The sequence below is a fragment of the Bacillus sp. DNRA2 genome (assembly GCF_012843265.1).
Taxonomy (GTDB): Bacteria; Bacillota; Bacilli; order Bacillales; family Cytobacillaceae; genus Bacillus_BU.
Genome location: NZ_JABAIT010000012.1, coordinates 1 through 57,671, shown reverse-complemented (window position 1 = coordinate 57,671; position 57,671 = coordinate 1). Strand labels below are relative to the sequence as shown.

The following is a 57,671-nucleotide window of genomic DNA, read 5'->3' as shown; positions in this document are numbered from 1 at the left end:
GAAGAAACAAAGCCTATATCAGAAGAGTTACAACATGCAATAAACGAAACAGAATGTTTGACGAAGCTTAGTCCATCGGAACTCCTCAAACTTGATGTTGTCAGCTACAGAGTAAATATTAATGAATTATTACTGCAATCAAGTACGTTAGTAAGAGGAAACCTAAAACCAGCGACTGTAAAGGGTAAGTGGAAAATTGATCGGGGTAGTGATCTGATTGGTGCTAAACTGAAAGGTGCAAATTTACGTGGTGCAAATTTGAGAGGGGCATTGTTGATTGCCGCCGATCTACGTAATGCCGATCTGAGGACGACTGATTTGATCGGGGCAGACCTTAGAGATGCAGATTTAAGCGGAGCGAATCTCACTGGATGTATTTTTCTAACACAGTCACAAGTTAACTCAGCACGGGGAAGTTTAAGTACTAAATTACCCGAAAGTATAACTATCCCAGATCATTGGAGGTAGTCTGAAGGGAACCTCACGACACATGACCATACAAAAACTAAGCAAGTTTTAGTTTTTGTATGGTTTTTTTGATGATAATTAATCGAAAAAACTTAAGAAAATATCGACTATTTGAGGATCAAATTGTGTTCCTTTATTTTCCCATATTTCACTTAAAATATAGTTCAAATCAAATTCCCCGCGATACACTCTTTTTGAAGACATGGCATCATAAGCATCAGCAACAGCAGTGATTCGTGCCAATAAGGGAATCTCTTCTCCCTTTAAACCATAAGGATAACCTTTGCCATCATAGCGCTCATGATGATAGAGGATGATATCTAAAACCCCGCTAGTTCTGAAATTTGAAACATGCTTTAACATGTCATAGCCTATTATTGGGTGATTTTTGATAATTGAGTATTCCTCGGCTGTTAATTTTTCTGGCTTATTTAAAATTTCTTCTGCTATCCCAATTTTTCCAATATCGTGTAATAAGCAACCTATCGCAATCGCATCCATCTTTTCCTTTGAAAGCTTCATTTCTGTTGCAATTTGCTGGGCAACCTTCGCAACGTTTTCTGAGTGATGTGAAGTATATGAATCCCGAGAATCAAGAATGTTGGATAGTGCGGTTGTCAGTTCAATTCGGTCATTCTTCACCTTTTGTACACCTTTCATCAAACCGACGGTTATAAATGTGATTAAAAGGTAGGTAACCATGTAGGTTAGGAAGGTAGCAAATGAATGATGCCATTCGGGAATAAGAAAATATCGCAGATAAACAATGAGAACGTCTAATAATATGATTAGCCATATGGGCCTTTGATAAAAACCGATCCCTAAAAATATCCCAGCAAAAATATATAATATATATAAGTTATTTGCTTGCTCAAAAACAAATTCGCTTAAAGTAAAAGCTGCTATTAATAGAAAAAAAAATCCAAACCGAAAATACTCAGGATAATCTAGCAGGCGATAATATTTCTTTACCATATGTCCTCCATTTAACACTGACCAAATTCATACTACTTCTAGCATTGGTTTTGAACATATAGACTATTTATAAAAAAGTAACTTTTTTACATTTTAATATTTAGAAATAATGAATAATATTACAGAATCATGTAAGGTATATGATAGACTACGTAATATGTAGTGGACATATTTTGACGGGGGTTAACGGAATGTATAGCTTTAAAAATGATTATAGTGAAGGAGCCCATCCAAGAATTTTAGAGGCATTATTACAGACAAATTTTGTCCAGGAAGAGGGCTATGGTGAAGATCGTTATTCTAAAGAAGCGATCTTGTTAATGAAACAAAAAATGAATCGAGAAGATGTTGATATTCATTTCTTAGCAGGTGGTACGCAAACAAATTTAACGGCTATTTCAGCCTTTTTAAGGCCGCATGAAGCTGCAATTGCTGCGAGTACAGGTCATATTCAGACCCATGAAACAGGTGCAATTGAAGCTACTGGTCATAAGGTTATCGCGGTAAAAACTGAGGATGGGAAGCTTAAACCGGTACATTTGAAGGAAGTCCTTAAGTCTCATACAGACGAACATATGGTTAAACCAAAATTAGTATACATATCCAACTCAACTGAAATTGGCACCATTTATAGTAAAAAGGAGCTTGTACAGCTCAATGCATTTTGCCATAAGCATAAATTAATTTTATTTATGGATGGAGCACGTCTTGGCTCTGCGCTTTGTTCTGACGAGAATAATTTGAGTTTAAGTGATCTTCCAGAGCTAGTTGATGCGTTCTATATTGGAGGAACGAAAAATGGTGCTTTATTAGGAGAAGCATTGGTGATTTGTCGAGATCCACTAAAAGAGGATTTTAGGTTTCATATGAAACAAAAGGGTGCGCTCTTGGCTAAGGGGAGATTATTAGGGATACAGTTTCTCGAACTGTTTCGCGATGATTTGTTCTTTGAGCTGGCCCAGCACGCAAACCGACTAGCTCAAAAGCTGCTGGTTGAGTTAGACAATGCCGATGTGAAATTTTTGACTCATTCACCGTCCAATCAAATTTTCCCAATATTATCGAATGACGTAATTGGAAAGCTTCAGGCAAAATATGCATTTCACACATGGGAAACTGTAAGTGCAGAGCATACGGCAATCAGACTTGTAACATCATGGGCAACAACTGAGGAAGCTGTTGATGAATTAATTGAAGATATTAAGCAATTTATCCAAAAATAAAAAATTTGAAGTAGAATGTTTACAGCAATACGAACTAGAATTATGACAGGAACCCTATATGACGGGTTCCTGTTTTAGTGAACTGAACTTTATGCTAAATTATATCCAATTGCCTTCCGACTATTTCTTATTAATTTGCCGACCACTTTTCTTTTGGCTTTGGGATTTTGAATTTCCGACTTGAAAATCTGAACCTAATTCAATATCATTTCGATTATCCTGTCTTTCCAATTGCTTTCTAATTTGGTCTTTATTCTTCATTCCTTGCTTTGACATCCTGAACCCAACTTCCTTTCATTTTTAGAATCGAACTTATTATGCTCAACCTTGCCAGAAAAATGAATGAGGACGAAAGGTAACTGTGAAACAAACCTGTGAAACAAGAAAATTCGGGCGGTGCCTGGCACCGACAAAAATAAAAACGACAAAAAAAGCAACTTTTCTCACATTTTTTACTTGAAGATTAGTGAATTATCAGATAAAATAAAGGAAATGAAAAGACTATGTGTGACTGGCGAAACACGGATAACCGTGAGGGAGCACATAGTTGCGTAGCCGTTCGCCTGGGCAGAGGTAAGGGATTTGCGAATCCCTTACCTCTTTCTGCTTACTAGGAGGAGATAAGGGTAGCGATACTACTATACTCGTTTGAATTATTGGATTATTGCTAATAATTTGGGGATTGGAAAAACGATAATAATACAAAGGGGTAATTATATTAATGAGCACAACAACTGTAACTGACGTAAAAACAATTAAAACATTAAATGCTATTGCTGAAAATGGCTTAAAAGTATTAAATCAAGATCAATATAAAATCGATAACGATAGCCAAAGTCCAGATGCGATTCTTGTTCGTAGCTTTAACATGCATGAAATGGAATTTGATCAAAATTTAAAAGCAATTGCACGTGCTGGTGCGGGTGTAAACAACATTCCTGTTGAAAAATGCACAGAGCAGGGAATTGTCGTATTCAATACTCCAGGTGCTAATGCAAACGCAGTAAAAGAGCTTGTGCTTACTTGCTTAATGGCATCATCTCGTAATCTATTTGCCGGTGTAGCTTGGACAAAAACGTTAGAAGGTCAAGGAGACCAAGTTCCAAAGCTTGTTGAAGCTGGTAAAAAGGCTTTCGTTGGTAAAGAGATTAAAGGTAAAACACTTGGAATTATCGGTTTAGGTGCAATTGGTGCACTTGTTGCGAACGATGCACTGGACCTTGATATGGATGTAATCGGTTATGACCCATTCATCTCTGTTGATACAGCTTGGAATTTATCTCGCAACGTACAACGTGCGATGACACTTGAGCAATTATTCGCAAACTCTGATTATATTACTGTTCACGTTCCACTTACAAATGATACTAAAGGTATGTTCAATAAAGATACTTTCGCAATCATGAAAGATGGCGTAACGATTTTAAACTTCTCACGCGGTGAGCTTGCAAATGAAATCGACATGGCTGTGGCTTTAGAAGATGGAAAAGTTAGCAAATATGTGACTGACTTCCCGAACGAAAACGTCTTGAAAATGGAAAATTGCATTGCAATTCCACACCTTGGTGCGTCTACTGGTGAATCAGAAGAAAACTGTGCCATCATGGCTTCAAAACAAGTAAAAGAATTCTTAGAAACTGGTAATATCAAAAACTCTGTGAACTTCCCTAATGCAGCACTTGAATACACTGGCAAACGTCGTGTAGCAGCATTCCACAAGAATGTTCCAAACATGGTTGGTCAGCTAACTTCTGCTATTTCTAGTTATAACTTAAACATTGCTGACATGGTAAACAGAAGCCGTGGTAATTACGCTTACACAATGATTGACATCGATGAAAAAGTAAACGGTGAAGTTATTCCAGGCTTAACTCAAAAAATTAGCGAAATCGATGGTGTAGTAACGGTTCGCGTAATCTAATTAACATATTAATCATTGCCATTTACTTGATTTTTCAAGTAAGTGGCTTTTTTAGTCTTTTATGAAAAAATTATTACTGATCTCAGAATTCTACTCCATTCTGAACTTGTTTTCTATTGCATATAATGTGCTGAAAGGTTGCAATTCAAGCTCTTTTATATGTCCTGTCCTTCATTCGCTTTGTTATTTTCAACAAATTAAGGAGGAGTAAAGATGGATATTTTAGCTTATGTATTGCAAGGTGTTTTGGCACTCATGTTTGTGTTCGCCGGTTTCGGGAAAGTGGTTGGGATGCAAATGCATGTGGACAATTTTAATCATTGGAAGTTGCCACAATGGTTTCGAGTGGTCACTGGATTAATTGAAGTGATTGGTGCAGCTGCGTTAGTAGTTGGTTATTGGGAAGTCAGCTGGTCTGCAGCAGGATCATTGTTACTGGGAATCGTCGCGATCGGTGGAATTCTCACACACATTCGTGTGAAAGATACTTTCAAGCAAGCTTCGGCTATTTTATTGCTTGGTATTTTGGCATTTATATTATTTTATCTACAATATTCTGAGCTAACTAATTTTCCAGGATTTTAATAAAACGAAAAAGGGAAGTGAGCGGTTTCGCTCTTACTTCCTTTTTTTGATGGAAAGGTGGTTGAGGTTAAGTTTATTGAAGCTATATTTTACAAGATAATCTGAAAAAAGTAGCGCCAATTGGGGTCATTGGAGCTATATTTTACATTATGGCCTCAAAAAAGTAGCTCCAAGCTAAGTATTAAAGCAACAAGAATTATCCTCGTGCCCGCAGTTTGTTTTGCAACGAGGTAAGGTGTGCTAATAGCGTTTCATATTCTTCCATATCAATTTTACAAGCTAGAATTTCTTCCCCTACTTTACTGAGAATGGCTGCTTTCTCCTGGTTTGCTTTATTTTCTAAGAAAATAAAAACTTTGCGTTCATCCTCTTTAGAGCGTTCTTTGCGGAGCCAGCCACTAGCTTCCATTCGATTGATCATCGGTGTCAATGTTCCTGTTCCTAGGTTTAAGGACTTCCCAAGCTCATTAACCGGAACTCCATCTTTCTCCCACAAAGCGAGTAAGACTAAATATTGGGGATAAGTTAGTCCAAACGGTTTAAGTACATTTGTATACAGCTTCGTAAATTCACTAGAGGTTTCGTAGATGGCGAAGCAAAGCTGTTTATTTAACGGTAAAAAACCCTGCACTCTATCACCTCCGTGAAAATAATTATAACAACATCAATAACGTTAATAAGGAATGACTATAGTACTTTCTCAATATCAGACTCGATCCGACTCGGTGTGGTCGTAGGCGCATACCGTTCGATCACCTTTCCATGACGATCGACTAAGAATTTTGTGAAATTCCACTTAATATTTTTTGAAAAAACACCACTTTTTTGCTCCTTTAAAAAAGCAAATAAAGGATCTGCATCATCTCCATTTACATGCACTTTGGCGAACATTGGGAAGGTGATGCCGTAATTCAATTGACAAAATTGAAGGGTTTCTTTGATATCAGCAAATTCTTGATTGTTAAATTGATCGCATGGAAATCCTAAAATTTCTAGTCCATCCTTTTGATATTTATTATACAGCTCTTGCAACTCTTTAAATTGAGGGGTTAATCCACATTTGCTCGCCGTGTTCACGATAAGCAGGGGCTTACCTTCAAAATCTTTCAGGGATTTAAGCTCACCATTCGTCTTTTTTACAGAAAAATCATACACAGTAGTCATCTTGTATTCCTCCAAATTGTGAGTTGTCGTTTATTGTAAAATAAAATCGTGTACGATTAAATCTTATGCGATTTAAAATAAAAACACAATTAAATATTCATTAAAAACCCTTAACAAAATATTAAAACTTAAACTTGTAAACAAATTCTTTAAGGGGAAATTATGTTAACTAATCAGAAAGGCTGTCAAAATTTACAGATTTTGATGGTTTTTTTAGTTGTTCATGATCCATTGTGCTTTAATAAAGATGAAGGGGATTACAAAAGTAAGGGGTGCGTTAAGGTGAAAATGATTAAAGATTCTCTCTTGTTTGCACTTCTCATGATTGTTGCAATGTTTGTCGCGGTGTTATTTTCAGGGGGATATTATCATATGTATGGAGAAAACTTCCTTTTGCAGCTAATTGAATATCCTCTCATTATTGCAGTTGTTTCAATTCTTGGAACTATAAGGTTGAAGAAATGGTTCCTCATGCCGTTGCTCACTTTTGTTGTTGTGAATCTCTTTTTTCTCATTCTGTTTAGTACAACCTATTTCGAATTTGCATTTGCCTATAGTGGGTTTTCGCTTATCATAAGTGTTATCACTTACTTTATAAAGAGAGTAGGCACTGATTAAAGATTATCTAAATGTTAAGGCATTTAATTTGTTAACATATATAAATCGACTGTCATTAATTAATGAATAATAACAAAATAATCCTAAATACTATTCGAATAGGATAATGGACAAGATTCTAGTTAATGATTGGGAGGATGTATATGCCAAGAAAGTCTGCAGCAAATGATGAGTCAGCTAAACCAGAAATGGAAGAGTTGTTGCCTGAAAATAAAGAATTAGGCAGTAATGACGATGAAGTCGCCAATTTGTCTCGGATGCTAAGCTCGGTGCTAAAGTATTTGTCTGATGATGATATTGAAGAAATCGATATTCAATCTTTATTGGAAAATACGGAAGGGCTTCAAGCGTGGTGGGATCAATATCGAGAAAGCAATCGGATACATATTGAAGAGGAAATTAAGAAATCGCTCGGTGACTTATCATTAGAGGATTTGGAAAGTATTCGTGAAAAAATAATGGAGAAACAATGATCGAGTAAAAAAAGCAAAACACACTTGACACATAGGATTTATATGCTTTATGATAAACACAAGAAAGGTTTCGTTATTTTCTGAATATTGCCAACTGGTTAACCAGAGGCTCATGTTAGTCCAACCTCATAAGGACTAATATGGGCCTTTTTATTTTTATAAAAGAAGGAGTGTGATTAAATAAATGTTTTTTGTAATAGAAGTAATCACTTTTTCAGAGTTATTACAAGCGAATGATAAGAAAAAGCATATGAATGTCGACCGGTCAACCGATGACTCTTTATCTCCTGCATGATTCGTGTATGGAGAAAAAGGGTTTTTTCAATTTTAATAAAAGGAGAAACAGAATGAATGGAAATATCGAAATTCAGCTTAACCCGAAAAAAAAGCTAACGCTCATTGATGCCATCAGCTCATCGTTAGCACAAATGGCACCCGCAGCAGGTATTTATTATGGATTTCCGGTAATTTTTGCAGCCTCTGGCGTTGGGTCACCGCTCACACTGTTGGTCGCGACATTTGCGATTATTTTGGTGGGCTTAAGCATAACTAATTTTTCAAAAACACATCCGAGCAGTGGTTCCCTAATCAAATATATTAGTATGACATTTGGGAATGTGGTTGGTATGGCAGCATCGCTAATCTTTTTAGTTGGAACCATTTTTCTTGCGGGTTCGGCCTTTATCGAGCTTGGCGGCTGGACGGCAGATTCATTGGCATTGTATGGAGTGGAAGTCCATTGGATATTTCCAACCATTATTTTGGGAGTCTTCATTTGGGGTTTGACTGTTCTGGGGATTCATAGTTCAACAAAAATAGCCGCCTTGGCCTTGGTCGTTGAGGTAGGGGTTCTGATTGTCGTTTCAATTTTGGTTTTAATGTATCCACCAGCACCGTTATCCTTAAAGCCTTTTGCCACATCCTCGATTGAAGGCGGAATTTCTGGATTAAGTCTAGCTTTCCCGTTAGCTGTGTATTTGTTCATAGGTTTTGAAAATTCAGTAGCGTTGGCAGAAGAGACGAAGAATCCTAAAAAGAATACTGCACGGGCCGTACTTGTGAGTATCGCTATCATGTCAATCTTTTATATTTTTATCAATTACAGCATTATTCAAGGGTTTTCTAATCAAGCAGGAGACTTGCTTAAAAGTGCAAACCCGTTTATGGACCTAGCAAATACATATTTAGGTAGTTTCTCAGTTCTCGCTACGATTGCTGGTTTTACAAGTATTTTCGGGATGACGATTGCTTGCTTAAACGGTTTTTCGAGGATTCCATTTCACTCTGCTCGGGAGGGCGTGTTCCATCGCAAACTAGCCAAGGTATCGAAATGGGGAACACCAATTGGTTCTATTACCTTTTTAAGTGGAGCAGGACTTCTTGTTGCAATCCTCTTTGGTTATCTAGGCAAGGGATGGGTGGTCGGTTTTGGATATTTAGGGACTATTGGCACGATTCCATTGTTGATCATTTACAGTTTATTAAATCTAGCTGTTATCTTTTATAAACAAGAAAAATGGCCGTTTTATAAAAAATATCTATTTCCTATCTTGGGCTTAGTCAGTATCCTTGTGCCACTATGGGCTATGGTTCAACCGGGCCAACCTGCACCAGTGAGCTATTTCCCGTGGTTGATTCTACTGTTGTGCATCGCAAGTTTCGCTTTTTCATGGTTTAAATTGAAAAAAAATTCAGTTACAGCTACTAATATCGGAGTCTTTGATGTCTCTGTAAATAAAGATTAATAGGGAGAAAAAACATGGTTCAGACAAAAACAAAAACGATTAGAGAAGAAATTCAAACACTCGTTAATAAGGTCATCCGCCCAAATGCTGAAATAATTGATCGGGAGGGAACCTTTCCTCGAGAGAACTTGAATCATCTAGCAGCTTCTGGCTGGAACAGTATCCTGATTCCAGAAAAGTATCAAGGACTCGGTCTCGATTATGAAGCGTTTGCCATCGCAACGGAAGAAATTGCGAAAGGATGCCCGTCTACTGCGTTAATCTATGTCATGCATGTCGGTGCTGCCCAAACAATTGTGTATTACGGTAACGAAGACCAAAAACAACGCTGGTTACCACCTGTCCGAAAAGGGGCTATTGGCACGCATTCAATGAGTGAAAAGGCCACAGGAGGGCATACGTGGTTTAGTTTAAGTGAAGCTAAACGGGATGGGGAAAATTACATTTTGGATTTAGAAAAATCCTTTACTACAAGTGGTGGCCAGTCTGCGTTTTATATTTTACAAACGAGAACACCAGGTGCAGTCAAACCAACTGATTTAAGTTATTTTATCGTTGATGGAAATCAACCCGGAATTACGGCTGGCACATGGGATGCTTTGGGTGTTCATGGAAATCATAGTGGTCCATTAAAGTTGGAAGGTGTAAAAGTAAAAAGGCAGGATTTATTGTGGGAAGAAAATAAAGCAGTTGATATTGCTTTAAATGGCGTCGATCCGCTCTATTTGCTAGGCATGGGTTCAGCATTTTTAGGTGTTGCTGAAGAAACACTGTCTAAAGCAATCGGTCATGTAAAGAAAACAATTCATCGTGATTTTAATAAAAGCTTAGCTGATTATCAAATCATTAGACAGCAATTGACAGATGCCAAAATATTAATTAGCAGTTTAAAACCTTGGCAAACAGCTCTTGCAAAGAAGTTTAATGAGTTTGAAGCTGAAGGAAAAGCGTTCGGTGAACTTTGGTATGAGGCGACGGAATTCAAAATTTTTGCCACAGAAGCTGCCAACAAAGTCGCAAATATAGCGATGGATGTTACAGGCGGATATGGTTATAAAAAGGGACCAATTGAGCGACTTTATCGTGACGCTAGAGCAGGCATTGTTTTGTCACCTTCTAATAATTTAGCGAAGGATATCATAGGGAAAAATCTTGTAGGGTTACCTTCGGAGTTTTACGAAGAGGGTGGAGAATAATATCAAATTGAGGAAAATTGCATAAAATCACACTTGACACATAGGAATAATTAGAATTATGATAAGTTCATGGAATATTTGCCATTTATTTAAAATATCGCCAACTGGTTAACCAGAGGCTCATGTTAGTCCGACGATAGGACTAGTATGAGCCTCTTTTTTATTAATTTTTTTAGGAGGAATTAACATGGGATTAGAATTTGCTTATTGGGCACCAAATGTTAGTGGGGGACTGGTGATTTCAAATCTTCCCCAAAAAACAGGTTGGACTTTTGAGGACAACAAGCGCTATGCACAAATCGCTGAGGAAGTAGGATTTAATTATGTTCTGCTTCAAACAAGATTCTTAGCAAGCTATGGTGCTGAAAATCAATTAGAGGCATCAGCGCTAGCATCTGCGTTAGCATCACACACTAAAAAATTAAACATCATTACTGCGGTCCTTCCAGGGCTTTGGCATCCAGCGGTTATGGCAAAAATCATTTCAACCATTGATCAAATTAGTAATGGTCGCGCTGCTATTAATATTGTAAGTGGTTGGTTCAAAGGTGAGTTTAATAGTTATGGAGAACCATGGTTAGATCATGATGAGCGCTACCGTCGTTCCGAAGAATTTATTGAAGTCCTTAGAGAATTGTGGACAAAGGAATCAGCAAATTATCGGGGGGATTTTTATCGATTAAATGACACGCCATTAAAACCAAAACCCATCAAACAACCACTCATATTCCAAGGGGGAAACTCGAAAGCAGCGAAGGAAATGGCTGGTCGGGCATCAGATGTTTATTTTGCCAACGGAGGTACACTGGAACAGCTCAAAGCCCAAATTGACGAAGTCAGCGCACTGAGAAAGGCGAATGGGAAAGGTCCAATCAAATTTGGTGTAAATGGATTTGTAATTGTTCGTGATACTGAGGAAGAGGCAAAACAGGTGCTTCGAGATATAGTCGAAAATGCAAATGCTGAAGCGGTTGAAGGATTTCGTGATTCCGTTAAAGCTGCGGGTGCATCTTCTCCAGAAGGAAAAGGGATGTGGTCAGAATCAACATTCGAAGACCTTGTCCAATATAACGACGGTTTCAAAACAGGTTTAATTGGAACAGCTGAACAGGTTGCGGACCGAATTATTGAATTGAAAAAAATTGGAATTGATATCGTTTTAACAGGGTTCCTTCACTATGAAGAAGATTTACGGGCATTTGGTGAGAAAGTATTGCCACTTGTTCGCAAAAAAGAAGAGCAATTACAAGCTTCCGTGCAAGCGTAAGCTCGGATTAGGAGGAATAGGTTTTGAGAAAAGACCGAATATATTTAAACGCATTTGATATGAATTGTGTGGCTCATCAATCACCAGGATTATGGACGCATCCAAAGGATCAATCACATCGTTATAACACAATCGATTATTGGGTTGAACTTGCCAAGTTACTTGAAAAAGGGCGTTTTGACGGATTATTTATTGCCGACGTCATTGGGATTTACGACGTTTATGGCGGTGATAAAACCGTAACGGTTCGCGAGGCGACGCAAGTACCGGTCAACGATCCGATTTTACTTGTTTCAGCAATGGCAAATGCCACCAAACATTTAGGATTTGGTATCACAGCATCGACTACATTTGAACATCCCTACACCTTTGCAAGGAGGATGTCGACGCTAGACCATCTAACCAATGGCCGCGTTGGTTGGAATATTGTTACTTCTTATCTGGAAAGTGGAACGAAAAACATTGAGATTGGTGATCGCTTCCTACATTCTGAACGCTATAATATCGCTGCTGAATATTTAGAAGTTTGCTATAAACTGTGGGAAGGAAGCTGGGAGGATGAGGCAGTCGTTAAAGACCGTGATAAAAAAGTATTTACCGATCCTACAAAAGTTCATGAAATAAATCATCGTGGTAAATATTTTGACGTACCTGGAATTCATCTTTGTGAGCCGTCGCCACAACGTACACCAGTATTGTATCAAGCTGGAGCGTCTGCAACAGGAAGAAGCTTCGCTGCAAAACACGCCGAATGCACGTTTGTTTCTGCTCCGACAAAAGAGGCAGTCGCCAATTATGTTGTAGATCTAAGAAAGCAAACGGCTGAGAACGGAAGAAATCCACAAAGCATCAAAGTATTTACGCTTGTAACACCGATTGTTGGCCAAACTGAAGCAGAAGCTTGGGAAAAATATGACGAGCTTGCTAGTTACATAAGCTATGAAGGTGCATTGTCGTTAGTGAGCGGTTGGTCGGGGGTTGATTTTTCACAATACGAACCAGATCAGGAAATCGAATACATTGAGACCAATGCGATTAAATCATTGTTAGAGTCGCTAACTACCTTAAGCACTGAGAAAAAGTGGACTGTAAAGGAATTGGCGAACTTTGCAGGTATCGGCGGGATGGGCCCGGTCCTTGTAGGAACCCCTAAACAAATCGCAGACTCATTTGAAGAATGGATTGCTGATACGGATATCGACGGGTTTAACCTCGCCTATGCCATCACACCTGGAACCTTTGAGGACTTTATAGAACTTGTAGTACCTGAACTGCAACAAAGAGGATTATTAAAAACTGAATATGAGGATGGGACACTCCGTGAAAAGCTTAATGGAAAAGGGCAAGCTCGCCTACCGGAATCCCACACCGCTCATCAATATCGAAAAATTAAAACAACTACCGCAAATGATCAATAAGAAACGAATAATTATTAAACATAAATACTACTTATCAAATTCGAATAGTTGGGAAGAGGTGTAACATGTCAAAAAAAATCCAAATAAATTTAGAAAAGTTACAAAAAGACCAAAAGCTTAACTTTAATGGCCCTGTTCAGATTGATTCACCGGAATTCGAAGCCCTATTAAGTGAAATTGGCAGAGATGCCGAAAAACGCCGCAAAGCAGGAAATAACGAACGTCCGTTTTATGCCATTGATTTAATCCGGCAATCACGGCTTGGTGCGATACGCTTACCATTTGAAAAGGGTGGTGTCGGTGCTAGCATTCGTGACTTATTATATGTAGTGATCCGCTTGGCTGAAGTAGATCCTGACGTGGCTCATATTCTTCGCGCTCATTATAATTATGTGAATGATTTTCTAATTAATCCAAATGATGAAGTTCGTAACTTATGGCTTCAAAGAATAGCAGATGGGGCGATAATCGGGCTTGGTTTCACCGAAATCTCGAACCAAAACGTCGGAAAACTAGTATTTGAAACGAAGTTAACTCCTGATGGGGATAATTATCGATTAAATGGAACGAAGTATTTCAGCACGGGTACACTCTATTCCGACTGGGTGGTCGTTTTGGCAACGACTCCGGAGGGTGAATTGGCCACAGTCATCATTCCAACCCTCCGTGATGGTGTTGTACTTGAGGATGATTGGGATGGAATTGGACAAAAATTAACTGGAAGCGGTACGACGAAATTTAATCATGTATTAGTTAACAAGAATGAGGTTCTTTCCTTTGGAGAAGGTCCGACCCCGTTTAATTCGTTCTTCCAATTGATTCTGCAGGCAGTTATTGCTGGAATCGTTCGTAATGTTGAGAAAGATGCAGCCGCTCTTGTTAAAAGCCGGAAACGCTCGTTTACCTTTGCAGCAGGACCAACACCCGCAGAGGACCCGCAGCTACAGCAAATAATCGGAGAAATTTCAAGTATCGCGTATGCAGCTGAATCGATTGTATTAACTGCTGCTGAAAGCTTAGACCGTGCCGTAAATTCAGCTGTTGATGGAGTGATTGATTACGAACTAAGTCATGAAGCCTCATTACAAGCTGCAAAAGCAAAGGTAGTCATCGATGGGCTTGCATTAAGAGCAGCATCACTACTGTTTGAAGTGGGTGGTGCATCTGCAACAAAAGCTTCCGCAAATCTTGACCGTCACTGGCGCAATGTTCGTACCATCGCCTCACACAATCCAACCGTCTATAAGGCTCGGACGATTGGTAACTTAGTCGTGAATGGAACAGGTTTACCACTTGAGGAAGTATATTTCTAGAAAACTAGAAAGCAGAAAGAGGATAGTTCTCCTACGGAATCGAGGGGAACTGTCCTCAAAAATGGAGGAGGAACTTACATTGAGTCAATCAGTAACTGAGAAAAATATCTATTCAAGAGCGTACATTGAAGAAATTCGAGAACGAATTCGTCCGATTGTTGAAACCGTAGTAAAGCCTAATGCGGAGATTAACGATAAGGAGGGGAGATTTCCCCGTGAAAATTTGCTTGCTCTTGCAAAAGAAGGCTGGAATTCGGTCGTTCTTGGTAAGGAGTACGGCGGACTGGATCTTGGCTATGTAGGGCTGTCGATTGCAGCAGAAGAATTGGGCCGAGTGGATGCCTCAACAGGTCTTGTTTACGCGATGCATGCTGCAGCCACACAATCAATCGCCTTATTTGGGACGGAGGTTCAAAAAGAGCGTTGGTTGAAGCCAATCAGTGAGGGTAGAATTGGAACTTTAGCCATTAGTGAAAAAGCATCTGGGGGTCACGTTTGGTATAGCTTTAGTCAGGCAGAGCGCGATGGCGAGGATTATATTCTCAATGCTGAGAAATCTTTTGCGACAAGCGGGGGACAGGCTGATTTTTATATTGTCCAGACACGTACTGCAGGTAGTAGCGATCCAAGCGAAATCAGTATTTTTATTGTCGATGGTCATGATGAGGGAATCACGGCAAAACCTTGGAACGCACTCGGAGTTCGCGGCAATCATAGCGGTCCAATTAAATTTGAAAATGTTAGAGTCAATCAAAAGGATTTGTTAAATGCTTCAACGATTGATATTTTGAATGGGACAGGGGTTGCACTTGGGCTAAACGCAGTGTGGCTTGGCGTTGCACAAGGTGCGTTGGATGCGGCGCTTGACCATGTAACCAAAACGGTTCATAAAGATTTCAACCGAAACTTAGCGGATTATCAAGTGATTCGCCAAAAGCTCGCTGAATTGAAGAGCAGAATCACGGGTCTTCGAGCATGGCAAATTGATTTGGCACGCCATTTTGATGAACTGAATGATAAAAACCAGTCCTTACTAGAGCTTTCAAATGAGGTGACTGAACTGAAAATTCAAGCAACAGAGTTAGCGGATTATGCTGCTCGAATTGCGATGGATGTGGCCGGTGGTTATGGATATATTGATGGAGTATTTGAACGACTTTATCGAGATGCCAGGGGAGGAATCCCAATGGCCCCTTCTAATAATCTCGCTCGGGAAATCATTGGAAGACAAATTGTTGGTCTTCCGTTAGAGCTGTGGGAAGAAGTAAAATAATTACCGAGCGTTGTTCTTTAAATATTCACAATCTTTTTGTGTAAAGGTTTACCAAATCATATATGCTTAAGGTGTAATGATTTGGGAGGTGCTTTAATTGTATAAAATGCAAATATGTAATGCTCTAACCAAAGAAGTTCTGCGTGAAAAGACCTATCGAAGGACCGATTTAATATTCAGCTTACTAGAGTCTGCCGAAAAAGGTCAGGAATGTATATTGTTTGATGAAAATTGTAAAACCTATAAAGGCAAATATGTCTCACATTCTATTGAAACGGTTGGCGACATGAAGGTTTACAAGGTATATTTTGAATTGAAGCTATCTGATATCCAAGCAAGAATTGCGCAAAAGAAGCTTGCATAGTATTTGTATAAACACTCATCCGCCATATGGATGGGTGTTTTTTAGGTAAAATAAAAGGTTAATACCCTTTTTGAAAGATTAGGGAACAATGTGGGAAAAATGGCTTTATTTTCATGATTCCCCATAATTTGTGATAATTTTTTATCGATTAAATATAAATCGTCAATCTTTTTTCAATTTTCATGATAATTGTTTGAAACATTGGAAATATCATGAAATATTAACAAAAAATTTGAATAGTAGGAAGAAAAATACAGAAAAATTCGTGGAATTATTTCACTTTTTAAAAATAACAACTATTATATCAAAATGTTCATCATAGTCAATATAATTGGATGATTTTATGAAATGATTCTGAGGAAGTCTCGGTTGTAGGGTTGGAAAGCTATTTAAGAAAAATTAATGTTACTTTATAATGAAAAAAGGTATCAAAAACTGCCGAAGTAAAGCTATGAAAATAACCCCTTAGCGCCTCGTCCGGGAAGACACACGCAAAGGGGTTGGTGAGTCGGAGTATACCAACTCATTTTTCAGTATACTCCTATTTTACTCAAATGGAAATGTTAATAAATTACAGGAGAGTGAAGTCAGGAATGAAATTTATGCCAAATTACATGATTAATCCGAATACCTTGGTGGCAGTCCCAAAATTTATAAACGGGAAATGCTGTTCGTGTGTCATTCATTGTGGTCGCTCAATTTTGATTGATTTGAGTCCGACAGAGCTGGTGCAAAAAAGTTTGCTCTATTTTGCGAAAGATTTAAAAGGAGCATCCCATGGCTCGAAGGTAGTACTGGGAAATGTACATATGTGTCCCATTATCATAAGTAGTCAATTGAAAATGTGTTGGTTCCCATGCAATACTCCAGATGGAAATCCGATTTGGTTTGCAGAACGTCACATCATCGATACGATTCCAATTGGGGAAAATCAAACAGATGTCATTTTATCTTTCGGGCATATTGTCACTGTAGACATGTGTAAAACTCATTTTGACCGTCGTTGGGGTAGAGCAAATAGACTGAGAAAAATAGTGACGGAACGAATCTATTTACAGGATCAATTTGAAATCGACCAACCACAAGGTTTTATCATCTGTCGTGACCCTGGGAAAAATTTTTATGATATAAAAAAAGAAGAATAAAAATGTAAAGGTAGCTCCGATATCATAATAGATAATCGAAGCTACCTCATTTCATTTTTTCCCCCATTAGGTTCGATCCATTTCCGTTATTCCACTGCTTGAGGGTGGAGGACAATCGGCTTGTTATCATCCATTGTTGCTTTATATAAAATGATATCTCCTGTTTGCGGAGTTATGGCGGCTGTGTTCACCTTGAAGTTTTCAGCTAAGGCAATCGTCCACTTTGCTTGATTGTTTTCTAATAAAACCACTGCCAATGTGCCGAACTGAACAATATTTTTCCATTCATAGGCTTGACTTTTACCATTTTGAGTAATGGTGAGGCCACCTGGTAGACAATCAATCCTAACATTCTTTCCGGCCCATGTCCCTTGAAGCTGTGGTCCTACATTGTAGTAGGAATTGCCACCACCACGGTCACCAAATGTTCCAATATATTGATGAATGGTTTGATCCTTGGCTTTGTATGTAAATGCGGCAGTATCATTGGTAAGCCAAAGAACTTTATGAGAATATGTTGTTTCAAATGGAAGGGTTGCTTTAGCACGCCCAAACACCCCATAATAAGTCCGATAATACACAGATTTCCCAGTGCTTCGCTCTATTTTTAGCGAAAAAACATGCTTGAAATCTGGTGAGATATCTATTACATTCTTTATTTTCCCATCATAAATAAAAAGTAAAACAAGATTCAATGTAATAAATAGAATGGCAAAGGCTGCTCCAAACCGCTTCCCATTTTTCTTTATGGTTAGGAGCAAGAATAATGATAAAGCTAAAAATATTACAATCAGGATGTTAATTCCGTAAAATAGACGGTTATCTACATATTCTATTTGGTATTTAACATGCAGTAGGAGATACCCCATTTGCAGACAGAAAAAGCCAAGCGCAATGATGAAACATAACCAGCCACTAATTTTCTTTGTCATCTGGCGTCACCTCACTTTCAAATGTCCAGGTTTGGCCATTGTCCAATGAGATAAACTTTCCTTTAATCAGTCCACCTAGGTAATCACCATTCGGTCCTTGATTTAAAAACATTGCTAGATGATCGTCCTCTTTAAAGGGTACTTCTGCTATAACGAAAATTTTTTCGTACTGAGTCGGAATGGCTATTTCGGCGTGATTCCAGCTGCCACCGCCATCTTGGGTATAATAGACGTCCGGCGCTTCAGGATTTAATATCCCGAAGGAAAGGAAGCCAATTCTCTCATCAATAAACCCACCACTTGCAACTAATCTGGTTGTATCTGGACGGTTTTTTTCCATCCACGTTAAGCCTCCGTCACTTGTAATGAAAATGGACGACCATTCCGATGACATCGATCTATCTCCAGAGACAATTACATAGCCAAAGCTTTCGTTAAGAAATTCTACTTTTCGATAACGAATCGCAGGATATTTTTCAATAATAGTAGATTGCTGCCAAGTTTTTCCTTGATCAAGTGAAGTGACAAATTGCAACTTATAGTCAAATTCAGACACTTTTTCAGCAAAGAAAAATAGGGCACGCTTTTCTGTGAGGATGAAACTATTTTGAATTAATTCTTCCTTGTTACCGGTATATTCACCTGAAAATAACGATTCTTTTTGGACCGGAACAGTTTTCCATGTTTCACCGTTATTATAAGTGATTTGCAATTTCTCGTTTTGCAATGTATAGCCAATGTTATCGCGAACAAGAATGGGAGTCAGTTTCTCGGGTTTAGGATTTTTAGATTCCTTCGCTATTTGTTCTTCGATTTTTTCAGACTCCGGTTTCGAGATTTGTGTGTTATTTTGGTAAAAGATCGTTGCTACCATGATTCCGACTAGCATCACAACTGCTATACTAATTAGAATTTTTTTCACAGGAAGGACTCCCTTTGATTTTCTTATTTATACTCTATCAAGCATAGCAGACATTCCAGCTTAATTAAATGAAAGTGTAGGCGAGGCAACGGGCACCTGAATCCATAACATGAAACCAGACAACAAAAAAGCACAGAGTACTTTAGCACTCTGCACTTTATTCGATTAATATAAACCGTGTGGAGGATCAATACCTAATACATTTTCTCCATCTAATTCTACCCAAATATAGGAGTGATCGATTTCTACCCCTGTGGTGTTGGTTACAAGACAATGTAAACCTTCCTGAAGTTGAAATGTTAATGCACCAGTATTTAATGGTAGCGATAGGTTTAGTCCAGTGTTAATAGAGATTTTTTGATCTCCAGAATGGAGATAACTCGCTTCTGCTCCCGTTGAAAACACTGGTAACAAACTAAGTGCAAGCACAGCTATAAGTAATATTTTTTTCATAAAAGTCACCTCCTAAACTATTGTTCTATGTCATCTATTATTGAAAAGAACGTATCGACAACGTCTGGATGAAACATCGTCCCTTTATGACGTTCTAATTCTTCCAGGGCAGTATCAATTGACAAACCTTTGCGATATACACGATCTGTTGTCATTGCATCAAATGCATCAACTACGGTAATGATAGCTGCTTGAATCATGATCTCATCCCGGTTTAGTTGCTTCGGGTAGCCTCTGCCATCATATCTCTCGTGGTGTTGCTCGACAATTTCACCTGCTTTGATTAAATCGACAAAATTTGTGTTTTCCAGTGTCTCTCTTCCCCAGGTTGTATGCTTTTTCATTGTTTCATATTCTTCGTCGGTCAGTTTACCTGGTTTATTTAAGATATGATCGGGTACTTTAACCTTTCCAATATCGTGGAGGAACGCAGCTAGATTTAAGATAAATAATTCATCCGGCGAAAGCCCCATTTTTGTCCCAATTTTCATGGATAATTCTTTAATACGTTCACAATGATCGGCTGTATAACCATCCTTTTGTTCAACCATAATGGCTAAATCCATTAATTCCTGTAACGAGCTACAATACCCCTGGAAAATGGGTTGGGAGGTAACATAAATGAATTCTACATCGGTTTTTGCCGTGAAAAACATGGTTTCCTTAACGGGGCAAACATTGACGGAGTCACCAACATGAAGGGCAAGCTCTTTTGCTGGAGTTTGATAGATTAACGTACCAGATAAAATCGTAAAATGCTCCAAAGCGCTCCATCCAGCAGCGGGTACGATTGACCAATACGCACCTTTATATAATTTATGATGAATAACCTCTGTCCCATCTCCGGAGGCTAACAAGGAAAGCTCCATATTTTTTAAGTAGACTTTTTTCATCGCATCTTTTTTTAGTATGTTCATATTTCCTCCTAAAATAAAAACAGTTTTTTCCGAATGGAGTAAAATTATACTATTTATGCCGTAATGAATTTAGTCTGATTCATATAATCTATTGCTCATATTTACGGGTTGCGAAACGAAGTGAGTAATATCACTCGAATTTCCATCTTACTAAACAATATATCTAAATGGACTTCGCGTAAATACCTAAAATTCGACATTTTCAAATTAATTGAATATTTTATTGAAATATCTATATTTTGAATCTGTTGGGATTTTTTGAGGAAGTGGAGGTGCATTTTGTTTTATTAGAAAAACAAAAGGACAGAAACCAGAAAAATTCGGGGTTTCTGTCCTTTTGTGAACATGAAGTGTTTATTTTTCAATGTGATGTTTAGATCATGAGGTGCATACTCTTGGCCTCATGCATTAATTCCTCACGAAACTGGGGATGGGCGAGATTAATCAAGGCTTTTGTGCGCTGTGAAAGGCTTTTTCCTTTCAATTGAGCAATTCCAAACTCTGTAACAATATAATCAACATCGTTTTTTGAAGTCGATACAACAGAACCAGATGTGAGCGCTGGTTTAATCCGCGACATCGTTCCGTTTTTGGCAGTGGAGTGGAGACATATGAAGCCTTTCCCGTTTTTGGCAAATTGAACCCCACTACCAAAATCAGTTTGACCGCCAGTGGAACTGTAATACTTTCCAGCCACGGTTTCTGAGGCACATTGTCCATAAAAGTCAACCTCGGTGGTAGCGTTGATTGAGATCATATTGTCTTCTCCGGCGATTACCCGAGGGTCATTAACATAATTGACTGGGAGCATTTCCAAACCATCGTTATGATTAATAAACTCATAGAGCTTATTTGAACCAAATGCAAATGTCGCAACGATCTTACCAGGATGAGTTTGTTTTTTCGCACCGGTTACAACTCCGATTTTGGCAAGTTCGGCGACACCATCTGTTAGCATTTCAGTGTGTATCCCTAAATCACGATGATTTTTTAGTAGACTTACAACAGCATCAGGAATCCCACCAATTCCGACTTGAAGTGTCGAACCATGACCAATCTGTTCTGCAACATACTCGGCAATCAAGCGATCAGTTTCTGTAACAAGCGCCGGTTGTAATTCCACCAAAGGTTTATTGGCATGAACAAATCCTAAAACCTGTGAAAGATGGATTGAATTAGTGCCGAAAGTTCGGGGCATAAAGTCGTTGATTTCTAATATAAACGGAACTTTTCCGATAAAATAAGCTGAGTAAGCCGCTTCTGGGCCAAGTGAAAAATAGCCATTTTCATCCATGGGTGTTGCCTGACAAATGACAACCGGTTTCTTTGTCGTCTGCTCTAAAAGTCTCGGCATTTTATGAAAATGATTTGGGATAAGCTCACACGTTCCATTTGCGAACGCTTTGCGGGCAAAACGATTTAAGAAATAGGAAATGTATTGAATTTGTGGATGAATTCCATGCATGTATTTTCTGTCTTTTAATTCGAGCATTTGATGGATGCGAAGAGCTGAAAAACGGTGTGGATTTTCATCAATGGTAGATAAAATGTAATCAGGTTCTCCGTTAGCAAGTGGAATGATTAGATCTGAATCATCAGGTATAAGGGCGAGAATTTCTCCGATTGCTTTTTGTTTGTCTTTATACAGATCCATTCGCAAAATCCTTTCATCATATATGTCGTAATAGTAGTTTACCAAAGAGATACACTAAAAAGTAGAACTACACGACAAAATATTGTTATTATATATAAGAACAAGGCGATTTCTGGGGATTGTGTAAATAACCCCCGGATTTTGGAATTAATGAAAATAGGATGATTGGTATGATGACAACAAAATCGAAAGAATCAAAGAAAATTGCAAGATACTCATTATTAGTGATGGGAGTAGGATTTTTAGGAACGATTCCTTATCAAGACTATTTCTGGGTTAATTTATTACAAGGAGGCTTTGAAGCGGGACTTGTGGGCGGTTTAGCCGACTGGTTTGCAGTAACAGCTTTGTTTCGGCATCCGCTTGGGATTCCAATTCCACATACAGCACTACTTCCCAAAAATCGTGACAGAATGACAAATGGGCTTGTTACAACGCTTAAAACCGATTGGCTTTCAAAGGAAAGCATTCAGGATAAAATTAAGCAAATCAAGTTTACAGATATTTTTATCGGAAAGATTGAAAAAGAGCTTCATACAGAAGCGTTCCGTCAAGGGTTGGTCACTGTCATGAAAAAATTGATTGACTATATTGATGTCGACAAATTAACCCCAGTTGTCAAAGAACAACTATTCGCTAATGCTGCAAAAATCAATACAAGCAAAATCTTGAAAACTGTTAGTGATCACTTATTAAAAGAACGATATGATGAGCGAGCATTAGACGGAGTCCTCGTAAAGGCAGAGAATTGGTTAAACGAAAGAGAGACGACCTATAAACTAGGCTCTGTATCCATGAATATGCTCGATAAAATTGAAGTAGACGGTATTCTTCAATTTGCGCTTAATTCAATGAGGAATTTATTAAGCGAAGAAAAGCTTGGTAGTATTGTGAAGAAGTTATTGCTCAGTGGCGTGAATAGCTTGCAAAAGCCCAATGATCCTAATCGGGATGCTATTCTTATTTATATTCGAAACGAATTACAGAAAGCGTCAGAAAATGATGATTTACTGGCAAGCTTAAATAAATGGAAAAATCAATTCCTGGCAAATTGGGAGCCAGACGAAACCATCTCAAAAACATTGAAGCAGTTTAAGTTAACAGCAATTGAACTCGTCGAAGATGATGCCTTTTGCGATCGATATCTTATGCCGTTAGTCGAGAACATTTTAGCTAATGTTAAGGAACAGGACGCTCGAATTGATACTTGGCTCCAAAAACAAATTTCATTATTAGTTGAAAACAACCACGAACAAATCGGAAAGCTTGTAAAAGAAAACCTGGATAAGCTTGATAATGAAACACTTATCAATACAATGGAAAACAACATCGGTAAAGACCTGCAATGGATTCGCGTCAATGGTGCTGTTTGTGGCTTTTTCATTGGGATTTTCCTTACTGGAATCCAGTCGATTGTTAGATTAATGTAACGTAAACAAAGAACAATTCCTCCATAAAAAATGACGGAGGAATTGTTTTCATTTTTTCATTCATTTGAAAAAATTGGTGAATAATGGTGGAAAGTGTATTGACATCATAAATGATTGTTGTTAAAATCTACTAAACTGATAGGAATAAACGAGATTAAAAACAAAAACAGCTGACTGGAAAACCAGAGGCCTTAACTTCAAATCCACATAGGGTTTGAGGTTAAGGCTTTTTTGTTTTTAATTGACTGATTTATTCCTTGTTGATTGGAACGGAAGCCGCAAGACTTTAGCGAAGATCAGCAAAAAATCTAGCAATCAAAAGGGGAGAGAATGTTGAGCGTAAGTAATCAAACGATTCGAAATGAGCGGGATGCCAGATTAGTAGAATACGCTGAGCGTGTAGCAGCACAAATTCAAAAGACCGCTTCATTATACGATGAAACCGGTGAATTTCCGTTCGAGCATTTTCGAATTTTGGAAAAGCAAGGCTTTTTTAAACTTACGATTCCAAAACAATACGGTGGTGAGGAATTATCATTATATGAAATTTTGCTAGTCCAAGAACGATTGGCAAAAGCATCTGGTTCAACAGCACTAGGGGTTGGTTGGCATTTAATGACCTTTTTCAGTTTAAGTCATTTCCGTCCATGGAAGGAGAGTGTATTTGAACGTGTGTGCAAGGCTGCGGTTGAGGAGGGCTCATTATTAAATGTTTATGCGACTGAACGTGCCTCCGGAAATATAGTTAGAGGAGGCAAACCGGCAACGATTGCAAGAAAAACTGCTAATGGTTACATCATTAATGGAAGAAAAGCATTTGCGACCTTGGCGCCAATCGTAAACCATTTTACAGTTTTAGCCTATCTCGAGGAGGAAGATAAAGTAGCAGAATTCCTCATTGAAAAAAATGATTCAGTTAGAGTAATTGATACTTGGAATGTGCTTGGGATGAGGGGAACAGGCAGCCAAGACATTGAACTTAACAACGTTTTTGTCCCGGAAGAGGCATTGTTAGCCTATTCTGTTAAGGACGTGCCAAATCGGTTTACCGGCCACAGCAGTGCTTATACGCTGCAGCTACCGGCAATTTATCTTGGGATTGCAACCGCTGCGAGAGATTTCATTATCCAATATGCAGAGGAAAGATTTTCTCCAAGCCTTGGCAAAAACATCATAGAAGCACCACATGTACAGGAAAAATTAGGTGAAATCGAGATTTTAATAACAGTATCTAGAGCCATTTTATACGGGTTAGCTGAAAAATGGGATACGCATTTTCAGGTGAGAGATCAATTAGGAACAGAAGTTGCGATTACGAAATATTCAGTGTGCAACAACGCCAAAAAAGTAGTTGAGTTGGCCATGAGTATTGCGGGTGGCCATTCATTATCAAAGGATTTACCTCTGGAACGATATTTCCGTGATGTTCAATGCGGCGCTTATAACCCACCGTTAAATGATATGGTCGTCAGTCTTGCTGCGAAAACTGCTATTGAACAGTATCAGAGGAATAAAATTATTTCATCCATTACAGTTTAAGAAGGGGTATGAAAATGAGCGAGAAAAGAAAAATGCATTTAGGTGCTTTTTTTCAAACATTTTTGGGACATCACTTAGCGGCATGGCGCTATCCGGAAACACAATCAGAAGAGGTAACAAGCTTAAGCCTTTACAAGGAAATTGCGGAGCTATCTGAAAAGGGAAAATTCGATTTGCTTTTCTTAGCCGATGTATTGGCCCACAATGATGAGGATATTGCTTATACTCCACAAATTCGCTTGGAAGCAACAGCGGTGATGGCGGCTTTGGCTTCTGTAACCAATAAAATTGGGCTTGTTGCAACGTTATCGACGACCTTTAATCATCCATTTAATGTTGCGAGAAAATTTGCAACGATTGATCACTTGAGTGGGGGGAGAGCGGCATGGAATGTTGTGACGACTGCACATGATCATGAAGCAGAAAATTTCGGTCTGAGAAAGCAGCTTGAACATTCACTCCGTTATGAACAGGGGGCTGAATTCGTTGAGGTAACCAAGAAATTATGGGATAGCTGGGAGGATGACACACTCCTGATTAATCGTGAAACAGGACAATTCCTTGATGCTAGCAAAATTCACCCGATTCATCATAATGGGAAATTTTATCAAGTAAAAGGCCCAATAAACATTCCACGATCGCCGCAAGGACATCCTGTCATTGTAACAGCAAGTGCATCTGAGGATGGTCGAGCGTTTGCTGCGAAACACGCGGATATTTTATTTACGATTGCACCTTCAACGATTGCTGAAGCAAAGCTTGAGTATGATGTGATGAAGCAAAAGGTTGCAAGGTTTGGTCGTGATCCGAAGCAGTTTGCCATCATGCCGGGAATTGTTCCGTTTGTAGGTAAAACAAAACAAGAAGCTCAAGAAAAATTTGAGCACTTCCAAGAACTCATTTTACCTGAATTAGGAATCGGTTGGTTGTCACGCTATGTCGAGCACGACTTATCACAGTATGCACCAGATGATTATTTGCCAGAATTAAAAAGTATTGATCAAGTCAATGGCGAAAAGGGCCGTTTTGAATTACTGGCAGATTTGGCAAGAAAAGAGAATTTAACGATTAGACAATTAGCTAATTACTTTGTGCAAAGTCAGGGCCATTTATTCGTTGTCGATTCAGGTGATGCTGTTGCAGCAAAATTAAGTGAATGGTTCCTTTACGGTGCGTGCGATGGATTTAATGTAAAATTCCCGTACTTCCCTGGTGGTGTGAAGGACTTCGTCGATTATTCGATTCCAGAACTCCAAAATCGTGGCGTATTTAGAACTGAATATGAAGGAAATACCTTACGTGAGCACCTTGGCTTAGATTTTCCAAAAGTCCAGACTAAAGTTGAGGCCTAGCATTGTTATTTGTATAAAACCAACTAAACATATATGAAAACACAGAGAAAAACATGAAATTACGATCAAAGAAAAGTCTTTTGATGTATATGAAACGAGGTATTAAGATGAAATATGGATTTTGGGCACCTATTTTTGGGGGCTGGTTGCGAAATGTTGAAAACGAAAATATGCCTGCGACCTTTGAATATGTGAAGGAGGTTGTTCAAACAGCAGAGCAGCTTGGTTTTGATATGACGCTCGTTCCTGAACTATTTTTAAATGATATTAAAGGTCCGGAGGCAGATGTCCTTGATGCATGGTCAACAGCAGCTGCTTTAGCAGCTGTTACGGAAAAAATCGAAATATTAACGGCGATTCGACCAGGCTATCACAATCCAGCTGTCATTGCCAAGCAGGCGGCAAATATTGATCATATCAGTAATGGTCGCTTTAATTTAAATCTCGTATCAGCATGGTGGGAAGAGGAAGCACGCCAATATTCAGGTCAGTTCACAGCTCACGATGATCGATATGATCGGGTCGAGGAATATATTGATGTCTTAAAAGGTCTATGGACTCAAGATAGCTTTTCCTATGATGGTAAGTATTACCACGTTGAAAATGCGAGACTATATCCAAAGCCAGTGCAACGCCCGCATTCTATTCTTTACGCGGGAGGAGAAAGTGAGCGCGGTAAAAAGGCGATTGTGGAGAAATGCGATGCCTACGTTATGCATGGTGGAACCGTTCCAGAAATTGCCGATAAAATAGCAGAAATGCAGCGTTTAAAACAAGAGGCTGGCAAGGAATCTTTTTCTCGATTCGGGATGGCCGCTTATGTGATTTGCCGTGATACCGAAGCAGAGGCAACAGCAGAGCTTGCGCGGATAACTGATGTGAAAGCAACCAGCGGTTATGCTGGATATGACGATTTTAAAAATAAATCACAGCTTGAAATTGATTTGGCGTTGCAAGATTATTCTGTATCCAATCGTGGTTTACGTCCAAATTTAGTCGGCACGAAAGAGCAAATCGCTGAGCAAATTTTGGCGTTTGAAAAAGCGGGTCTTGGTTTGTTAATTTTACAATTCTCACCACATTTAGAGGAAATGAAACGGTTTGCAGAGGAAGTTATTCCGTTAGTCGAGCTTAAGCGTCAGCAAGTAAAGGCGAAATGAAATAAATTAACAGATGAGGAGATTCACAATGAGTAAGATATATATTATTCATGAGAACAGTGAATGGACTGTTCATTTAACAAACAGATTAACAGAATTAGGGTTACCGTTTGAAGAATGGCATTTAAGCAAAGGCCTGTTTGACTTATCAGAAGTACCGCCACAGGGAATCTTTTACAGTCGAATGAGTGCCTCATCGCATACGCGGGATCATCGCTATGCACCTGAATTAGCTGATAATCTATTTGCTTGGTTAGGGCAGCATGGTCGAAAAGTATTTAATGGAAGTAATGCGCTTAGCCTTGAGTTAAGCAAAGTGAAACAATATGCTGCATTGACAAAAGCAGGCATAAAAACGCCGCGAACTTTGGCTGCCGTTGGGAAAGAAAATATCATTAAAGCAGCTGAGAAGTTAGCAACAGAATCGTTTATTACCAAACATAATCGTGCAGGTAAGGGTTTAGGTGTTCAATTATTCTATTCGATTGAAGCATTGAAAGATTATGTTTATGGATCAAGCTTTGATGAACCGGTTGATGGGATTATGCTCATTCAGGAGTATATAGACTCGCCTGAGAAATACATTACCCGTTGCGAATTTATCGGAGGCAAATTTGTCTACGCGGTTCAAGTTGATACATCAGGTGGATTCGAACTATGCCCGGCAGATGCGTGCAACATCGGAGATTTATTTTGCCCAGTTGGAGAGAAGGTAGAAGAAAAACCGAAGTTTCAGATTCAAAGAGACTTCAATGATCCAATTGTTGCTCAATATGAGAAATTTTTAAAAGAAAATCATATCACAGTTGCAGGCATTGAGTTTATCAGAAATGCGCAGGGTGAAGTATACACTTACGACATCAATACGAATACGAATTACAATAGCGATGCAGAAAAAGCAGCTGAGCAATATGGAATGCTCGAGTTGAGTAAATTCTTAGGTGGACAACTCGCGCAACTTCAAGAGGTTTCATTAGAGTCATAGTCTTGGGGTTCGAGTGGAACTGGATTCGAACGTGGTGAAATAAAGGGGGTTATAAGAATGAGTGATGGAAGACAGAACCAATTCCATTTTGATACAATCGCCTTGCACGAAGGTCAAACGGTAGATCCGATTACCCGCTCTCGGGCAGTACCTATTTATCAAACGACGTCGTACGTTTTCGATAATACGGAACACGCAGCTGACTTATTCAAAATGGAGGGGGAAGGCTATATTTATTCCCGAATTTCCAACCCAACCATCGATGTGTTTGAAAAGCGGCTGGCGGCACTGGAGGGTGGTGTAGGAGCCTTTGCGGTCTCATCTGGACAAGCAGCCATCACCCTAGCATTATTGACAATCGCCAAAGCAGGGGATGAAATTGTTGCCACTAGCGCACTGTATGGCGGCACAGTATCATTGTTTACAAAGACATTTCCGAGGTTTGGGGTCACGGTTCGTTTTGTAGATGGCAATAATCTCGCGGCAGTTGCATCAGCGATAAACGAAAAAACAAAAGCCGTCTATACAGAAACAATCGGGAATCCAAGTTTGAAGATTGCGGATATTGAGGGACTTAGTGAGCTTGCTCATCGTCATGGTATTCCACTTGTGATTGATAATACTTTCACCACTCCATATTTAATTAAGCCAATTCTGTTTGGAGCTGACATTGTGATTCATTCGACGACGAAATTTATTGGTGGGCACGGTACGTCGATCGGTGGGGCAATTGTTGATGGGGGTAAGTTTGATTGGACAAACGGAAAATTTCCTGAGTTAACGGAAGTTAATCCAAATTTAAACCAACGCTCGTTCGTTGAAGTTGCCGATAACAGAGCGTTTATTACCAAGGTCCGATTCGAGTTGGGCCATGATTTAGGTGCGTCTTTATCCCCGTTTAATGGTTGGTTATTTATTCAAGGCTTAGAGTCGTTATCGTTTCGGGTGAAGCAGCATGTTTATAACGCCCAGCGAGTTGCTGAATATTTGGCTAAACATGATCAAGTAGAGTGGGTGAATTATCCAACACTAGCGGGAGACGCGCAGAATTCACTGGCTAAGAAGTATTTGCCTAAGGGTGCTGGGTCAATATTCAGTTTTGGGATTAAGGGTGGCTTAGAGCCTGCCAAAACATTTATTAACTCAGTTAAGCTCCTGAGTCATGTGGCAAATATCGGTGATTCGAAGACATTGGTGATCCATCCGGCGAGCACTTCTCATTCGCGGTTAACATTAGATGAACAGCTACGCAGTGGGGTCACGCCTGAATTGGTGCGGATTTCAGTTGGACTTGAAGACGTTGACGATATTTTGGCTGATATCGACCAAGCGTTGAAATTAGCAAGTCAGACGGCTGAAAAAGTAAGGTAACCTTAAAAACATTAACTTTTTAACATATACATGTTGACAATATAGAAATATGTGGTAAATTAAACTTATAGTTTTAATAGGTTTTAAATCTTTCAAAAAAGCGATCCAATAAAATAAAATAGATCTCCTGCCCACTGGTCGTCCAAGAGGCTCACATGATTCAGTAACAACTGAAATGTGAGCCTTTTTGTTATCATCATAAGTGAAGGATCGTGAAAAAATGAAACATACCTTTAAAACCTATTATAACTATATGTATAGTAAAAAAAGATTGGGGTGAAGGCGTGAAGGTATTGGATAGTTTGCTCAAACAATATGGAATTAGTCTAGCCCACAGGTCGTCCGAGAGGCTCACATAAATCAGTTGAAAAACTGAAATGTGAGCCATTTTTATTATCAAAAAGTTAGGAGTGAAGTCGATGTCGGCTGTTGAAAAAATACGATTTGATCATGTCACTAAAACATTCCCCATCCGCGATGAAACTAAAAAAAATGGCACGAAAGAATTCACTGCGGTAAAGGATATAAATTTCACCGTTCATGATGGGGAATTTATTACCCTGGTTGGTCCAAGCGGATGCGGTAAATCAACCCTTCTCGATCTGTTAGGTGGTTTAACCAAGCCAAGCCACGGGCGTATTCTAATCGATGGGAAGGAAATTACGGGTCCAGGATTAGACCGAGGTACAGTTTTTCAACAATATGCTTTGTTCCCATGGAAAACTGCTCGAGGAAATATTGAATTTGGACTAGAGGCGAAGGGCATTTCGAAACGTGAATGGAAGGAATTGGGGGATTATTATTTAGATTTGGTTGGATTAAAACAATTCGCAGATCGATATCCTCATGAATTGTCAGGTGGTATGAAGCAGCGGGTGGCGATTGCCAGGAGTCTTGCCTTTAATCCGGATGTGCTTCTTTTGGATGAACCGTTTGCAGCACTTGATGCACAAACACGTGAAACCCTTCAAGCCGAACTTTTGCGAATTTGGGAAAAAACTAGGAAAACAATTCTATTCATTACACATGGGATAGACGAGGCTGTATATCTTGGTCAGCGAGTGGTCGTTTTGACAGCTAATCCAGGCTCAGTAAAGAAAATAGTCAATATTCCTCTAACCAATCGGTTGGATGTTGCAGATATTCATGCTACTCCAGATTTTATTAGTGCACGTCATGAAGTATGGAACCTGTTACATGAGCAAGAATTTGTGGGGGCAAATATTTAGAGGGAGGGATTCTTTGTGGCTACTATAGTCCGAGAAATAGAATTTGAAGAACCAAAGCAGACCAAAACTTCCTCCGTTTCTATTTTTCAGTTAACAGCAAAGCTATTTAAGCAATCCATTTTGTTAATCATTTTAGTATCGTTATGGGAAATCGCCCCCCGCACCGGATTGGTAAATCCAGAGTATCTTCCCCCATTTTTAGAAGTAATAAAAGCAGGAGGGGAAATGGTCTTATCAGGTGAGCTATGGACACATTTTTCGACGAGTATAACACGGTCAATTTATGGATTTCTTTTAGCTTTGGTAGTCGGGATTCCGCTTGGATTACTAATTGGATGGTATCCATTAGCAAGGGAATTATTAAATCCGACATTTGAAGTATACCGAAACACTGCGACATTAGCTCTGTTACCAGTGTTCATGTTAATCCTTGGGATTGGGGAAGCATCGAAAATTGCGATTGTATTTTACGCTTCAACATCCGAAATCTTACTACTAACGATAACTGGTGTGAAAAATGTTGATCCATTGCTGATCAAATCGGCTCGGTCCATGAATCTATCAGCGTTTAAGTTATTTACAAAGGTTGTTTTACCGGCAGCGCTTCCTACCATCTTTGTTGGAATTCGCATGGCAGGTACGGGATGCATTTTAGTGTTAATAGCGGCAGAAATGATTGGTGCAAAAGCAGGATTAGGATATTTAATTACCTTTGCGCAAAATAATTTCCAGATTGCAAAAATGTTTGCAGGCATTTTAACAATTTCGATGTTGGGGTTACTTGTTAATTTTGGATTAACCTCGTTGGAAAAAAGATTTTCGAAGTGGAAGCAACAACCTAATCTAAATAAGTAGAATAATATTTTTTTTAAAATAAAACTGATTAATTCTATAGGAGTGATGGGAATGACGAAAAAACAAATGAAATTAGGATTATTTATTAAACTACCAGGACAACATGTTGCTAGCTGGCGCCATCCTGGTGCTGCCACAGACAGTATTTTTAATCTAGATTTTTTGACTGGAATTGCCCAAAAAGCAGAAGAGGCAAAATTTGATACGATCTTTTTTGCTGACGTATTTGGCTCAAACGTTTCTGAGGGTTCATCAAATGCATTGAAACTTGACCCAGTCATTCTCATTTCGGCATTAGCAGCAGCAACTAAAAATATCGGATTAACAGCAACCTTAACGACAACTTACAATGAACCATTTCATGTGGCTCGCAAGTTTAGTGCAATTGACCATTTATCGAAGGGGCGCGCGGCTTGGAATGTTGTCACATCGAATAATGATCGCGAAGCGCTGTTATTTGGCAAAGAAAAACATTTGGCACACGCCGATCGCTATGAACGGGCTGAGGAATTTGTTGAGGTAGTCAAACAGCTGTGGTCCTCAATCGAAGCTGACGCTATCATTAATGATCGGGAAAATGGAAGATATTTAGATTTAGCTAAAGTCCATCCTGTTGATCATAAAGGAAAGTGGTTTAACGTGAAAGGAACATTGGATTCTCCATCAACACCACAAGGTCATCCGGTCATCGTTCAAGCTGGTTCATCAGAAGCAGGAAAGGAACTTGCTGCGAAAACAGCTGAAGTGATTTTTACCGCTTGGCAAACGCTAGAAGAGGCACAAGTTTTCTACAGGGATGTAAAAGGGCGGTTAGCGAAATATGGTCGTAATCGAGAAGACTTAAAAATTATGCCGGGTGTGTTTATTACGGTCGCCAAGACAGAGGAAGAGGCGCTTGCTAAGCGTAAGCAATTAAACAATTATATATCACCAGAAGTTGGCTTAGCCTATTTATCTAATTTCATACGTCAGGATTTATCTGGTTTTGATGTGGATGCACCATTACCTGAGCCGGGTGAGCATGAAGACAAAACGAATCCTCAAGTCCGGTCTAGTATTATCCGCCGAATTGCTGAAAGGGAAAACCTACATACCCTTCGCGAAGTATATGAACATATTGCAGGTGCTCGGGGTCATCGTGAAATCGTCGGAACACCAGAGCAGATAGTCGACCAATTAGAAGAATGGTTTTTAAATGAAGGCGCAGATGGATTTAATATTATGCCTCCGACTTATCCAGAAGGCTTTAATGATATCGTCGAATTGGTGATTCCAGAACTTCGACGTCGTGGATTATTCAGAACCGAGTACGAAGGCGCAACTTTACGTGAAAACCTCGGACTAAAGGTTCCTGAAAATCCAAATAAGAAACAATCACAAACAGTTTGAGAGGAGTGTGCGAAATGAGGATAGCAAAAAAACTTGCACCAATCGTATTATTAACAGCATTAGCTGGAGGTATTTTATCAGGTTGCTCATCAGAAAAGACAGCCGCAGGCAGCGATTCTAAGACTAAGCAGGAAGATAAGGTATTACAATATTCCGGTGCGGCTGGAAGTGTTGAAATAGCTGAACTGGCTGAGGACCTAGGTTACTTAGGGGATATAAAGCTTGAAAACGCCGGTAGCTCTTCAGGGGGACCAGAAGACATTCAGCTAACAGCCACAAAACAAATAGATTTTGGGAATGCTTTTAACGGAGCAGTCATTAAATCTGTTTCAGAAGGTGTGAAGATTAAGTCGGTCATCGGTTCTTATGGTGTCGACGAAGTTACAAAGGGTGGATTATTTGTTCTTGAGGATAGTCCAATTAAAACGGCAAAAGATTTAATTGGTAAAAAAGTTGGTGTCAATACGTTAGGTGCGCAAGCTGAATTCTTTAATGTTCAGTATTTACGGGATAAGGGCTTAACGGAAAAAGAAATAGATAAAGTGCAATTAGTCGTGATTCCGACGGCCAATGCCGAACAAATTCTTCGCAGTGGACAAAATGATGCAGTAAGATTATCTGAGCTTGCAAAAGATTTAGCTTTAGAAAAAGGTGGAATTAGAGAAATTACTAATGATCTAGATATTTATGGTGGTCCATTTACAGCTGGTAGTTATTTCTTTGCTGATGATTATATTAAAGAAAATCCCAATACAGTAAAAACATTTGTTGAAGGTGTTGCAAAAGCACATGAGTGGGCGAAAACAACGCCAAGAGAAGAAGTTATTCAACGTTTAGAAAAAATAGTCAAAGGCCGCAACAATAATGAACCAACCGCAAATCTTAAATATTGGAAAAGCTTTGGTGTTGCTTCAAAGGGTGGAGTCATCCAACCGAAAGAATACACAGTTTGGGTTGATTACTTGGTGAACGATAAGCAATTGAAGAAAGGACAAGTAAAATTAGAAGAATTATATACAAATAAATTTAATTCCTTTGCAAAATAATTTTTTGTTTAATTCTGACTAATTTTATAAAAATAATCTGATTATTAGGAGTGATTGTAATGGGGAAAAACCAAATGAGATTAGGGGCATTCTTTATGTTGCCAGGACATCATGCTGCTGCATGGCGCCATCCAGATGCGCAAAAGGAGCATATTCTAAATTTTGACTTTATTAAAGAACAGGCATTAACAGCAGAACGTGGCAAATTTGATATGGTTTTCCTTGCGGATGGTGTATCTGCTCGTACATCGAACAAAGCATTTGCACATGAATCTACGGCACGCTTTGAACCCTTTACACTATTATCAGGACTTGCAGCAGTGACAAAAAATATTGGACTTGTCGGTACTGTTTCGACTACGTACAATGAACCGTTCAATGTTGCAAGAAAATTTGCTTCATTAGACCATTTAAGCAATGGTCGTGTAGGGTGGAATGTTGTTACAACAAGCGCTGGTAAGGAAGCGGCTCGTAACTTTGGACTTAGCAATGAAGTGCTTCATCAGGAGCGTTACGAACGAGCACATGAATTTGTGGATGTGGTTCAAAAGCTTTGGGATAGCTGGGAAGATGAGGCGATTGTTTTTGACCAAAAGGAAGGTATCTATTCTGATCCATCCAAGGTTCATCCGATTAATTTTGAAGGGAAATATTTATCAGTAGGGGGACCCTTAAATATTTCTCGCCCTGTTCAAGGGCATCCGGTTGTTGTTCAAGCAGGATCTTCGGAAGCCGGAAAAGAATTAGCAGCAAAAACAGCAGAGGTGATTTTCACAGCGTGGCAAACTTTAGAGGAAGCACAAGCTTTCTATCGCGATGTTAAAAGCCGGATGGCCAAGTATGGTAGAAATCCTGATGAACTAAAAATAATGCCAGGAGTTTTTCCAATCATTGGGCAAACGTTAGAAGAAGCCCAAGCAAAACGTCAACAATTTCTAAATTTAATTCCGGAGGAAGTCGGAGTAGCGAGATTGTCTAACCATTTAGGCGTAGATTTAAGAGGTTATCCGGTTGATGGCCCATTACCTGAATTGCCAGATGTATCACAAATAAATGGTAATAAAAGCCGATTCCAATTAGTGAAAGACATTGCAGAGCGGGATAACTTAACGATTCGCCAATTATACCAACATATTGCAGGCGCACGTGGCCATCGAGAAATAATCGGAACGCCAGAACAAATCGCCGATCAATTACAAGAATGGTTTGAGAATGGTGCTGCTGATGGTTTCAATATCATGCCGCCTGTGTTCCCAACAGGATTAACTGATTTCGTTGATTACGTCATTCCGGTGCTGCAAAAACGTGGTATATTTCGAACTGAGTATACAGGCGCAACCTTAAGAGAGAATTTAGGTTTGAAACGTCCGGAAAATCAATTCACAAAAGCATCGTTAACACGATAACAATTTAGGAGTATACATGCCCACTGGTCATCCAGAGGCTCACATTTTTTGTCCAGTACAAAAGTGTGAGCCTCTTTTATATTTTTTATGCTAAAAAAGGAGGGGTATAAGTGGCATCAATCGCACCTGAATTAGAAATAAGCGAAGAATTAAATAAGCAAACTGGCCCGGGACATCGTCCAAAGCTTGAATCGTTTAAATGGGTGTTTACCCTGTTCAAACGGTCGATCGTATTAATTTTATTAGGATTATTATGGGAAAATGCATCGCGTTTTAGTTCTATTAATCCAGCGTTTTGCCCGCCATTTACAGAAGTTTTGCAAGCCTGGTGGGAATTGGCCGTTTCTGGAGATTTATGGGTAGAGTTTTCAGCGAGCATCAGGCGCTCCTTGGCAGGTTTTAGTTTAGCATTACTGATTGGAATTCCGCTTGGATTATTGATTGGATGGTATCCTTTGGTAAGAGACTTATTAAATCCAACATTTGAGGTCTTTCGGAATACGGCAAGATTGGCGCTGTTACCCGTCTTTATTTTGTTTTTGGGGATCGGTGAAATATCGAAAATCACCATCGTTTTTTACGCTTGTATTATTCCGATATTATTAAATACGATTGCTGCCGTAAAGAGCGTTGATCTGTTACTAATAAAATCCGCCCGCTCAATGAATGTTTCTTCGTTTAAATTGTTTTTGAAAGTTATTTTTCCAGCATCGATTCCTTCGATATTCACCGGAATTCGGATGGCTGGGACTGGGTGTATTTTGGTGTTAATTGCGGCAGAAATGGTTGGGGCAAGAGAAGGTTTAGGCTTTTTGATTACCTATTCGCAATTTAATTTCCAAATTGCTGAAATGTATGCAGGAATTTTAACCATTTCGGCACTAGGTTTGATTGTAAATCAAGGGTTAATTTTATTAGAACAAAGATTTTCAAGATGGAAGCAGCTTCCAAAATAGAAAGAATGTGATGTTTTGCCAAACAAACAATTCGATTTAAAAATAATGCTCATAACAAATTTTATTGTCGCAGCTTCGATGACAATGATTATGCCCTTTATCTCTCTATATATTGCTACATTAGGTGACTACTCAACAAATGATATCCAAAAGTGGGCAGGCTTATGTTTTGGTGCAACATTTATCTCGGCATTTATTATGTCTCCCATTTGGGGTCGATTTGCGGATAAATACGGGTATAAGCCGATCATGATTATGAACTGCTTCGGGATGGCAACCAGTATTTTTTTAATGAATTATGTGCACAGTGTTGAACAGCTCTTCTTTTTGCGCCTCATCATGGGAACTGTTGCTGGATTTATTTCCACCTCTAACGCATTTGTCAGTAAAAATACACCGACTCAGATTGCAGGCAAAACGCTCGGAACTTTACAAATGGGAAGTGTTGGAGGTCATTTATTAGGTCCGATGATTGGCGGATTATTGGCTGATGCTGTTGGTTTTAGTTATACATTCCTGTTAACGGCGATTACGCTTTCGCTTGCAGCGGTGATCATCACGTTTGGGATTCATGAAGCTGATGTGAAAAATTCGAACAACCACGCTAACTACTCACGAAAAAATATCATTCTGGCAATCTTTCACCATCGATTATTAGTTAACATCATGTTGGTTGGGGCCTTGGTCCAAATCGGAAACTTTAGCATACAACCGCTGTTGTCTCTGTATGTTGCCCAGTTGACAGATGCTAGAAATGTATCTTTTCTTGCCGGGATTACCTTTAGTGCAACAGGAATTGGAACCTTTTTGTTTACCCGCTTTTGGGGAAGATTGGCGGATACAATTGGCTATGAAAAAGTATTAACTGGTTTGTTGTTTCTCAGTGTCTTTTTCGTAGTACCACAAGCGATTGTCACCTCACTTTGGCAACTAATCGCCTTGCGCGTCTTGTTCGGAATTTCTTCAGGCGGGCTATTGCCGATCATGATCGCGTTTATTAGGCGTGAGACCCCAGTGGAAGTACAGGGCGAGGTTATGGGCTACAATCAAAGCTTTAAGTTTTTGGGGAATGTAATTGGTCCTGTATTTGGCGGAACAGTCAGCAGTATTGCTTCAATCCCATTCGTATTTTACACAACGGGATTGTTATTTTTCATATCATCAATCATTGTGTTTGTGATTCAGAGAAAGCCAAAGCAACTATTGAAAGATGAATTAAAACTTCAAACTGAATGAAAAGGGGAATAGATGATGACAAACATTAAAACTAGAAAGCTATCAAATATTACATTGGGAGAAGATGTAGTAGCAGAATATCGAAAAGCCGAAAGCGAAGTTCATCCGTTGTTTTTAAGTCGGTGGTCTCCGCGTTCATACTCAGGAGAAAAAGTAGCGGAGAAAGACCTTGTTACTATTTTAGAAGCAGCTTCTTGGGCACCTTCTGCAAGTAATGAGCAGCCATGGAGATTTATTATAGCTCGCACAAACGAAGAGCGGACAATTTTTAACCAATTTATTCATCCGAGGAATCAATTGTGGTCAAACAAGGCGCCGGTGTTAATTCTTTTAGCTTCGAAAAATAAGAAAGCTAATAATGAACCAAATCATTTTCATGATTTTGATGCGGGAGCTGCGTGGGCAAATCTGGCTTTACAAGCAACTATTTTAGGACTTTCAACACGGGCAATTGGCGGATTTGATAAAGAAAAGGCAAAAGAAATACTCAATATCCCAGAAGATATTGACTTACAGGTAGTTATTGCGCTTGGATACAAGGGGGATTTGGAATCATTACAGGACGATTTTCAAAAATTAGAGAAACCAAATACAAGACGGTCGGTTAAAGAGAATATTTTCCAAGTCAATAAATAAAATAAAAAGCAATTGACAATTGCTAAAAATCAGATTAATATAATTATTAATCTAAGTAATCAAATCGGAATAAATAGAAATTTGTTCTAAACCGACTAATCCATTAGAGGTTTATTTCCTTCATTTGAGGGGAATAAACCTTTTTTAAATTTTGGCTGAGTTAATACTTAGTATTGATTTTACGCGAGTTGATTGGAGTGGAAGGCACGAAGACTCCTGCGGGAGTAGCTGGTATGGGAGACCCCGCAGGCGCGAAGGCGCCGAGGAGGCTCCCAACTAGCCCCTAAGGTGCGCGAAGTGCCTGAAGCGGAAATCAACATTCATGTTTAAAGAGTTTAATTTTAGAAAAAGAACTATATAGTCATAAGTTGACCAGACCACTGGAGACTTCCTTTTTTAGGAGGTCTTTTTCTGTTATTTACAACATTTAGGGAGATGAGAAAATGGCAGTTGAATTGAACGCAACATACAAGTTAGAAAATCAATTATATGACGTCAAGCGAAAAGCCGATGTACTCGTGATTGGTGGGGGACCTGCCGGAGCTTGGGCAGCACTAGCAGCAACAGAGCATGGTGCCTCAGTCATCCTTGTTGATAAAGGTTATTGCGGAACAAGTGGTGCAACAGCACCGTCAGGAAATGGGGTCTGGTACATCCAACCCGATGAAGCTGCGCGCGAAGAAGCGATGAAAAGCCGTGAAGCGTTGGGTGGTTATTTGGCGGAACGGAGCTGGATGAAGCGAGTTCTGGACCAAACCTACCAAAATGTTAACCAATTAGAAAAATGGGGTTATCCATTTCCAGTAGATGAGAACGGGGTTGCCCATAAACGCAGTCTGCAAGGACCAGAATATTTGAGATTATTACGAAAAAGATTAAATCGTGCCAAAGTGACGATTCTTGATCACAGTCCAGTCCTTGAGCTTTTATATGATGAAAATGGGGTTGCAGGTGCGGCTGGAATAAACTCTCAGACAAATCAAGTTTGGTCGATTCAAGCTAGCTCGGTTGTCATCGCTTCTGGCGGGTGCGCCTTTTTAAGCAAAGCACTGGGCTGCAATGTGTTAACTGGTGATGGCTACTTATTGGCTTCTGAAGCAGGGGCAGATTTTTCTGGAATGGAATTCTCAAATGCTTATGCCTTAGCACCGAAATATTCCTCAATCACGAAAACAGCATTTTATAATTGGGCTTCATTTACTTATGAGGATGGAAGTGTTGTTGTCGGCGCTGGCTCGCAAAGAGGCAGATCTGTCATTGCGAAAGCATTATTGCAAGGACAAAAAGTGTATGCGCAGTTGGATAAAGCAACTGATCCTAATTTGCAAAAATGGATGAGAGTGGCGCAACCAAACTTCTTTCTTCAATTCGACCGGATGGGGATCAACCCGTTTGAGAATCGCTTTGAAATGACGTTGCGCTTAGAAGGAACGGTTCGGGGAACAGGTGGAATTCGAATTGTTGATGAAACGTGCGCCACAAAAGTACCTGGCTTATACGCAGCAGGCGATGCCGCAACCCGAGAATTAATTTGCGGTGGCTTTACTGGCGGTGGAAGTTATAATGCTGCATGGGCCATTTCATCTGGGCAATGGTCAGGTGATGCAGCTGCGAAATACGCATTAACCTTTAACCGTAAAAAGCATAATCGTGTCCTCAAACGCAAACAAGTAGTAGGCATTCAGCAACAAGCTGCAAGCAAAGATCATTTAAGCGCAAATGAATTAACAAAGTTGGTTCAAGCTGAAGTAACTCCATTAGATATTAACTTATTTAGAACGAGTGACAAGCTTACCCCTTCATTGACACGATTAAATAACCTATGGGAAGAAGCAAGAGAAACGCTTGGTGAAGCAGATCGGGATATTGTCAGAGTTCGTGAAGCAGCGGCAATGCTTGCGACATCGCGCTTTATGTATACCACTGCTTTGGAAAGAAAAGAAACAAGAGGAATGCATAAACGTCTTGATTATCCAAGCATAGATGATAAACAACAATATCGATTAATTACAAGCGGTTTAGACGAAATCAGAGTGACAGCTGATCGTCTATTTCAAAATAGTTAAGGAGTGAATCAGTTTGATTGAATTATTAGTCGAAGAAAAATGCGTTGAATGCAATCAATGCGTCAAGGTTTGCCCAGTCAATGTTTTTGAGGCCAGGGATAATCAAGTCCCGATTATAGCCCGGCAAAGTGAGTGCCAGACATGCTATATGTGCGAGCTTTATTGTCCAGTAAATGCATTATACGTCGGACCTAATGCGGAAGAATCTGAGGAAATCTCCCCGCATGAAATTGAAGAAAAAGAACTACTAGGCAGTTATCGGAAAAATGTTGGCTGGGAGAAAGGCCAAAAATCAACTGCCAGTGACGACCTATTTTATAAATTTTATCTGAGGTAATGGAGTGGAGACAATGGAGAAGTTAGTTAAATTCAAGGGATTAATCGTGTTAATGACGTTGTTCGTTTTCCTTTTAACAGCGTGCAGTGGAAATTCGAAAAGCTCTGGTACAGAAAAATCAAGCAATGAAGCTTCACAAACTACTAAGGAAGGTAAAACGTTAAGACTTGGCTATATTAATGCAAGTGGTAACACAAACGGAGGCAAACCAGCTGTATCTGGGGCAGAAGGCTGGGCAATTGAAAAGGGCTATTTGCAGGAGGAATTAAAGAAAATCGGGATTACCGATATTAAATATTTTGCCTTTCCTAATGGTCCAAATCTAAATGAAGCTGTTGCTGCAGGGGAAATAGATTTAGGTATCTTTGGTGATACTCCTAGCCTACTTGCGAGAAGTTCAGGTCAAAAAACAAGATTAATTGGTTTTGCCAACATTCATTCCGATATTTGGCTTGTTACAAATAAGAAAAATGGCGTTACTAAAGTTGAAGACTTAAAAGGGAAAACGGTTGCCACTTCAAATGGCTCATATATGTTCCGTTACTTAATCGGACTTTTGGAAGAAAATAATCTATTAAATGATGTCAAAGTGGTTTCATTATTGCCAACAGAAGCGGCGGCATCATTAGAGCGTGGTGATATTCAAGCATATGCTTTCCCAACCTTTAATGGTCCGAAGCATTTGAAGCTTGGCTTCCCATTAATTGAACAGGCGAGTAAATCCACACCTCATTTAACTGGAAGTTCAGTGATTGTGGCAACTGAAAAATGGTTGGATGAAAATCCTAAATTTTTATCTGTATGGAATGAGACCAGGACAAAATCGGTAAAGGACTTAAAGGCACATGAAGATGAATTTTATCAATATGTTGCTGACGTAACAAAGCATGATTTGGATGTAGTAAAAGATAGCCTTCCGTTAGAAAACATTACCGAAGAAAGCTTCCCTGAAGAAGGTCTCAAACTATTAGAAGGAACGAAAAAATTCCTTGTTGAACAAAAATTCATTAAACAAGACTTTGAGTTAAAGGATTGGATTTTACGAGATAAATAGTTTGTCAGGGGAAAGGGCATAGTCGTATGCCCTTTCTGATTAAATAATAAGGGGTGATATCAATGAAAAAAATACGTATCCGCAATTTTATTCCGATTATTCTTCCGGTTTTATTCATCACTTCCTGGTTTTATATCACGGAAAAACAATTGATAGCTGCCTATCTAATCCCGTCACCTCTCGTTGTATTTGACACGATTGTTCAGTTCATGAATGATGGAACACTTTATGGGGATACGTGGATTAGCTTGAGCAGAATGCTGCAAGGCTTTGTTGCAGCTATTATTGTCGGCGTATCATTTGGAATCATCATGGGCTTGTATGCTCGGGTCGATCATTTATTTGCTGGAGTTTTTAATGCGATTCGAGTCATTCCTCCTTTGGCATGGATTCCGATTATTATCCTATGGTTTGGAATTGGTGAAACATCAAAAATCATTATTATTTTTAAAAGCGCCTTTTTCCCGATTTTACTCAATACAATTCAAGGAATTGAAGGGGTTCCGAAAGGTTATTTAGAGGTTTCGAAGCTCATGGGAGTCAGCAAAAGTAGGTATTTATTTCGAGTTATTTTACCGGCCGCCTTGCCTGCCATTTTTGTCGGCTTAAGACTGGGGCTTGGTGCTGCTTGGATGGCAGTAGTGGCAGCTGAATTAATTGCCTCTGATTCAGGTCTCGGCTACAGAATCACCCAGGGGCGTGAGCTGTCACAGCCAGATGTGATGGTGATTGGAATGGTTATGATTGGGTTAATTGGGGTAACGATGGATGCGCTCATTAAGCTCATCCAAACAAGAGTGCTTTCATGGCAACCGGGAATAAAATCATAGGAGGTCATACCATGCTTAGTAATGCTAATGCAAGAATCCTATTTGGGTCTAATAGGCAAAAAATAAAGATTTCTAATCTATCGAAATCCTTTCAGCAACGCAGCGGAAAACTTGATGTTTTGCAAAATATTAATTTAGATGTAAGAGAAGGAGAATTTTTAACAATCGTCGGTGCTAGTGGTTGTGGAAAAAGTACATTGCTGCGGATGATTGCTGGTTTGGATACAGCTTATGAAGGTAAAATTACGATTAATGATCAACTTGTTAAGGGAATTGGCAACGACAGGGGCATGGTTTTTCAGGACCATCGCTCATTTCCCTGGATGACAGTTGAGCAAAATATTGGCTTTGGTTTGGAGCACCTTCCCGCCAAGGAACGAAATCGCTTAATTGCTGAGCATATCGATTTGGTCGGTTTAACTGGTTTTGAAAAAGCAAAGCCTGGCGAGCTTTCTGGCGGCATGTCGCAACGGGTGGCTATTGCTAGAACATTAGTAAAAAAACCAGATATTATTCTCCTAGACGAACCGTTTGGTGCCCTTGACGCGCTAACACGGATTCAAATGCAGCATGAAATTTTGAGAATAAGAGAGCAGGCTAATATTACGATGATTTTGGTTACGCATGATATTGATGAAGCGGTTTTATTAGGCGACCGGGTAATCGTGATGACAAATAAACCCGGTCGGATTCAAAAAACGATACCAGTTTACTTGCCGCGACCGCGTGACCGAAATAGCCGGGATTTCATCAAAATTCGCGAACAAATCTTTCATTTGTTTTTTGAAAGTGAATCGCAACGGATTGCAGAGGATTATACGATTTAGGATTGAAATAACCGCACTAGCTGATTCTTTTCATCATTTGATAACATAGTTTCAGCAAGCGGGAACAGGAATTTTTCTTCCTTTGCAAAGTGCTGTATGAGTGTTGCATGTGCTTGAAAGGCGAAAACTGAAATCCATTGAGCTACATTTTCATCAATGGCAGAGCCCACCTTGTCAGCCTCAGTTAGAAAATCCAACAGATGTTGCTCTGCTTTCTCATGCTCAGCTTCCATCTCTTGGATGGTTCTATTATGATCACCAAGGTGTCTGGCCAATATCGGGAACAGACCTTGCTCCTCGCGTTTGGAATGTTGCTTAAGCTTATAATTGAAAGCAGTAATCTGCTGGTGTAATAACGTAAACAGATTTACTATACTAGGACCAGTTTCAAAATCGATTTCTTCAATGATTTCATAAAAAATTTCCATATCCTTACGGAGTGACACATGCTCATTCATTAATTGTTGCAGTGGAGCACTAAATCCATCCTTTGAAAATTCCATCGCAAAACACTCCTCCTCATCTGTATATATGAGTATGTAAAAAAACATTCTTATTGTTATCATTGACATGATTACCACTTTTTGTTCATACGTTATTTTTGGGGTGAGAAAATGCCAAGAATAAACTATCGAAGTTCAGACATCGATTTAATGGCAAGAATGATCAGAGCAGAAGCTGAGGGTGAAGGAAAACAAGGAATGTTATATGTTGGGAATGTTATAGTGAATCGGGTAAAAGCAAATTGTTTAGATTTTAAAAATTTAAGAACAGTCCCGCAAGTAATTTATCAAGTACAAGGTGGAAATTATTCATTTGAAGCGGTTCAAAAAGGTAACGTGTTTTATCAAAGAGCCAGATCGGTTGAAAAAAGATTAGCAAAACAGAATTTAGATTATTGGCGGCAACATCCAGGTAAGTTTGCGCTATGGTATTTCAATCCTTATGCACCATGCCCACCAACATGGTATGGTCAAACTTTAGCTGGTCAATTTAAAAATCATTGTTATTATGAACCAAAGTCCGGAAGTTGCGATAGCGTATATACAGGCGCTTAAACTTTCGGATTGAGTAAGTTTATATTTTCTGAAGCATTTCTCTATTGTTGAGGAATGCTTTTTTTATTTCCGATAATTGAAAAATTGAAAAAATAATTAAACAGCAAAAAGATTTCCATTTCCATTATCAACAATTATTTATTGAAAAACGATAAATGGTGTGGTAAATTTCAAATTAAGATATTAACGAGAAATTAATAAGTGAGGTGCTTTTTATGAAAAGAGGTTCAACATTATTTTTAAGGTTGGCTGTCTTTCTTATTGGAACGCCAATTTTTGCGCTAGGCATATATGGGTTCATTTGGTTACCAACCAATCCAGTAAATCCAGATTATGCTCAAATATTATATCCCATTGTAATCGGTATGTATATTTCAGTCATACCGTTTTTCGCGGCATTGTATCAGGCATTTAAGTTGTTAAGCTTTATTGATAAGAATCAAGCTTTCTCACAATTTTCGGTAGCCGCATTAAAGAATATAAAAATCTGTGCGTTAATCATTAGTGGCTTGTATGTAACAATTACCCCATTTGTATTTATGTTAGCTGAGTTAGATGATGCTCCTGGTCTCGTATTAGTCGGTATGGTTCCAATCTTTGCTTCAATGGTAATCGCTGTGTTTGCTGCAGTACTTCAAAAGCTATTAAAAGAAGCCATTGATATCAAATCTGAAAATGATTTAACAGTGTAGGGGTGGGGAAAATGGCGATCATTATTAATATTGATGTGATGTTGGCAAAACGTAAAATGAGTGTCACAGAACTATCGGAGCGGGTTGGAATCACGATGGCTAATCTATCTATTTTGAAAAATGGTAAGGCTAAAGCAATTAGGTTTTCAACTTTAGAAGCAATATGTAAAGCATTAAATTGCCAACCTGGAGATATTTTAGAATACCGAAATGAAGAGACATCAAAATGATTAAAGCACTACAACAACTCGTGCGGTTTGGCTTAGATCAGGCTCTATCTTGCGTGTTTCCTGTTGTCATTTTTGCTTCTTTGGCGCTTACCAAGTTCATGCCATTACCCTTCCTACCTCGCTATGACTGGTTGCTTGTGATTTGTCTTTTGATGCAGTGGTGGATGGTGCAATCAGGTCTTGAAACGGTGGATGAACTAAAGGTCATTACGCTGTTTCACCTTATCGGACTTGCGCTTGAATTGTTTAAGGTACATATGGGCTCCTGGTCATATCCAGATGAAGGATATATTAAAATTAATGGAGTACCATTGTATAGCGGATTTATGTACGCTAGTGTAGCCAGCTATCTCTGTCAGGCATGGAGGAGATTGAAGGTTGAATTGGTTAACTGGCCACCCTTATTGTTGGTTGTGCCGCTAGCAGCAGCGATTTATTTGAATTTTTTCACACACCATTTTTGGATTGACGTACGGTGGTGGTTGTCAGGATTGGTTATCCTTGTGTTCTGGAGGACATGGGTCATATATGAAGTGAATGGAACTTGTTACCGCATGCCACTTTCCCTTTCATTTTTCCTCATCGGATTTTTTATTTGGATTGCAGAAAATATTGCGACATTCTTTGGAGCTTGGCAATATCCGAACCAAACCGAAGCATGGAGTCTAGTTCACCTTGGAAAAGTGAGTTCATGGCTATTGTTAGTGATTGTAAGTTTTCTTATCGTAGCGTCATTAAAGCTGGTGAAGGGTAAAAGTACACTAACATAGATTTTGTAAATTTTTTTTACCGTTTTCAGAAAAGTTTGTTACAATTAGTGTAAAATTACACTAGGGGTGCTGTTTCAATGACGAAGTTTAATATTTTAGGATTGTCGGTCATTTTGGCTATAGTAGGTTTCATTTTTAGTATATTAATACAGTCAATGGCATATTGGGGGCCTGGTGGTTCCTTAACATGGACTGGATTCTGGTGTGGTGTTATTTTGTCATACTTTTGTTCGCTATCATCAATCGTTTGTATGTTATTAAATCGGGGTAAAAATGATTTTTTGGTGTTTTTTATAAACTTTTTATTAATTTCAGGTTCAATCTTGTGGACCACATTTATTATCATTGCTTGGCTATCTGGGATGTAAAGAAAAACTACAGTAATCTTCACTGTAATCTATATTTTCTGTAAATTCAGTATTGACAACTTGTGGTTATCAAGATATCATCATATTTAATTAAATAAATTTAAGCAAAGATTGGAAATAGTAGAAGGATTTATAATCTTATCAGAGAGCCGATGGTTGGTGAGAATCGGTAGTTATGACCTTTGAACTCATCCATGAGCTACTCCCTGAATTAACCAGTAGGGGATGTCGGTCTTCTACCGTTATGAAGATAGATGGTGATAGCCATCGAACATGAGTGGATTAATTTTTTCGAAGATTAATCAATTAGAGTGGTACCGCGAGCACGCCTCGTCTCTATATTTAGAGACGGGGCTTTTTTATTTTTACAAAGGCTGTGTTAAAGCTTAGTGTTGATTTTTTGCAAGTTGACCTTCGCTGCAGGCACGAAGACTCCTGCAGGAGTAGCTGGTATGGGAGACCCCACAGGCGCGAATGCGCCGAGGAGGCTCCCAACTAGCCCTGCGGAAAGCGAAGTGCCTGGAGCGGAAATCAACATTCGTGTTTAACACAGCCTTATACAAAAATAACAATCAACAATAAAAGGGTGGGAGTTAGAATGAAAAATATCGATAAATATTCTAGAGGGTACTTTATGCCGCTAACACAATGCTTGAAATGGACAGAAAAGGAGTATATTACAGAAGCTCCTACCTGGTGTAGCGTGGATTTACGCGATGGAAATCAAGCATTAATCATTCCAATGAGTCTTGAGGAAAAATTAGAATATTTTCAGTTGCTTTTACAAGTAGGTTTCAAGGAAATCGAAGTAGGTTTTCCTGCAGCCTCTGAAACCGAATTTGCATTTTTACGGACACTAATTGAAGAAAATCTGATTCCAGATGATGTGACAATCCAAGTTTTAACACAGTCGAGAGAACATATAATCAAAAAAACATTTGAAGCATTGCAAGGTGCGAAAAAAGCGGTTGTACATTTATACAATTCCACATCTGTCGCACAACGCGAGCAAGTATTTGGCAAATCTAAGGAAGAAATTACTGAAATTGCAGTAACAGGAGCAAAAATGCTGAAGAAATTTGCTGCTGAAACCGAAGGGAATTTCCAATTTCAGTATTCCCCAGAAAGCTTTACTGGGACCGAAGTGGAGTTTGCACTAGAAGTTTGTAATAAGGTTCTTGATATTTGGCAGCCGACAACTGACAACAAGGTCATAATTAACTTACCAGCTACAGTATCGATGTCTATGCCGCACGTTTACGCTAGTCAGATTGAATTTATGAGTGATAATTTGAATTTCCGTGAAAATGTTATCATATCACTTCATCCTCACAACGATAGAGGAACAGGCGTGGCAGATGCTGAACTAGGGATGCTTGCCGGTGCGCAAAGAGTCGAAGGGACATTGTTCGGAAATGGAGAAAGAACAGGGAATGTCGATATCGTAACGCTTGCATTAAACATGTTTTCACATGGGATTGATCCAAAGCTTAATTTTGAAAATATCCCTTACATTATTTCTAAATATGAGAAATTAACAAGAATGAGAGTTCATGAAAGACATCCATATGGCGGTGAACTTGTCTTTACAGCATTCTCTGGTTCCCATCAAGATGCGATTGCAAAAGGTATGAAATGGCGTGAGGAAAAGGATCCTCAGTATTGGTCTGTGCCATATTTATTAATTGATCCAATGGATATTGGAAGAGAATATGAAGGGGATATTATCCGAATTAACAGCCAATCCGGTAAGGGAGGAATCGGTTATATCCTCCAGCAAAAGTATGGAATTGAGCTTCCAGTCGAAATGCGCGAAAGCTTTGGATACAAAGTGAAAAGTGTTTCAGACCATAATCATAAGGAATTAATGCCAAATGAAATTTATGATATTTTTATCAAAGAATATTTAAATATTAATACACCAGTCGAATTGATCGGTCATAAATATACGCAAAATGGTCATTACGAAACGATTGTAAAAATTAGAGTAAATAATGAAGTACATGAATTCACAGGTGAGGGGAATGGGCGATTCGATGCTATCAGCAACGCACTTCAAACCAAACTTGGTATTGAATTTAAAGATGTCGTCTACAAACAGCATGCGCTTGAAATAGGCTCAGCTTCAAACGCGATGTCTTATGTAGGAATTACCGCAAATAATGGTACTGTGTATTGGGGGTGTGGAATCGATACTGACATTATGACATCTTCAGTAAAAGCGCTATTTAGCGCCGTTAACAACATGGTAACAAGTTTACAACTTCCGGTTGAAATTAGCTTTAATCATTCAAAAAAATAAGACGGAAAAATCCTAACATTCTTGTGAGATGTTAGGGTTTTTTTGTGTTTTTGTAAATATTCAACTATGCGAAAACATTAATTTTAAAAAGTTTTTTTGAAAAGCATTGACAATCGAAGTGAATTCATGATAAATTTATCTCGAATTAGAGATAATTTAATTCGAAATATACCTCAGAACTATATATTCGGATTTGATATCTCTGCTGGTTTACCTAGAAATTTAATGATATGACTGGGTAAACATTTTTTTAAAAAATATATCTCGAATTCGAGATAAAATAAAATCAAATGGAGGAATTTAACATGACAAAATGGACAGTAGATCAATCACATTCAAGCGTAGGATTTGAAGTAAAACACATGATGGTATCAAAGGTTAAAGGACAATTTGATGCATATACTGCAGAAGTAGAAGCTACAGATTTAGCAGATTTAACAACTGCTGCGATTTCATTCAAATTTGACGTAGCTAGCATTAACACACGTAGTGACGATCGTGATAACCACCTAAAATCAGCTGATTTCTTTGATGCAGAAGCTTTCGCAACAATTGATTTTAAATCAACAAGTATCACAAAAGATGGTAATGATTACAAAGTAACTGGTGATTTAACTATTAAGGACGTTACAAAACCAGTAACTTTTGATGTTGAGTATGGTGGTAAAGGAACAAATCCTTGGGGAGTAGAAGTGTACGGATTTGAAGCAGAAGCAAAAATTAACCGTGAAGAGTTTGGTCTTACTTGGAATGCAGCGCTTGAAACAGGCGGCGTACTTGTCGGTAAAGATGTAAAAATTAAAGTTGAATTAGAAGTAAACCCAGCTTAATTTTGGAAGTATCAATAAAAAGCGACTAAAGGATGGATTGCTCCATCCTTTGGTCGCTTTTTTCTGTGGTGATTCTGGACATTAGGTACCTTATTTTCAAAAATAAGCTACTCAGAAAGGTTTTTCGGACATTGAGTTCTCTATTTGCTAAAAATACTTGATAATTAACTAACTCTAAGTAAAATAGAGGAACGTATGTCCAATAAATAGTGAAAACACAATATTTGACTCAAATAAAGGAATGTATGTCCGCACCATTATTTGGTTTACAAATTGATGTTACACTTTTACGTAAAGAAAAGGTCAATCTTTTTTTCCTCTATTGTTAGCTTTTGTGGTCGTCTCTTTTAATGTTACGATAAGTATGGGAAGATTTACGAAATTTTTAGGGGGATACCCTCCGAATTGATTAAGTGGTGATATTTTGAAATCCAGTGTTTTCTTATCTATCATAATGACTGTAATTACATATGTATGTTTTCATAAGCTCATTTTTAATTTATCAACGTATTTGCATCCTATTGCCATTTTCGTTGTTATTTTCTGTTTATTTATATTTTATTTTTTTATAGCATTGTTTTTTCAAAAAAAGAAAATTACTTTGTCGATAAGGTTCATTCATTACTTAATAATCATGTATTCCATTGCTCTCTTTATCCTATTGTTTTTTAGACCGAATGAACAAGATTATGATTCTATGAACTTAAAACCCTTCGCAACGATTTTTAATTATTTATCCGGACAGGTAAATTTCCTCATTGCTTTTTATAACATCGCAGCAAATATTGGATTATTTATACCGTATGGGTTGTATATAGATTTGAAGACAAAATCTGCAAAATATCGTTATTTTTTTCAAATCATCATCCCAATCTTTGTGATTTCAGCTATCGAGTTTCTTCAATACATTACGCAGCGAGGTAGTTTGGATATTGATGACCTCATTTTAAATGTAATAGGGGTTTATGTAGGTTATGGTTTTGCTCCGATAATAAAACGAATCATACAAGTAGATGAAAAATAATTTTTGGAAAATAGGGAAACGTATCACTAAAAATGTAGATGAGGCATGTGTATGAAGTTTCTTGTTATTGGCGCAATTATAATAGGAGCGATTGTATTTTCGTTGTTACCGATTTTATCGGCACATTTTTTTGAACCAACCTTAAAAGATAGCATTAAATTCAATTTGTATTTTCTTCCGCTATCTTTTATAGGTAATATTGTACTGTCTTGGGGCTTCATTCAAGGGAGCAAAATATTTGGTAATACGGTAATGCTTGGTGGGATTCAAACGGGTGTCTATGCCGTTCTTGTTACCGTATTATCAATTTTGTTTTTACATCAAAAAATATCGGTATATTCGATAATAGGTCTTTTTCTAATCGGGATTGGTACGATTTTTTTAAATAAATAACTCTTAATTTGTAGTGAAAAAAGGATAGAAAGGTGTCTAAACCCATCTATCCTTTAAATATTTTCAATTTAGGCCGAAAAAGCTACTTTTCAGTTGAATTCCCTGAGCCTTGCTTCAGTTTCTTTCTTCCAAGCATCACCACAAAACCTGCTGCGGCTATAGCTGCAACCGATCCACAACCTAGTCCGCATGCTCCACATGACCCAGTGCATAGGGAGCTAGCTGATCCGGTTAAGGATGTCCCAACTGTTAAGCCAGCTGCTCCTATACCAGTCGATAAAGTGGTGAATTTTTTCCTAGTATTTGAAATTGATTTTATCATGATTACACCCCTTCGTTAATACTAGGTTTTTCAATTGGAGCCTGAGGTGCAGTTCTAGATTCCCAGCCACGCTCGCCACGGCCGTAGCAAATCGCATTAGTAGGGCATGCTGCAGTACATTGACGGCATGTTATACAATGATGGATATTGTATTGAATCTTTTTATCCTCTGCTTTTTTTAGAGCACCCATTGGGCAAGCTTTTACACATGATTCACAGCTGACACATTTCGCTTTGTCATATTTTAATTTATAAGTAAAGCCAAAGAGTGCACCGACACTGTGAACGAAACTTTGAACTGCGCCAACTGGGCACATATAATTACAGTAGCCTCGACCACCTTTAGCAAGAAGTCCGAATAAAACAAGCCAGAGAAAACCAGTTAAAATAACGGTTGAACTCATTACACCAACATCACCCCAAAATCCACCGGTAAGCATGCGCTCAAAGAAGCCGTATCCGCAATAAGCGCAACTAATGGATCCAGTAGTAAGAGGGGCGATGACAAATCCAGCTAAAAATCCATAGCGTACTGGAGCAGGATTGACAATGCCTGACCAATTAATTTTCCATTTGTCTGGCCATAGGCGACTCAAGTATTCAGTAAATGCTCCGGCAGCGCACAATCTTCCGCAGAAAAATGGACCTATTAAAAAGGCGGAGCCTAACAAAAGGATGACACTGACTCCCCAAACTGACATCACATCCAAGCCTTTACCACTTAACAAGTCACCAAGTGGCATACGGAGGCAGGTTCCATGAATATCTCCTTCCTTACCTTGACCGAACAGCATGTTTAAGCCACGATTAAATAAAGCAAAAGGTGCGTAAAAGAGGATAAGTCCAAAAATGTACCAGGCACCGCGCCGATACAGATAATTTCGTGAGCGTTTTTGCACCTTACTTAATCGTTTTTGTTTCAATGTAAACCACTTCATTTAAAAGCTCCTCCTAGTGACAATTCTCTTCCTTTTTGTCCTTTTCGTTTGACTGTTTGTTTTCGGTAGGCTTGCCAGTATTGTTTTCTTTTCCTTTTATACCTTCACTAGGCTTACCTTTACCTTTTCCACCCCATTGACCAAAGGCGGGCTGTGGCTTAATGTTTAGCTTTTTATAAGGATCACCATAATCTGAATTCACAATATGAACCGGAATGCTGCTAAAAATTGATTGATCTTTTTGGTTAATAAATTGGATTTCTCCTGAAAAGCCAACCAATTGATCTCGGTATTTTTTGGGTACTTCAACTGCTAGATCTATCTTAAAAACTTGTTCTGGCTTGAGTGGCTGTTTTAAAGCGTAAGTCTTATGGTCATATTCCATCTCGGGGATTTCTAGTTCGACTTCACCAGGAAAACCCTTTAACATAATTTGAACGCTTAAATCTTCCATGCTGGTGTTCTGGATTCCCATTGGTCCGTGACCGTTTGAAATGGATACTAAACCGGGCTGAATTAGCTTTTTAGGCCAACCTTGTTTTGCTAAATCTAGAACAATAGGGTAATTGTCCTTCCCAGGAATCTTGGCCTGGAATGAAGCTTTTTCGGCAGAAAGAGCAGTACGATACACCCCCGCACCTAGAACAATCCCAATTGTTACAATAAAAAGAATCATCTTGGAAAATGAATTTTTAATCGACTTTTTCAATTTATATCCCCCATTTGTCTTATTCGGGTTCATTCTATTTAATAGTTGTGAGAAAATTATGATATATTTCAAAAGTTTTCATGAAGTTTAAGAAAAGTTTTTATGAAGTTTTTTGTCTAATTTTCGAACATGGTGAAACAAATGAGATTATTGATATATATGACTATCTTTTTGGGAAATAGTTAGTATAATAACTATATAGTTAGTGCGCTAACTAATTTGGAGGAGAGATTAAAAATGGAAAATATCGGTTATTTAATGATGAAGGTTTCAAAGGAGTTAAGATATGCGCTATCAAAGAAATTAGCATTTTACGACTTGACCTCATCTCAGTGGGCAGTAATGAAACAGCTCGATATTGAAGAACAAATTCAATCTTCACTAAATAAAAAAACAGCTGTGGAACTTGCAGCTCGCTTGGATTTTGATAAACCAACGATTTCAGGAATCGTGAAGCGCTTAATTGAGAAAGAAATGATTAGAAGAGAAGTACACCCGAATGATCGGCGAGCATCAGTTTTATTTTTAACAAAGGAAGCGAAGGAACTGATTCCTGTTATTGATGAGGTTTGTGATGTTGTAATCGAGCACTCCTTACGTGCATTTGATTCGAATGAAAAGGCAATGTTTTTACAATTATTAAAAAAAATCGATAAGACGTTAATTAAGGAGGAGTAGAGTTGACAACTGTACTCGTTACCGGATCAACTGGCAATATTGGTAGTTTTGTAGTTGACCATTTACTCAAAAGAGAAGTCAAAGTAAAGGCAGCAGTGACAAATTTTGAAAGAGGAAAGCAAATATTTAATGGAAAGAATTTAAATTTAATAGAGTTTGACTTTAAAAAGTCAGATACATATAAAAGCGCGTTAGCGGAGGTGGATAAGATATTTCTTGTTCGACCACCGCAATTAGCTTCACCGAAGGAGGACATGCTGCCATTTTTGAAAGAGGCTAAAAAGGCGGGTGTTCAGCACATTGTTTTTGTCTCTTTAATGGGCGTTGAGAATAATCCAGTCGTGCCGCATCGGAAAATTGAGGGATTTATTCGTGATTTGGGTTTTAAATATACTTTCTTGAGACCTAGTTTTTTTATGCAAAACCTGAATACAACTCATTTAGATGATGTGGTTAAGAGGAACGAATTATTTATGCCAGTTGGTTCTGCGAAAACGAGTTTTATTGATACTAGGGACATCGCCGAGGTTGCAGCAATTTGTATAACCGAAACTGAACATGAAAATATGGCGTACACTCTTACTGGGAATGAAGCGATAACATATTTTGAAGCTGCTGACATTATGACCGAGGTTTTGGGGCGCAATATTACTTATTGTAATCCTAGGATTTTTGAATTTCGCAGGACGATTATGAAAAGAGGGACACCGAAGAATTTTGCAAATGTCATGACAATGCTTTATGTAATGACAAGATTTGGTACAGCTGAAAAAATCACTGAAACAACAGAGAACCTGTTGAAGAGGAAACCGATTACCTTTCGTGAATATGTGGAGGACTTTAAAGAGGATTTCCAAAAGAAGAATTATGAGAATATACAGAAAGACTAACCAGCCTCGGTTAGTCTCTTACAATTTCAACTTATATTGACTTCAAATAGTACCAAATTAAATTGGTAAAGGTGTGTACTTGAGATTCGATTGTTGTTCCTTGAAATTGTTGTTGAAACGGCTTAAAAAATTGCTGAAGAACAACCTTGCGGATCCGTTCACGCTGTAATTCGCTCATAAGCGCCTCGAATAAATCCTCTTGTTCCTCATTGAATTCTATTTGCTGCTTGAGATTATCAGCAAAATCCTGAAGCTCCTGAAGCGTAATCGCTTTTTTATCTACTTTTGAACGAAGAATATCAACGGCAGATTCATTTATAAGCGATGTATTATTTTTAAGCATATTTGGGAGTATCAATTCAACGTAGGATAAAATGACATCCACTAATCGATTTAATGAATACTCACTATTGGTAACACGCATGGTGAATAGCATGTGCTGCAGCATGCCGTAAAATAAAATCGTACCCTCAAAAGCATATTCGTGAATTTCCTCACCAATCACTTCAATCATACGATTTTCAAGCCACTCTAATTCAATAATCCGATGACGCAAGACTAATCTTTTCAGATCCTTTTCATTAGAAGCTAGAATGGTTTCAAATAGTGCACTTAAATTCCGTTCTTCATTTAAGCGAATTAAAATGGTGATTTGTTCGATAAAAACAGAGCGATCCTGTGCATTTTTACCAAATTGGATGGCGATGCGCTGCTGACTGGCATCATAACGTAAATATTCTAATATATCGGCAACACAATCATTTTTTGAAGTGAAATAATTGTAAAAGGTTCCTTTTGAAATGTTGGCTTTTTCGATAATTTCCTGAACTGAGGTGTGCTGGATGCCTTTTTCAACAAACAGCTTTAATGCAACATCTGCTACTTTTCTCTTTCGATTAATCATTCTTTCCTCCTGTGACCCTATTAACTTAAGTATAATTTCCCTTATCCGGAAAAACAACCGTTATACGTTCGGTATAAAATTATTGCCAAAATTACACGAGGAGTATAAAATGAATCAAGTATATAAATTCGAAACGGATAGAGGGATATAAAGAATGGAATCAACTTTAAAAAATAATAAGCCACCCTATATGATGCTCGCGATTCTTTTCATTGGGGCCTTTGTATCATTTCTAAATAACTCATTGTTGAATGTTGCGTTACCATCCATCATGGTTGATTTAGAGATTAAAGATTATTCAACGGTTCAATGGTTGGCTACCGGTTATATGCTTGTCAGTGGGGTATTGATTCCAACGTCAGCGTTTTTATTGACTAGATTTTCAAATCGTCAATTATTAATCACTTCCATGACAATCTTTACATTAGGGACCGCTTTAGCTGCGTATGCACCTAATTTTGGCATGTTGCTTACAGGTCGAATGATTCAGGCAGCTGGATCATCAGCTTTGGGACCATTGTTAATGAATATTATGTTAGTCAGTTTTCCACGTGAAAAGCGGGGAGCTGCGATGGGGATTTTTGGTTTAGTAATGATATCGGCTCCGGCGATTGGTCCTACTTTATCAGGTTATATTGTTGAATACTATGACTGGCGCCTGCTGTTTGAAATGATTTTACCATTAGCCATCATCAGTTTAGTGCTGTCTATTTGGAAATCGCAAAACATTATGGAGCAAAATAAAAAATCTTCCTTGGATTATTTATCTGTAGTGTTATCGAGTGCTGGTTTTGGTGGGATATTATATGGATGTAGCTCCGCTAGCTCAGATGGTTGGACGGATGGTATTGTATTAACAACATTAATTGTTGGCGGACTTGCTTTAATTGGTTTTATCATCCGTCAATTAATGATGGAAAAACCCTTATTGGATCTACGTGTATATAAATATCCGATGTTTGCTCTAGGTTCAGTTATTGCGATGGTAAATTCAGTTGCGATGTTTTCTGGGATGATTTTAACACCAGCTTATGTACAAAGCGTGCGCGGCATTTCTCCTTTGGATTCAGGCTTAATGATGTTACCAGGTGCAGTTATCATGGGACTAATGTCACCGATAACTGGTAAGCTTTTTGATAAAATCGGACCACGCGTGTTAGCAATCTTGGGACTTTCGATTATGGCCGTTTCCACCTATTTGCTAGCGCACCTGCAAATTGATTCATCCTACACCTTTATCATCCTTATTTATTCAATGCGGATGTTCGGGATGTCAATGGTGATGATGCCAATTATGACAAATGGTTTGAATTCATTGCCAACACGTTTAAACCCACATGGTACGGCAATTAACAATACTGCCCAACAGGTTTCAGGATCGATTGGAACAGCTGTTTTAGTAACGATTATGAACTCAGTAACGAAAGACGAAGCAAAGAGTTTAATGGCAACCATTGATCCGACAACATTAACAGAGGCATCAACTGCAGCATTAACCCACCAGGCTTTGCTTGCGGGAATTCAATATTCCTTCTACGTTACCTTTGTAGTAAATCTGGTTGCATTAGTGCTGGCGTTATTTGTAAAACGTGTAGATACAAGTGAAGAAGCTGTTAGCAAACTCGAAAATCAACAAAATGCAGCAACTAAACCTGTATCCGTATCTTAAGTAATTTTTAAAAATAAAGCTCATATATATTGAAAAAGTGGAGATTTCATCGTGATTTCTCCACTTTTGTGCGCTTGGCAGCGTATCGGACTAACGGGTGAAAGTCCCGAACACACCGTTTGTGGCGGAAGTGTATAGCTGACAGGTAGTGCGTGTCCGTGAGG

General features: G+C 38.7%; 58 protein-coding genes, 1 riboswitch and 1 other annotated feature (1 of these 60 running past the window's edge). Of the genes, 44 read left to right on the top strand and 14 right to left on the bottom strand.

The genetic code is table 11. The features are described from left to right. On the top strand, nt 1-468 hold the 3' portion of the coding sequence (locus tag HHO41_RS11765; protein ID WP_169098913.1) for a pentapeptide repeat-containing protein. The gene continues 363 nt to the left of window position 1, outside the view; 468 of the gene's 831 nt are visible here — the last part of the coding sequence; the start codon falls outside the window, past its left edge; the stop codon is at nt 466-468. 78 nt (nt 469-546) lie between these two features. Here the strand turns inward: HHO41_RS11765 and HHO41_RS11760 are convergent, their stop codons facing one another. Continuing rightward, nucleotides 547-1,443 (bottom strand): HD-GYP domain-containing protein, encoded by an 897-nt coding sequence (locus tag HHO41_RS11760; protein WP_169098781.1) that lies wholly within the window; start codon nt 1,441-1,443, stop codon nt 547-549. A gap of 191 nt (nt 1,444-1,634) precedes the next feature. On the opposite strand from HHO41_RS11760, the gene HHO41_RS11755 reads away from it, so the two are divergent. Then, a complete protein-coding gene (locus tag HHO41_RS11755) occupies nt 1,635-2,666 on the top strand; it encodes a threonine aldolase family protein (RefSeq protein ID WP_169098779.1) in 1,032 nt (343 codons plus the stop codon). 120 nt (nt 2,667-2,786) lie between these two features. Here the strand turns inward: HHO41_RS11755 and HHO41_RS11750 are convergent, their stop codons facing one another. After that, nucleotides 2,787-2,942 carry a hypothetical protein gene (locus HHO41_RS11750; protein WP_169098777.1) on the bottom strand — a complete coding sequence of 52 codons (156 nt, stop codon included), beginning with the start codon at nt 2,940-2,942 and terminating at the stop codon, nt 2,787-2,789. A 221-nt stretch (nt 2,943-3,163) separates the two neighbouring features. Beyond that, nucleotides 3,164-3,242, top strand: a riboswitch (ZMP/ZTP riboswitch). A gap of 145 nt (nt 3,243-3,387) precedes the next feature. Between HHO41_RS11750 and HHO41_RS11745 the strand changes: the two genes are divergently transcribed. Together HHO41_RS11745 and HHO41_RS11740 are read left to right on the top strand one after the other, a co-directional pair. Continuing rightward, entirely contained in the window at nt 3,388-4,587 is a 1,200-nt protein-coding gene (locus tag HHO41_RS11745; protein ID WP_169098775.1) for a phosphoglycerate dehydrogenase, read from the top strand. 213 nt (nt 4,588-4,800) lie between these two features. Next, entirely contained in the window at nt 4,801-5,172 is a 372-nt protein-coding gene (locus HHO41_RS11740) for a DoxX family protein (protein ID WP_169098773.1), read from the top strand. Between the two features lie 196 nt (nt 5,173-5,368). On the opposite strand, the gene HHO41_RS11735 is transcribed toward HHO41_RS11740, so the two are convergent. Both HHO41_RS11735 and HHO41_RS11730 read right to left on the bottom strand, forming a co-directional pair. Beyond that, on the bottom strand, nt 5,369-5,803 hold the full coding sequence (locus HHO41_RS11735) for a transcriptional regulator, SarA/Rot family (RefSeq protein WP_169098771.1): 435 nt from the start codon (nt 5,801-5,803) through the stop codon (nt 5,369-5,371). 56 nt (nt 5,804-5,859) lie between these two features. Continuing rightward, the gene (locus HHO41_RS11730; protein WP_169098769.1) at nt 5,860-6,336 is read right to left on the bottom strand and encodes a glutathione peroxidase; all 477 of its coding nucleotides are present in this window, start codon (nt 6,334-6,336) and stop codon (nt 5,860-5,862) included. 162 nt (nt 6,337-6,498) lie between these two features. On the opposite strand from HHO41_RS11730, the gene HHO41_RS11725 reads away from it, so the two are divergent. From HHO41_RS11725 to HHO41_RS11680, 10 genes are all read left to right on the top strand, one after another. Then, a complete protein-coding gene (locus tag HHO41_RS11725) occupies nt 6,499-6,954 on the top strand; it encodes a DUF2651 family protein (protein WP_169098767.1) in 456 nt (151 codons plus the stop codon). 143 nt (nt 6,955-7,097) lie between these two features. Continuing rightward, the gene (locus HHO41_RS11720) at nt 7,098-7,427 is read left to right on the top strand and encodes a hypothetical protein (protein ID WP_169098765.1); all 330 of its coding nucleotides are present in this window, start codon (nt 7,098-7,100) and stop codon (nt 7,425-7,427) included. Between the two features lie 347 nt (nt 7,428-7,774). After that, nucleotides 7,775-9,172 (top strand): APC family permease, encoded by a 1,398-nt coding sequence (locus tag HHO41_RS11715; protein WP_169098763.1) that lies wholly within the window; start codon nt 7,775-7,777, stop codon nt 9,170-9,172. Nucleotides 9,173-9,186: 14 nt separating this feature from the next. Continuing rightward, nucleotides 9,187-10,368 carry an acyl-CoA dehydrogenase family protein gene (locus HHO41_RS11710; RefSeq protein ID WP_169098761.1) on the top strand — a complete coding sequence of 394 codons (1,182 nt, stop codon included), beginning with the start codon at nt 9,187-9,189 and terminating at the stop codon, nt 10,366-10,368. Nucleotides 10,369-10,555: 187 nt separating this feature from the next. Beyond that, nucleotides 10,556-11,635, top strand: coding sequence for a dimethylsulfone monooxygenase SfnG (gene sfnG / locus HHO41_RS11705; RefSeq protein WP_169098759.1), 1,080 nt, complete (start codon nt 10,556-10,558; stop codon nt 11,633-11,635). A gap of 23 nt (nt 11,636-11,658) precedes the next feature. Then, nucleotides 11,659-13,053 (top strand): LLM class flavin-dependent oxidoreductase, encoded by a 1,395-nt coding sequence (locus HHO41_RS11700; RefSeq protein WP_169098757.1) that lies wholly within the window; start codon nt 11,659-11,661, stop codon nt 13,051-13,053. Between the two features lie 65 nt (nt 13,054-13,118). Continuing rightward, the gene (locus HHO41_RS11695; RefSeq protein ID WP_169098755.1) at nt 13,119-14,366 is read left to right on the top strand and encodes an acyl-CoA dehydrogenase family protein; all 1,248 of its coding nucleotides are present in this window, start codon (nt 13,119-13,121) and stop codon (nt 14,364-14,366) included. A 79-nt stretch (nt 14,367-14,445) separates the two neighbouring features. Further along, a complete protein-coding gene (locus HHO41_RS11690) occupies nt 14,446-15,639 on the top strand; it encodes an acyl-CoA dehydrogenase family protein (protein WP_248278437.1) in 1,194 nt (397 codons plus the stop codon). A 97-nt stretch (nt 15,640-15,736) separates the two neighbouring features. Further along, nucleotides 15,737-16,003, top strand: a complete 267-nt coding sequence (locus tag HHO41_RS11685) for a hypothetical protein (protein WP_169098751.1) — start codon at nt 15,737-15,739, stop codon at nt 16,001-16,003. A gap of 602 nt (nt 16,004-16,605) precedes the next feature. Next, nucleotides 16,606-17,148 (top strand): competence protein ComK, encoded by a 543-nt coding sequence (locus HHO41_RS11680; protein ID WP_169098749.1) that lies wholly within the window; start codon nt 16,606-16,608, stop codon nt 17,146-17,148. A gap of 86 nt (nt 17,149-17,234) precedes the next feature. On the opposite strand, the gene HHO41_RS11675 is transcribed toward HHO41_RS11680, so the two are convergent. From HHO41_RS11675 to HHO41_RS11655, 5 genes are all read right to left on the bottom strand, one after another. Beyond that, nucleotides 17,235-18,080 (bottom strand): hypothetical protein, encoded by an 846-nt coding sequence (locus HHO41_RS11675; RefSeq protein WP_169098747.1) that lies wholly within the window; start codon nt 18,078-18,080, stop codon nt 17,235-17,237. Further along, the gene (locus HHO41_RS11670; protein WP_169098745.1) at nt 18,064-19,002 is read right to left on the bottom strand and encodes an oxidoreductase; all 939 of its coding nucleotides are present in this window, start codon (nt 19,000-19,002) and stop codon (nt 18,064-18,066) included. Before HHO41_RS11670 ends, HHO41_RS11675 begins: the two co-directional genes overlap by 17 nt. Nucleotides 19,003-19,167: 165 nt before the next feature. Beyond that, nucleotides 19,168-19,455, bottom strand: a complete 288-nt coding sequence (locus HHO41_RS11665; RefSeq protein WP_169098743.1) for a hypothetical protein — start codon at nt 19,453-19,455, stop codon at nt 19,168-19,170. Nucleotides 19,456-19,472: 17 nt separating this feature from the next. Further along, nucleotides 19,473-20,372 (bottom strand): HD-GYP domain-containing protein, encoded by a 900-nt coding sequence (locus HHO41_RS11660; protein ID WP_169098741.1) that lies wholly within the window; start codon nt 20,370-20,372, stop codon nt 19,473-19,475. Between the two features lie 373 nt (nt 20,373-20,745). Next, a complete protein-coding gene (locus HHO41_RS11655) occupies nt 20,746-22,026 on the bottom strand; it encodes an acetyl-CoA hydrolase/transferase family protein (RefSeq protein WP_169098739.1) in 1,281 nt (426 codons plus the stop codon). A gap of 161 nt (nt 22,027-22,187) precedes the next feature. Here HHO41_RS11655 and HHO41_RS11650 point away from each other — a divergent pair, with 161 nt between their 5' ends. The 19 genes from HHO41_RS11650 to HHO41_RS11560 all read left to right on the top strand — a co-directional run bounded on the left by HHO41_RS11650 (nt 22,188) and on the right by HHO41_RS11560 (nt 43,730). Continuing rightward, the gene (locus tag HHO41_RS11650; protein WP_169098737.1) at nt 22,188-23,456 is read left to right on the top strand and encodes a DUF445 domain-containing protein; all 1,269 of its coding nucleotides are present in this window, start codon (nt 22,188-22,190) and stop codon (nt 23,454-23,456) included. A gap of 333 nt (nt 23,457-23,789) precedes the next feature. Continuing rightward, entirely contained in the window at nt 23,790-24,995 is a 1,206-nt protein-coding gene (locus tag HHO41_RS11645) for an acyl-CoA dehydrogenase family protein (protein ID WP_248278436.1), read from the top strand. Nucleotides 24,996-25,009: 14 nt separating this feature from the next. Beyond that, nucleotides 25,010-26,347, top strand: coding sequence for an LLM class flavin-dependent oxidoreductase (locus HHO41_RS11640; protein WP_169098733.1), 1,338 nt, complete (start codon nt 25,010-25,012; stop codon nt 26,345-26,347). A 107-nt stretch (nt 26,348-26,454) separates the two neighbouring features. Then, nucleotides 26,455-27,507 carry an LLM class flavin-dependent oxidoreductase gene (locus tag HHO41_RS11635; RefSeq protein ID WP_169098731.1) on the top strand — a complete coding sequence of 351 codons (1,053 nt, stop codon included), beginning with the start codon at nt 26,455-26,457 and terminating at the stop codon, nt 27,505-27,507. 28 nt (nt 27,508-27,535) lie between these two features. Next, on the top strand, nt 27,536-28,492 hold the full coding sequence (locus HHO41_RS11630) for an ATP-grasp domain-containing protein (RefSeq protein ID WP_169098729.1): 957 nt from the start codon (nt 27,536-27,538) through the stop codon (nt 28,490-28,492). Between the two features lie 57 nt (nt 28,493-28,549). Further along, complete coding sequence (locus HHO41_RS11625) at nt 28,550-29,863, top strand: O-acetylhomoserine aminocarboxypropyltransferase/cysteine synthase family protein (protein WP_169098727.1); 1,314 nt, start codon at nt 28,550-28,552, stop codon at nt 29,861-29,863. Between the two features lie 419 nt (nt 29,864-30,282). Then, entirely contained in the window at nt 30,283-31,092 is an 810-nt protein-coding gene (locus HHO41_RS11620) for an ABC transporter ATP-binding protein (protein WP_169098725.1), read from the top strand. Between the two features lie 15 nt (nt 31,093-31,107). Beyond that, a complete protein-coding gene (locus HHO41_RS11615; RefSeq protein WP_481747094.1) occupies nt 31,108-31,947 on the top strand; it encodes an ABC transporter permease in 840 nt (279 codons plus the stop codon). A gap of 51 nt (nt 31,948-31,998) precedes the next feature. Continuing rightward, nucleotides 31,999-33,336, top strand: coding sequence for an LLM class flavin-dependent oxidoreductase (locus HHO41_RS11610; RefSeq protein ID WP_169098723.1), 1,338 nt, complete (start codon nt 31,999-32,001; stop codon nt 33,334-33,336). 14 nt (nt 33,337-33,350) lie between these two features. After that, entirely contained in the window at nt 33,351-34,382 is a 1,032-nt protein-coding gene (locus tag HHO41_RS11605) for an ABC transporter substrate-binding protein (protein ID WP_169098721.1), read from the top strand. 59 nt (nt 34,383-34,441) lie between these two features. Continuing rightward, nucleotides 34,442-35,788 (top strand): LLM class flavin-dependent oxidoreductase, encoded by a 1,347-nt coding sequence (locus HHO41_RS11600; RefSeq protein WP_169098719.1) that lies wholly within the window; start codon nt 34,442-34,444, stop codon nt 35,786-35,788. A gap of 110 nt (nt 35,789-35,898) precedes the next feature. Further along, the gene (locus tag HHO41_RS11595; protein ID WP_169098716.1) at nt 35,899-36,744 is read left to right on the top strand and encodes an ABC transporter permease; all 846 of its coding nucleotides are present in this window, start codon (nt 35,899-35,901) and stop codon (nt 36,742-36,744) included. A gap of 15 nt (nt 36,745-36,759) precedes the next feature. Further along, nucleotides 36,760-37,980 carry an MFS transporter gene (locus HHO41_RS11590; protein ID WP_169098714.1) on the top strand — a complete coding sequence of 407 codons (1,221 nt, stop codon included), beginning with the start codon at nt 36,760-36,762 and terminating at the stop codon, nt 37,978-37,980. Nucleotides 37,981-37,995: 15 nt separating this feature from the next. After that, on the top strand, nt 37,996-38,616 hold the full coding sequence (locus HHO41_RS11585; protein ID WP_169098712.1) for a nitroreductase family protein: 621 nt from the start codon (nt 37,996-37,998) through the stop codon (nt 38,614-38,616). A gap of 443 nt (nt 38,617-39,059) precedes the next feature. Then, entirely contained in the window at nt 39,060-40,682 is a 1,623-nt protein-coding gene (locus HHO41_RS11580) for an FAD-dependent oxidoreductase (RefSeq protein ID WP_169098710.1), read from the top strand. 13 nt (nt 40,683-40,695) lie between these two features. Beyond that, entirely contained in the window at nt 40,696-41,019 is a 324-nt protein-coding gene (locus HHO41_RS11575) for a 4Fe-4S dicluster domain-containing protein (protein ID WP_169098708.1), read from the top strand. 13 nt (nt 41,020-41,032) lie between these two features. Then, nucleotides 41,033-42,073 (top strand): ABC transporter substrate-binding protein, encoded by a 1,041-nt coding sequence (locus tag HHO41_RS11570; RefSeq protein WP_169098706.1) that lies wholly within the window; start codon nt 41,033-41,035, stop codon nt 42,071-42,073. A 62-nt stretch (nt 42,074-42,135) separates the two neighbouring features. After that, nucleotides 42,136-42,903, top strand: coding sequence for an ABC transporter permease (locus HHO41_RS11565; protein ID WP_169098705.1), 768 nt, complete (start codon nt 42,136-42,138; stop codon nt 42,901-42,903). An 11-nt stretch (nt 42,904-42,914) separates the two neighbouring features. Further along, nucleotides 42,915-43,730, top strand: a complete 816-nt coding sequence (locus HHO41_RS11560) for an ABC transporter ATP-binding protein (RefSeq protein WP_169098703.1) — start codon at nt 42,915-42,917, stop codon at nt 43,728-43,730. Here the strand turns inward: HHO41_RS11560 and HHO41_RS11555 are convergent. Continuing rightward, on the bottom strand, nt 43,727-44,233 hold the full coding sequence (locus HHO41_RS11555; protein ID WP_169098701.1) for a hemerythrin domain-containing protein: 507 nt from the start codon (nt 44,231-44,233) through the stop codon (nt 43,727-43,729). The two genes, HHO41_RS11560 and HHO41_RS11555, sit on opposite strands and share 4 nt — an antisense overlap. 111 nt (nt 44,234-44,344) lie before the next feature. Here HHO41_RS11555 and HHO41_RS11550 point away from each other — a divergent pair, with 111 nt between their 5' ends. The 8 genes from HHO41_RS11550 to HHO41_RS11510 all read left to right on the top strand — a co-directional run bounded on the left by HHO41_RS11550 (nt 44,345) and on the right by HHO41_RS11510 (nt 51,397). Continuing rightward, nucleotides 44,345-44,788, top strand: a complete 444-nt coding sequence (locus HHO41_RS11550) for a cell wall hydrolase (RefSeq protein ID WP_169098699.1) — start codon at nt 44,345-44,347, stop codon at nt 44,786-44,788. 215 nt (nt 44,789-45,003) lie between these two features. Further along, nucleotides 45,004-45,480, top strand: coding sequence for a DUF2975 domain-containing protein (locus HHO41_RS11545; protein WP_169098697.1), 477 nt, complete (start codon nt 45,004-45,006; stop codon nt 45,478-45,480). An 11-nt stretch (nt 45,481-45,491) separates the two neighbouring features. Then, entirely contained in the window at nt 45,492-45,710 is a 219-nt protein-coding gene (locus tag HHO41_RS11540) for a helix-turn-helix domain-containing protein (RefSeq protein WP_169098695.1), read from the top strand. Then, the gene (locus HHO41_RS11535) at nt 45,707-46,480 is read left to right on the top strand and encodes a DUF817 domain-containing protein (RefSeq protein ID WP_211171133.1); all 774 of its coding nucleotides are present in this window, start codon (nt 45,707-45,709) and stop codon (nt 46,478-46,480) included. Before HHO41_RS11540 ends, HHO41_RS11535 begins: the two co-directional genes overlap by 4 nt. A 466-nt stretch (nt 46,481-46,946) precedes the next feature. Further along, nucleotides 46,947-47,189 (top strand) — a binding site (T-box leader). Between the two features lie 257 nt (nt 47,190-47,446). Next, complete coding sequence (locus HHO41_RS11525) at nt 47,447-49,150, top strand: 2-isopropylmalate synthase (RefSeq protein WP_169098693.1); 1,704 nt, start codon at nt 47,447-47,449, stop codon at nt 49,148-49,150. Between the two features lie 305 nt (nt 49,151-49,455). Then, entirely contained in the window at nt 49,456-49,980 is a 525-nt protein-coding gene (locus tag HHO41_RS11520; protein ID WP_169098691.1) for a YceI family protein, read from the top strand. Between the two features lie 454 nt (nt 49,981-50,434). Continuing rightward, nucleotides 50,435-51,004 carry a VanZ family protein gene (locus tag HHO41_RS11515; RefSeq protein ID WP_348981267.1) on the top strand — a complete coding sequence of 190 codons (570 nt, stop codon included), beginning with the start codon at nt 50,435-50,437 and terminating at the stop codon, nt 51,002-51,004. 51 nt (nt 51,005-51,055) lie between these two features. Further along, nucleotides 51,056-51,397 carry a hypothetical protein gene (locus HHO41_RS11510; RefSeq protein WP_169098687.1) on the top strand — a complete coding sequence of 114 codons (342 nt, stop codon included), beginning with the start codon at nt 51,056-51,058 and terminating at the stop codon, nt 51,395-51,397. An 82-nt stretch (nt 51,398-51,479) separates the two neighbouring features. Here the strand turns inward: HHO41_RS11510 and HHO41_RS11505 are convergent, their stop codons facing one another. Genes HHO41_RS11505 through HHO41_RS11495 form a run of 3 tightly spaced genes read right to left on the bottom strand, consistent with a single transcriptional unit; the run spans nt 51,480 to nt 53,366 of the window. Continuing rightward, on the bottom strand, nt 51,480-51,719 hold the full coding sequence (locus HHO41_RS11505) for a hypothetical protein (protein ID WP_169098685.1): 240 nt from the start codon (nt 51,717-51,719) through the stop codon (nt 51,480-51,482). Between the two features lie 2 nt (nt 51,720-51,721). Next, nucleotides 51,722-52,657 (bottom strand): 4Fe-4S binding protein, encoded by a 936-nt coding sequence (locus HHO41_RS11500; RefSeq protein ID WP_169098683.1) that lies wholly within the window; start codon nt 52,655-52,657, stop codon nt 51,722-51,724. Between the two features lie 13 nt (nt 52,658-52,670). Then, nucleotides 52,671-53,366: a hypothetical protein gene (locus tag HHO41_RS11495; RefSeq protein WP_169098681.1), complete on the bottom strand. Its 696-nt coding sequence runs from the start codon at nt 53,364-53,366 to the stop codon at nt 52,671-52,673. A 237-nt stretch (nt 53,367-53,603) separates the two neighbouring features. Here HHO41_RS11495 and HHO41_RS11490 point away from each other — a divergent pair, with 237 nt between their 5' ends. Further along, nucleotides 53,604-54,044, top strand: coding sequence for a MarR family winged helix-turn-helix transcriptional regulator (locus HHO41_RS11490; RefSeq protein ID WP_169098679.1), 441 nt, complete (start codon nt 53,604-53,606; stop codon nt 54,042-54,044). 2 nt (nt 54,045-54,046) lie between these two features. Then, nucleotides 54,047-54,934, top strand: coding sequence for an SDR family oxidoreductase (locus HHO41_RS11485; protein WP_169098677.1), 888 nt, complete (start codon nt 54,047-54,049; stop codon nt 54,932-54,934). A 31-nt stretch (nt 54,935-54,965) separates the two neighbouring features. Here HHO41_RS11485 and HHO41_RS11480 read toward each other — a convergent pair whose 3' ends face one another. Continuing rightward, a complete protein-coding gene (locus HHO41_RS11480) occupies nt 54,966-55,838 on the bottom strand; it encodes a TetR/AcrR family transcriptional regulator (RefSeq protein WP_169098674.1) in 873 nt (290 codons plus the stop codon). 154 nt (nt 55,839-55,992) lie between these two features. On the opposite strand from HHO41_RS11480, the gene HHO41_RS11475 reads away from it, so the two are divergent. Then, complete coding sequence (locus HHO41_RS11475; protein WP_169098672.1) at nt 55,993-57,507, top strand: DHA2 family efflux MFS transporter permease subunit; 1,515 nt, start codon at nt 55,993-55,995, stop codon at nt 57,505-57,507. Nucleotides 57,508-57,671: the final 164 nt, after the last annotated feature.

Bases quoted from the DNA above. Each gene is read 5' to 3' on its own strand.
- HHO41_RS11760 (WP_169098781.1), bottom strand. From the start codon at position 1,443: ATGGTAAAGAAATATTATCGCCTGCTAGATTATCCTGAGTATTTTCGG.
- HHO41_RS11755 (WP_169098779.1), top strand. From the start codon at position 1,635: ATGTATAGCTTTAAAAATGATTATAGTGAAGGAGCCCATCCAAGAATT.
- HHO41_RS11750 (WP_169098777.1), bottom strand. From the start codon at position 2,942: ATGTCAAAGCAAGGAATGAAGAATAAAGACCAAATTAGAAAGCAATTG.
- HHO41_RS11745 (WP_169098775.1), top strand. From the start codon at position 3,388: ATGAGCACAACAACTGTAACTGACGTAAAAACAATTAAAACATTAAAT.
- HHO41_RS11740 (WP_169098773.1), top strand. From the start codon at position 4,801: ATGGATATTTTAGCTTATGTATTGCAAGGTGTTTTGGCACTCATGTTT.
- HHO41_RS11730 (WP_169098769.1), bottom strand. From the start codon at position 6,336: ATGACTACTGTGTATGATTTTTCTGTAAAAAAGACGAATGGTGAGCTT.
- HHO41_RS11725 (WP_169098767.1), top strand. From the start codon at position 6,499: ATGTTAACTAATCAGAAAGGCTGTCAAAATTTACAGATTTTGATGGTT.
- HHO41_RS11720 (WP_169098765.1), top strand. From the start codon at position 7,098: ATGCCAAGAAAGTCTGCAGCAAATGATGAGTCAGCTAAACCAGAAATG.
- HHO41_RS11715 (WP_169098763.1), top strand. From the start codon at position 7,775: ATGAATGGAAATATCGAAATTCAGCTTAACCCGAAAAAAAAGCTAACG.
- HHO41_RS11710 (WP_169098761.1), top strand. From the start codon at position 9,187: ATGGTTCAGACAAAAACAAAAACGATTAGAGAAGAAATTCAAACACTC.
- sfnG (WP_169098759.1), top strand. From the start codon at position 10,556: ATGGGATTAGAATTTGCTTATTGGGCACCAAATGTTAGTGGGGGACTG.
- HHO41_RS11695 (WP_169098755.1), top strand. From the start codon at position 13,119: ATGTCAAAAAAAATCCAAATAAATTTAGAAAAGTTACAAAAAGACCAA.
- HHO41_RS11680 (WP_169098749.1), top strand. From the start codon at position 16,606: ATGCCAAATTACATGATTAATCCGAATACCTTGGTGGCAGTCCCAAAA.
- HHO41_RS11675 (WP_169098747.1), bottom strand. From the start codon at position 18,080: ATGACAAAGAAAATTAGTGGCTGGTTATGTTTCATCATTGCGCTTGGC.
- HHO41_RS11665 (WP_169098743.1), bottom strand. From the start codon at position 19,455: ATGAAAAAAATATTACTTATAGCTGTGCTTGCACTTAGTTTGTTACCA.
- HHO41_RS11660 (WP_169098741.1), bottom strand. From the start codon at position 20,372: ATGAACATACTAAAAAAAGATGCGATGAAAAAAGTCTACTTAAAAAAT.
- HHO41_RS11655 (WP_169098739.1), bottom strand. From the start codon at position 22,026: ATGGATCTGTATAAAGACAAACAAAAAGCAATCGGAGAAATTCTCGCC.
- HHO41_RS11650 (WP_169098737.1), top strand. From the start codon at position 22,188: ATGATTGGTATGATGACAACAAAATCGAAAGAATCAAAGAAAATTGCA.
- HHO41_RS11640 (WP_169098733.1), top strand. From the start codon at position 25,010: ATGAGCGAGAAAAGAAAAATGCATTTAGGTGCTTTTTTTCAAACATTT.
- HHO41_RS11635 (WP_169098731.1), top strand. From the start codon at position 26,455: ATGAAATATGGATTTTGGGCACCTATTTTTGGGGGCTGGTTGCGAAAT.
- HHO41_RS11630 (WP_169098729.1), top strand. From the start codon at position 27,536: ATGAGTAAGATATATATTATTCATGAGAACAGTGAATGGACTGTTCAT.
- HHO41_RS11625 (WP_169098727.1), top strand. From the start codon at position 28,550: ATGAGTGATGGAAGACAGAACCAATTCCATTTTGATACAATCGCCTTG.
- HHO41_RS11620 (WP_169098725.1), top strand. From the start codon at position 30,283: ATGTCGGCTGTTGAAAAAATACGATTTGATCATGTCACTAAAACATTC.
- HHO41_RS11610 (WP_169098723.1), top strand. From the start codon at position 31,999: ATGACGAAAAAACAAATGAAATTAGGATTATTTATTAAACTACCAGGA.
- HHO41_RS11605 (WP_169098721.1), top strand. From the start codon at position 33,351: ATGAGGATAGCAAAAAAACTTGCACCAATCGTATTATTAACAGCATTA.
- HHO41_RS11600 (WP_169098719.1), top strand. From the start codon at position 34,442: ATGGGGAAAAACCAAATGAGATTAGGGGCATTCTTTATGTTGCCAGGA.
- HHO41_RS11585 (WP_169098712.1), top strand. From the start codon at position 37,996: ATGACAAACATTAAAACTAGAAAGCTATCAAATATTACATTGGGAGAA.
- HHO41_RS11580 (WP_169098710.1), top strand. From the start codon at position 39,060: ATGGCAGTTGAATTGAACGCAACATACAAGTTAGAAAATCAATTATAT.
- HHO41_RS11570 (WP_169098706.1), top strand. From the start codon at position 41,033: ATGGAGAAGTTAGTTAAATTCAAGGGATTAATCGTGTTAATGACGTTG.
- HHO41_RS11565 (WP_169098705.1), top strand. From the start codon at position 42,136: ATGAAAAAAATACGTATCCGCAATTTTATTCCGATTATTCTTCCGGTT.
- HHO41_RS11560 (WP_169098703.1), top strand. From the start codon at position 42,915: ATGCTTAGTAATGCTAATGCAAGAATCCTATTTGGGTCTAATAGGCAA.
- HHO41_RS11555 (WP_169098701.1), bottom strand. From the start codon at position 44,233: ATGGAATTTTCAAAGGATGGATTTAGTGCTCCACTGCAACAATTAATG.
- HHO41_RS11550 (WP_169098699.1), top strand. From the start codon at position 44,345: ATGCCAAGAATAAACTATCGAAGTTCAGACATCGATTTAATGGCAAGA.
- HHO41_RS11545 (WP_169098697.1), top strand. From the start codon at position 45,004: ATGAAAAGAGGTTCAACATTATTTTTAAGGTTGGCTGTCTTTCTTATT.
- HHO41_RS11540 (WP_169098695.1), top strand. From the start codon at position 45,492: ATGGCGATCATTATTAATATTGATGTGATGTTGGCAAAACGTAAAATG.
- HHO41_RS11535 (WP_211171133.1), top strand. From the start codon at position 45,707: ATGATTAAAGCACTACAACAACTCGTGCGGTTTGGCTTAGATCAGGCT.
- HHO41_RS11525 (WP_169098693.1), top strand. From the start codon at position 47,447: ATGAAAAATATCGATAAATATTCTAGAGGGTACTTTATGCCGCTAACA.
- HHO41_RS11520 (WP_169098691.1), top strand. From the start codon at position 49,456: ATGACAAAATGGACAGTAGATCAATCACATTCAAGCGTAGGATTTGAA.
- HHO41_RS11515 (WP_348981267.1), top strand. From the start codon at position 50,435: ATGACTGTAATTACATATGTATGTTTTCATAAGCTCATTTTTAATTTA.
- HHO41_RS11510 (WP_169098687.1), top strand. From the start codon at position 51,056: ATGAAGTTTCTTGTTATTGGCGCAATTATAATAGGAGCGATTGTATTT.
- HHO41_RS11505 (WP_169098685.1), bottom strand. From the start codon at position 51,719: ATGATAAAATCAATTTCAAATACTAGGAAAAAATTCACCACTTTATCG.
- HHO41_RS11500 (WP_169098683.1), bottom strand. From the start codon at position 52,657: ATGAAGTGGTTTACATTGAAACAAAAACGATTAAGTAAGGTGCAAAAA.
- HHO41_RS11490 (WP_169098679.1), top strand. From the start codon at position 53,604: ATGGAAAATATCGGTTATTTAATGATGAAGGTTTCAAAGGAGTTAAGA.
- HHO41_RS11480 (WP_169098674.1), bottom strand. From the start codon at position 55,838: ATGATTAATCGAAAGAGAAAAGTAGCAGATGTTGCATTAAAGCTGTTT.
- HHO41_RS11475 (WP_169098672.1), top strand. From the start codon at position 55,993: ATGGAATCAACTTTAAAAAATAATAAGCCACCCTATATGATGCTCGCG.